The organism is Ruminiclostridium hungatei, from assembly GCF_002051585.1.
In the GTDB taxonomy this organism is placed as follows: Bacteria; Bacillota; Clostridia; order Acetivibrionales; family DSM-1351; genus Ruminiclostridium; species Ruminiclostridium hungatei.
The window spans coordinates 57,672-115,342 of sequence record NZ_MZGX01000002.1; the positions used below are offsets into that span (position 1 = coordinate 57,672).

The 57,671-nt window shown below is 40.5% G+C and carries 55 protein-coding genes and 1 riboswitch (2 of these 56 cut by a window edge); of the genes, 51 read left to right on the forward strand and 4 right to left on the reverse strand.

Annotation, left to right across the window (positions count from 1 at the left end; all coding sequences use genetic code 11):
- The 24 genes from CLHUN_RS01690 to CLHUN_RS21890 form a co-directional block, all read left to right on the forward strand.
- Positions 1–1,009: the 3' portion of an ABC transporter ATP-binding protein gene (locus CLHUN_RS01690; protein WP_080062835.1), read on the forward strand. It extends 41 nt beyond the left edge of the window; 1,009 of the gene's 1,050 nt are visible here — the last part of the coding sequence; the start codon falls outside the window, past its left edge; its stop codon occupies positions 1,007–1,009.
- Entirely contained in the window at positions 948–1,736 is a 789-nt protein-coding gene (locus tag CLHUN_RS01695) for an ABC transporter permease (RefSeq protein WP_080063001.1), read from the forward strand. Before CLHUN_RS01690 ends, CLHUN_RS01695 begins: the two co-directional genes overlap by 62 nt.
- A gap of 5 nt (positions 1,737–1,741) precedes the next feature.
- A complete protein-coding gene (locus tag CLHUN_RS01700; protein ID WP_080062836.1) occupies positions 1,742–2,575 on the forward strand; it encodes an ABC transporter permease in 834 nt (277 codons plus the stop codon).
- 75 nt (positions 2,576–2,650) lie between these two features.
- Entirely contained in the window at positions 2,651–4,213 is a 1,563-nt protein-coding gene (locus CLHUN_RS01705; protein WP_080062837.1) for a bifunctional metallophosphatase/5'-nucleotidase, read from the forward strand.
- 51 nt (positions 4,214–4,264) lie between these two features.
- Positions 4,265–4,513, forward strand: a complete 249-nt coding sequence (locus tag CLHUN_RS01710; RefSeq protein ID WP_080062838.1) for an acyl carrier protein — start codon at positions 4,265–4,267, stop codon at positions 4,511–4,513.
- A 5-nt stretch (positions 4,514–4,518) separates the two neighbouring features.
- On the forward strand, positions 4,519–6,006 hold the full coding sequence (locus tag CLHUN_RS01715; protein WP_080062839.1) for a class I adenylate-forming enzyme family protein: 1,488 nt from the start codon (positions 4,519–4,521) through the stop codon (positions 6,004–6,006).
- A 13-nt stretch (positions 6,007–6,019) separates the two neighbouring features.
- A complete protein-coding gene (locus CLHUN_RS01720; RefSeq protein ID WP_080062840.1) occupies positions 6,020–6,283 on the forward strand; it encodes a putative Se/S carrier-like protein in 264 nt (87 codons plus the stop codon).
- Positions 6,284–6,328: 45 nt separating this feature from the next.
- Entirely contained in the window at positions 6,329–6,574 is a 246-nt protein-coding gene (locus CLHUN_RS01725) for a phosphopantetheine-binding protein (RefSeq protein ID WP_080062841.1), read from the forward strand.
- A gap of 227 nt (positions 6,575–6,801) precedes the next feature.
- Positions 6,802–7,956, forward strand: coding sequence for an aminotransferase class V-fold PLP-dependent enzyme (locus tag CLHUN_RS01730; protein WP_080062842.1), 1,155 nt, complete (start codon positions 6,802–6,804; stop codon positions 7,954–7,956).
- A gap of 198 nt (positions 7,957–8,154) precedes the next feature.
- Positions 8,155–8,805, forward strand: coding sequence for a ribulose-phosphate 3-epimerase (locus tag CLHUN_RS01735; protein WP_080062843.1), 651 nt, complete (start codon positions 8,155–8,157; stop codon positions 8,803–8,805).
- A 54-nt stretch (positions 8,806–8,859) separates the two neighbouring features.
- On the forward strand, positions 8,860–10,170 hold the full coding sequence (locus tag CLHUN_RS01740) for a class II D-tagatose-bisphosphate aldolase non-catalytic subunit (RefSeq protein WP_133051078.1): 1,311 nt from the start codon (positions 8,860–8,862) through the stop codon (positions 10,168–10,170).
- Complete coding sequence (locus CLHUN_RS01745) at positions 10,163–11,182, forward strand: glycosyltransferase family 2 protein (protein WP_080062845.1); 1,020 nt, start codon at positions 10,163–10,165, stop codon at positions 11,180–11,182. The genes CLHUN_RS01740 and CLHUN_RS01745 overlap by 8 nt, the downstream gene beginning before the upstream one ends.
- A gap of 363 nt (positions 11,183–11,545) precedes the next feature.
- Positions 11,546–12,931, forward strand: coding sequence for a hypothetical protein (locus CLHUN_RS01750; RefSeq protein WP_133051079.1), 1,386 nt, complete (start codon positions 11,546–11,548; stop codon positions 12,929–12,931).
- A 1-nt stretch (position 12,932) separates the two neighbouring features.
- Entirely contained in the window at positions 12,933–13,898 is a 966-nt protein-coding gene (locus CLHUN_RS01755) for an HAD family hydrolase (RefSeq protein WP_080062847.1), read from the forward strand.
- Between the two features lie 80 nt (positions 13,899–13,978).
- Complete coding sequence (locus CLHUN_RS01760; protein ID WP_080062848.1) at positions 13,979–15,136, forward strand: nucleotidyltransferase domain-containing protein; 1,158 nt, start codon at positions 13,979–13,981, stop codon at positions 15,134–15,136.
- Positions 15,137–15,159: 23 nt separating this feature from the next.
- A complete protein-coding gene (locus CLHUN_RS01765; RefSeq protein WP_080062849.1) occupies positions 15,160–16,035 on the forward strand; it encodes a fumarate hydratase in 876 nt (291 codons plus the stop codon).
- 16 nt (positions 16,036–16,051) lie between these two features.
- Positions 16,052–16,666: a FumA C-terminus/TtdB family hydratase beta subunit gene (locus tag CLHUN_RS01770; protein WP_080062850.1), complete on the forward strand. Its 615-nt coding sequence runs from the start codon at positions 16,052–16,054 to the stop codon at positions 16,664–16,666.
- Between the two features lie 7 nt (positions 16,667–16,673).
- Positions 16,674–17,372: a dTMP kinase gene (locus tag CLHUN_RS01775; protein WP_080062851.1), complete on the forward strand. Its 699-nt coding sequence runs from the start codon at positions 16,674–16,676 to the stop codon at positions 17,370–17,372.
- Positions 17,373–17,591: 219 nt separating this feature from the next.
- Positions 17,592–18,236: an L-threonylcarbamoyladenylate synthase gene (locus CLHUN_RS01780; protein ID WP_165755624.1), complete on the forward strand. Its 645-nt coding sequence runs from the start codon at positions 17,592–17,594 to the stop codon at positions 18,234–18,236.
- Position 18,237: 1 nt separating this feature from the next.
- Positions 18,238–19,011 carry an alpha/beta hydrolase gene (locus CLHUN_RS01785; protein WP_080062853.1) on the forward strand — a complete coding sequence of 258 codons (774 nt, stop codon included), beginning with the start codon at positions 18,238–18,240 and terminating at the stop codon, positions 19,009–19,011.
- A gap of 235 nt (positions 19,012–19,246) precedes the next feature.
- A complete protein-coding gene (locus CLHUN_RS01790) occupies positions 19,247–20,266 on the forward strand; it encodes a BtrH N-terminal domain-containing protein (RefSeq protein ID WP_080062854.1) in 1,020 nt (339 codons plus the stop codon).
- Between the two features lie 18 nt (positions 20,267–20,284).
- Positions 20,285–20,467, forward strand: coding sequence for a transposase (locus CLHUN_RS22835; protein WP_080062855.1), 183 nt, complete (start codon positions 20,285–20,287; stop codon positions 20,465–20,467).
- Between the two features lie 62 nt (positions 20,468–20,529).
- Positions 20,530–21,618: a hypothetical protein gene (locus CLHUN_RS01800; protein WP_080062856.1), complete on the forward strand. Its 1,089-nt coding sequence runs from the start codon at positions 20,530–20,532 to the stop codon at positions 21,616–21,618.
- A 209-nt stretch (positions 21,619–21,827) separates the two neighbouring features.
- The gene (locus CLHUN_RS21890) at positions 21,828–22,127 is read left to right on the forward strand and encodes a hypothetical protein (RefSeq protein WP_133051080.1); all 300 of its coding nucleotides are present in this window, start codon (positions 21,828–21,830) and stop codon (positions 22,125–22,127) included.
- Between the two features lie 415 nt (positions 22,128–22,542).
- On the opposite strand, the gene CLHUN_RS01810 is transcribed toward CLHUN_RS21890, so the two are convergent.
- Together CLHUN_RS01810 and CLHUN_RS01815 are read right to left on the reverse strand one after the other, a co-directional pair.
- Positions 22,543–23,232: an anaerobic ribonucleoside-triphosphate reductase activating protein gene (locus CLHUN_RS01810; protein WP_080062858.1), complete on the reverse strand. Its 690-nt coding sequence runs from the start codon at positions 23,230–23,232 to the stop codon at positions 22,543–22,545.
- 9 nt (positions 23,233–23,241) lie between these two features.
- Entirely contained in the window at positions 23,242–25,329 is a 2,088-nt protein-coding gene (locus CLHUN_RS01815) for a ribonucleoside triphosphate reductase (protein WP_080062859.1), read from the reverse strand.
- A gap of 389 nt (positions 25,330–25,718) precedes the next feature.
- On the opposite strand from CLHUN_RS01815, the gene CLHUN_RS01820 reads away from it, so the two are divergent.
- From CLHUN_RS01820 to CLHUN_RS21990, 17 genes are all read left to right on the forward strand, one after another.
- Positions 25,719–26,366, forward strand: a complete 648-nt coding sequence (locus CLHUN_RS01820) for a methionine synthase (protein ID WP_080062860.1) — start codon at positions 25,719–25,721, stop codon at positions 26,364–26,366.
- Between the two features lie 4 nt (positions 26,367–26,370).
- Positions 26,371–28,806: a homocysteine S-methyltransferase family protein gene (locus CLHUN_RS01825; protein WP_080062861.1), complete on the forward strand. Its 2,436-nt coding sequence runs from the start codon at positions 26,371–26,373 to the stop codon at positions 28,804–28,806.
- Between the two features lie 76 nt (positions 28,807–28,882).
- Positions 28,883–29,065: riboswitch (cobalamin riboswitch) on the forward strand.
- 138 nt (positions 29,066–29,203) lie between these two features.
- Positions 29,204–30,106: a cobalt ECF transporter T component CbiQ gene (gene cbiQ, locus CLHUN_RS01830; protein ID WP_080062862.1), complete on the forward strand. Its 903-nt coding sequence runs from the start codon at positions 29,204–29,206 to the stop codon at positions 30,104–30,106.
- Between the two features lie 41 nt (positions 30,107–30,147).
- On the forward strand, positions 30,148–30,990 hold the full coding sequence (locus CLHUN_RS01835; RefSeq protein ID WP_080062863.1) for an energy-coupling factor ABC transporter ATP-binding protein: 843 nt from the start codon (positions 30,148–30,150) through the stop codon (positions 30,988–30,990).
- Positions 30,991–31,108: 118 nt separating this feature from the next.
- On the forward strand, positions 31,109–31,861 hold the full coding sequence (locus CLHUN_RS01840) for an energy-coupling factor ABC transporter permease (RefSeq protein WP_080062864.1): 753 nt from the start codon (positions 31,109–31,111) through the stop codon (positions 31,859–31,861).
- Positions 31,861–32,187 carry an energy-coupling factor ABC transporter substrate-binding protein gene (locus CLHUN_RS01845; RefSeq protein ID WP_080062865.1) on the forward strand — a complete coding sequence of 109 codons (327 nt, stop codon included), beginning with the start codon at positions 31,861–31,863 and terminating at the stop codon, positions 32,185–32,187. Before CLHUN_RS01840 ends, CLHUN_RS01845 begins: the two co-directional genes overlap by 1 nt.
- Before the next feature lie 44 nt (positions 32,188–32,231).
- A complete protein-coding gene (locus CLHUN_RS01850) occupies positions 32,232–33,293 on the forward strand; it encodes a DMT family transporter (RefSeq protein ID WP_080062866.1) in 1,062 nt (353 codons plus the stop codon).
- A gap of 381 nt (positions 33,294–33,674) precedes the next feature.
- The gene (loaP, locus tag CLHUN_RS01855; protein ID WP_165755625.1) at positions 33,675–34,205 is read left to right on the forward strand and encodes an antiterminator LoaP; all 531 of its coding nucleotides are present in this window, start codon (positions 33,675–33,677) and stop codon (positions 34,203–34,205) included.
- Between the two features lie 223 nt (positions 34,206–34,428).
- On the forward strand, positions 34,429–35,460 hold the full coding sequence (locus tag CLHUN_RS01860) for a hypothetical protein (RefSeq protein ID WP_080062868.1): 1,032 nt from the start codon (positions 34,429–34,431) through the stop codon (positions 35,458–35,460).
- A gap of 46 nt (positions 35,461–35,506) precedes the next feature.
- Positions 35,507–37,738, forward strand: a complete 2,232-nt coding sequence (locus CLHUN_RS01865) for an HAD-IIIC family phosphatase (protein ID WP_080062869.1) — start codon at positions 35,507–35,509, stop codon at positions 37,736–37,738.
- Positions 37,739–37,974: 236 nt separating this feature from the next.
- The gene (locus tag CLHUN_RS01870) at positions 37,975–38,730 is read left to right on the forward strand and encodes a hypothetical protein (RefSeq protein ID WP_242656407.1); all 756 of its coding nucleotides are present in this window, start codon (positions 37,975–37,977) and stop codon (positions 38,728–38,730) included.
- Between the two features lie 129 nt (positions 38,731–38,859).
- A complete protein-coding gene (locus CLHUN_RS01875) occupies positions 38,860–40,425 on the forward strand; it encodes a hypothetical protein (RefSeq protein ID WP_080062871.1) in 1,566 nt (521 codons plus the stop codon).
- A 71-nt stretch (positions 40,426–40,496) separates the two neighbouring features.
- Positions 40,497–41,228: an SDR family NAD(P)-dependent oxidoreductase gene (locus CLHUN_RS01880; protein ID WP_080062872.1), complete on the forward strand. Its 732-nt coding sequence runs from the start codon at positions 40,497–40,499 to the stop codon at positions 41,226–41,228.
- 188 nt (positions 41,229–41,416) lie between these two features.
- Complete coding sequence (locus CLHUN_RS01885; protein ID WP_080062873.1) at positions 41,417–43,255, forward strand: spore germination protein; 1,839 nt, start codon at positions 41,417–41,419, stop codon at positions 43,253–43,255.
- On the forward strand, positions 43,248–44,360 hold the full coding sequence (locus CLHUN_RS01890) for a GerAB/ArcD/ProY family transporter (protein WP_242656408.1): 1,113 nt from the start codon (positions 43,248–43,250) through the stop codon (positions 44,358–44,360). The genes CLHUN_RS01885 and CLHUN_RS01890 overlap by 8 nt, the downstream gene beginning before the upstream one ends.
- On the forward strand, positions 44,344–45,630 hold the full coding sequence (locus tag CLHUN_RS01895) for a Ger(x)C family spore germination protein (RefSeq protein WP_080062875.1): 1,287 nt from the start codon (positions 44,344–44,346) through the stop codon (positions 45,628–45,630). Before CLHUN_RS01890 ends, CLHUN_RS01895 begins: the two co-directional genes overlap by 17 nt.
- Positions 45,631–45,658: 28 nt before the next feature.
- Positions 45,659–45,826 (forward strand): hypothetical protein, encoded by a 168-nt coding sequence (locus tag CLHUN_RS21990; protein WP_165755626.1) that lies wholly within the window; start codon positions 45,659–45,661, stop codon positions 45,824–45,826.
- A 69-nt stretch (positions 45,827–45,895) separates the two neighbouring features.
- Here the strand turns inward: CLHUN_RS21990 and CLHUN_RS01900 are convergent, their stop codons facing one another.
- Together CLHUN_RS01900 and CLHUN_RS01905 are read right to left on the reverse strand one after the other, a co-directional pair.
- Positions 45,896–46,747: a helix-turn-helix domain-containing protein gene (locus CLHUN_RS01900; RefSeq protein ID WP_080062876.1), complete on the reverse strand. Its 852-nt coding sequence runs from the start codon at positions 46,745–46,747 to the stop codon at positions 45,896–45,898.
- 457 nt (positions 46,748–47,204) lie between these two features.
- Positions 47,205–49,358, reverse strand: coding sequence for a glycoside hydrolase family 3 C-terminal domain-containing protein (locus tag CLHUN_RS01905; protein WP_080062877.1), 2,154 nt, complete (start codon positions 49,356–49,358; stop codon positions 47,205–47,207).
- A 1,018-nt stretch (positions 49,359–50,376) separates the two neighbouring features.
- Between CLHUN_RS01905 and nifH the strand changes: the two genes are divergently transcribed.
- The 10 genes from nifH to CLHUN_RS01955 all read left to right on the forward strand — a co-directional run.
- Positions 50,377–51,204: a nitrogenase iron protein gene (gene nifH / locus CLHUN_RS01910; RefSeq protein ID WP_080062878.1), complete on the forward strand. Its 828-nt coding sequence runs from the start codon at positions 50,377–50,379 to the stop codon at positions 51,202–51,204.
- An 88-nt stretch (positions 51,205–51,292) separates the two neighbouring features.
- The gene (gene anfD, locus CLHUN_RS01915; RefSeq protein WP_080062879.1) at positions 51,293–52,858 is read left to right on the forward strand and encodes a nitrogenase iron-iron protein, alpha chain; all 1,566 of its coding nucleotides are present in this window, start codon (positions 51,293–51,295) and stop codon (positions 52,856–52,858) included.
- A gap of 15 nt (positions 52,859–52,873) precedes the next feature.
- On the forward strand, positions 52,874–53,224 hold the full coding sequence (gene anfG, locus CLHUN_RS01920; RefSeq protein ID WP_080062880.1) for a Fe-only nitrogenase subunit delta: 351 nt from the start codon (positions 52,874–52,876) through the stop codon (positions 53,222–53,224).
- Between the two features lie 71 nt (positions 53,225–53,295).
- Positions 53,296–54,684 carry a Fe-only nitrogenase subunit beta gene (gene anfK / locus CLHUN_RS01925; protein WP_080062881.1) on the forward strand — a complete coding sequence of 463 codons (1,389 nt, stop codon included), beginning with the start codon at positions 53,296–53,298 and terminating at the stop codon, positions 54,682–54,684.
- A gap of 21 nt (positions 54,685–54,705) precedes the next feature.
- Positions 54,706–55,143, forward strand: coding sequence for a HEPN domain-containing protein (locus CLHUN_RS01930; protein ID WP_242656409.1), 438 nt, complete (start codon positions 54,706–54,708; stop codon positions 55,141–55,143).
- Between the two features lie 90 nt (positions 55,144–55,233).
- Positions 55,234–55,560, forward strand: coding sequence for a P-II family nitrogen regulator (locus CLHUN_RS01935; RefSeq protein WP_080062882.1), 327 nt, complete (start codon positions 55,234–55,236; stop codon positions 55,558–55,560).
- Between the two features lie 16 nt (positions 55,561–55,576).
- The gene (locus tag CLHUN_RS01940) at positions 55,577–55,960 is read left to right on the forward strand and encodes a P-II family nitrogen regulator (RefSeq protein ID WP_080062883.1); all 384 of its coding nucleotides are present in this window, start codon (positions 55,577–55,579) and stop codon (positions 55,958–55,960) included.
- Positions 55,961–55,977: 17 nt separating this feature from the next.
- The gene (locus CLHUN_RS01945) at positions 55,978–56,742 is read left to right on the forward strand and encodes a type 1 glutamine amidotransferase (RefSeq protein ID WP_080062884.1); all 765 of its coding nucleotides are present in this window, start codon (positions 55,978–55,980) and stop codon (positions 56,740–56,742) included.
- Complete coding sequence (locus CLHUN_RS01950; RefSeq protein ID WP_080062885.1) at positions 56,691–57,233, forward strand: pyridoxamine 5'-phosphate oxidase family protein; 543 nt, start codon at positions 56,691–56,693, stop codon at positions 57,231–57,233. The genes CLHUN_RS01945 and CLHUN_RS01950 overlap by 52 nt, the downstream gene beginning before the upstream one ends.
- Positions 57,234–57,395: 162 nt before the next feature.
- Positions 57,396–57,671: the 5' portion of a GntR family transcriptional regulator gene (locus CLHUN_RS01955; RefSeq protein WP_080062886.1), read on the forward strand. It continues 825 nt past the right edge of the window; only the first 276 of its 1,101 coding nucleotides appear in the window; its start codon is at positions 57,396–57,398; the stop codon falls past the right edge of the window.

Genomic DNA, 57,671 nt, shown 5'->3' on the forward strand with positions numbered 1-57,671 from the left:
GATTAATGTAAGAAGGAAAGGAATCTTAGGTGCAGTACAAGGTCTCCTTATGCCTGAGTATAAGATAAAACGGGCAGTAGATAATATCAGCTTTGAAATTGAAAAGGGAGATATGGTAGGTTTTATTGGTCCAAACGGTGCTGGAAAGTCCACAACTATTAAGATGCTCTCAGGCATTCTGTCACCTTCTTCAGGGGCAATAAGCGTAGGAGCCCTGTCACCATATAAAGACAGGAAAAAGAACGCTTCAAGAATTGGAGCAGTTTTTGGACAACGTACTCAATTGTGGTGGGATTTACCTGCGATAGACACTTTTGAATTATTGAAGTACATATACAAAATTCCAGAAAAAAGATACAAAGAAAACATGAACACGTTTAACAGTATGCTGGGACTTAATGAATTTATATCCCAACCGGTGAGGCAACTGAGTCTTGGTCAGAGGATGAGGGCGGATATAGCAGCATCGCTAATACATGACCCTGAAATAGTTTTTTTCGACGAGCCTACAATTGGCCTTGATGTTGTTGCAAAGGAAAAGATAAGAGAATTTATAAAATGTGTTAACAAAGAAAAGAATATTACAATGCTCTTCACGACCCACGATATGCTGGATATAGAAAAAACCTGTAAGAGAATGATAATAATCGATATGGGAGTAATAATCTATGATGGTACCGCTGACCATATAAAAAACCAGTATGGAAAAAACAGAACCTTGGTTGTGGAGTTTAATCAATTATATAGGGATATTGAGCTGCCTTCAGGTGTACAACTTGCAGATCAACAGGGCAATAAGAAATGGCTCAGGTTTAATAAGGAAGAAGTGCAAGTTTCCGGTTTGATCACAGAGTTGACCTCTAAGTATGGGATACATGACCTGACCATAAAAGAACCGGAAATAGAGTCTATAATAAGAGAAATTTATGAGGGGGGTATCAATATTGGTGAGGAAATACCTGGAGATTGCAAAAAAGTCGTTTCAGAACAATATAGTGTACCGCATTGATTACTTTGCCGGCGTGATTAATACACTATTAATGATATTTGTCAATATCGCCATCTGGAAAGCAATATATGAAGAAGAAGAAGTTCTCGGTGGTGTACAATTTAAGGTTGTTATGACCTATATTATACTCGGGTTTCTTATGCAGAGTATATTCATGATGGAAGAATACCTGATAGAAAGCAAAATAACCAGTGGCTTGATATCTTCCGACCTATTAAAGCCTCTGAGTTTCAGGTTGAATATATTTTCATACAATATAGGCACTCTTGCTTTCAGGATAATTATGCAGCTTACTCCGGCTTTAATTGTTTCAATTGTATTATTCAAGCTGCTGCCGCCATTTAACCTGCAGTCGGGAATCCTCTTTTGCATAAGTGCAATACTTGGATATCTTGTTTTGTACAGTATTAATTTTATTGTATGGTTAAGTTCTTTTTGGTTTTATTGGACATTTAGCATAATAACTATAAAGGATGCAGTGATATCAATAATGTCAGGGGCGCTTTTTCCACTATGGTTTTTGCCAGAATGGCTTCATACCTTTACTAAACTTACTCCCTTTGAATCAATTTATTTTGTACCAATATCCATTTATTTAGGACTGCTGCCTTATGATGAGATAATATTCGGCATAGTGAAGCAGGTAATATGGTTAGCTTTGCTTATGATAGCCGGCCACGTAGTTTGGAAAATGGCTACAAAAAAACTAGTTGTACAAGGAGGTTGATTTTTATGCAGCAAAATAACTCTTTCAGTTCCATGATGGCACTGTTTTTCCGGTTCTCCAAATTAAATCTGAAATCAGCTTTGGAGTACAAGTTTGACAGGTTTTTTCTAGCTTTTGCAGTATTCTGCAGAGAAATGGTGAGTATTATAGTCATGTATCTTATCCTCACCAGGTTAATAAGAATAAAGGGTTGGGAAATGAATGAGATGTTTTTCCTTTACAGCTTTTTATTCCTATCTTATAGCCTCTTCATTTTTCTTTTTACCGGAATACGGGACTTTGACAATATGGTCTATTCCGGCGAGCTTGACAGGTATCTTATAAGGCCCTTGGGATTGATGTACCAGATTGTTGCCTCCAGAGTCGATTATTGCGCAACAATAGGGCATGGGGTAGTAGGAATAATACTTTTTATGAAGACAGCCACAAATGTTGGCATTGACTGGAGCTTTAAAAATATAACATATTATATAGCGGCATTGGTCGGAGGTGCTATTATACAGGCTTCACTTTTTATGATTTCATCCTGTTTTAGCTTTTGGGCTGTCAAGACGGTCAACTTAAGGAATCTTATATTCTTTAATTCCAGAAGGTTTGCGGGATACCCAATAAGCTTTTATCCGGGAATCATACAGAAAATGCTTATTTTTATAGTGCCCTTCGCATTTGTAAGCTATTTCCCGGCACAATTTTTTCTTAGGAAACCTGATTTGTCTATGTTCTGGAGCGGCTATCTTTATATGACGCCGGTTGTAGGGGTTATTATGTTCGTAGTTGTATATAGATTCTGGTTGTTTGGCCTTAAACACTATTCAAGCACCGGGAATTCTATGTTCTGACAATCAAAATCTAATGTTTTATTATTATAATAAACATTTTGAAAAAATTTATAAATATTTTGGGGTAAAAACATTATGAAAAAAAAATATACCAACCTAATAATACTTGGACTAATTATTATTGCAGCAGCAGTATATCTTGTAATCAAATATGTAAGCTTCGACCAGGTACTTCTCAAGGCCGGATACTACGACAGTAAAATCACGATAGCCAATACCGCAGATATCCATGGACACATGGTCTATGATGATGAAACCGGTACATATTACACCTTGGACGAGTTAAGTACCATTATGGGGCTTCCTCTTTTAAACTCATTTGTAAAGGAGGAACGTGCAAAGGATAAAAACACTTTGCTTTTGGACTGCGGAGACATGTTCCATGGTTCAAACGAAGCGAATATAGATCAGGGGAAAGGCGTTGTAGAATGTGTCAATTTAATGGGCTATAATGCGATGGTGCCGGGAAACCATGATTTTAACTTTGGTTTTGACAGACTGCTGCAGATAAGATCGCAGCTTAACTTTCCAATTCTTTCAGCTAATATATATAAGGATGGAAAACAGGTATTCGATGAATATAAAATCTTTGAAGTCAATGGTAAAAAAATTGGTGTATTTGGACTTACAACTCCTTTTTCTTTAAATTTCGTTCACGATAATTCAGTTACGTTTGATGATCCCATTAAATGCGCGGCGAGAGTTGTTTCGGAATTAAAAGGTAAGGTTGATGCAATTGTATTACTCTCACATTTAGGAGACGATGTTGACAAAAATCTTATCCAAAAAGTTGACGGAATAGATCTGATTTTATGTGGACATTACCACTACTTGTATAAAACTGCAAAGAAAGTTAATAACACATACATGGCTGAAGCAGGCAGTTTTACTACTCATCTTGGAGTGGCCGAAATATATTTCAAGGGAGGAAAAGTAGCAAAAATTGATTGGAAAGTAGAGGCGACAACTGACCGCTCCAAGGAAGATTCTGAACTCAAAAAGGTTTCTGAAGCATATCATACCAAAGCATTAAAAAGTACCCAAATAAAAGTGGGAAGCTCAGATGTAGTCTTAAACGGTATAAGAACCCAGGTGAGGTCCAGGGAAACAAACCTTGCGAATTTATTGACTGATGCACTAAGAGAAACTGGAGGTGCGGATTTGACACTGATGAACGGAGGCGGAATAAGAGAGAGCATGCCAAAAGGTGAATTAAACATGTATCAAATCGGTAAAGTGCTGCCTTTTGTAAATTCGCTTGTGGTTGTTGAAATGAAGGGAGATATGATATATAAGGCTCTTGAAAGAGGGTTAAGGGGGTATCCTACAGTCTTTAACGGTGGATTCCTGCAGGTTTCAGGAATAAATTATGTAATCGATGCATCAAAGATGGCAGGGGAAAGACTTGTAAGCGTAACAAAGGACGGAGTTCCATTAGATAAAGAAAAGACTTACAAAGTTGCGACAAATGATTATTTGTTTTACGGAGGAGACGGATATGAGGAAATTCAAAAATCCAAGCTGTTAAGCACATATGGGTTATTGAAGGATGTATTGGGAGATTACATAAAAAGAAAAGGAACAGTTTCGCCCGTAGAGGATGGCAGAATAAAAATTATTAATGAGCGCTACAAATAATTTGTAGATATTGAGTAATATGGCAGCTTAATTTTTAAGGGGGCTTTTCAAATGAATGATATTAAGGAAAGAGTAATGAAAGTTATTGCTAAAAACGCATTAATAAATGCCGACAATGTTACAGAAGAATCATGGATTGGAAGGGATCATGGTATTGATTCAATAAGGCTGGTTGAGATGATTATAAATCTCGAAGACGAGTTTGACATTGAGGTGGACACCAGCTCACTCAGCCATCAGAACTTTGCTAACATTGATTTAATCACAGGGTATGTCACAAGTAAGCTGGAATCGAGGTAACTGCCATGAATATTTATGATACTCTAGTTAAGTCTGAGTCTGGATACGGTATAAAGGCAGCTGTGACTGATTCGGCCGGTTTTACATATACTTATTCCGAGGTCCTCAGTTATTCAAAGAAAATAGCAGAAAAGCTTCTTGGCATTGGGTTGAAGCCGCGCAGCAAGGTAATTATATACCTGCAGGATTCTGTGGACATTGTTGCGGCAATCTATGGAGCAAATATGGCAGGAATGGTTTTTGTACCGGTATCGCCTCAAGCAAAGGATTTAAAGCTGCAGGAAATTATCAGGCACTGCTGTGCAGAAGCTATAATTACCAAGAGTGACTTAAGTGAATTTATAGCTGGAATCGATTCTTATGCAATACCATCTGTAAAAAGCATCCTCCTTTGTAATGACAGTACGGAAGTATGTAATAATGCCTTCAATCAAGCTGCATATTTTGTGAAAGATTGCAGCCTACCTGAAACTTTTACCGCCTCAATATGGCTTAATGACGAAATGGCTTCTATTTTCTATATGTCGGACAAGCATGGGAGGCCAAAGGGTATTATGCTGTCCACTGGAAATATCCTTTCTAATATGGAGGCAATTATCGAATACCTTAAAATGTCTGATAAAGACAATATACTTATTCTAAAGTCAATGGCATTAGTTGGCACTATAACAGGAGAGATAATTGCCGCTATTTCAGTAGGGGCTAAGATTGTAATTCTAAATGGTATCATTCATGCAGGCATCATACTTAAAGCAATACAGGATCATAAGGTTACAGGCTTTTTTGCTGTACCGGTAATGCTTCACCAGATTGTTGAGTACAGAAGGAAAGAAAAATATTCTACAACCAGCTTAAGGTATATCCAGACCGGGGCTGCAAAGCTGATAAAAGAAGATGTACAGCAGCTCTTGGGCATGTACAAGGGAGTAGAATTCTATTATATTTACGGGCTTTCAGAGGCATCGCCGAGGGTGCTTTATTTAAAGCCCGAGGATATGTTGAGAAAAGCAGGTTCAGTAGGGAAACCGGTTAAATACTGCACTGTAGAGCTTCTTGATGCAAACGGAAATGAAGTCAAAGCGGGAGAAATAGGTGAAATCTACGTACAAGGCCCTAATGTCATGCTTGGTTATTACAACTCGCCTGAATTAACCAGTGAAGTTATTACTACTCATGGCTTAAAGACCGGCGACTTGGCATATATGGATGATGAGGGATACATATATTGGGCAGGCAGGGCTGACAACATGATAAACCAGGGAGGCTTTCACGTTTATCCTGCCGAGATAGAAAAAGTTATCCTGAAAAACGAAAAAGTGCAGTCCGTTAAAGTGGACGGAGTTCAGGATGATATATTAGGGCATAAAATAAGGGCTACTGTTACACCCAAAGCGGGTATCGGCATAAGCGAGGCGGAAATTTATGAATTTTGTTATAGGCATATGGAAGGAGTAAAGATACCTAAAGTTATTGAGATAGCTAAGGTTTTATAAGGAAGTGAAGATAATGGGCAAATCATATTTGATAATTGCGAAAAATACAGGTCAAATGATGCTGGTTGATAAAATAATGCGTGATAACGGAATAAAGACCGAGATTGTTCCAGCTCCGCCAAGGCCGGGAATGGCATGTACAAAAGCTGTAAAAATCAGCGATTCCGGTTTATCTTTGGGAAAGCAACTTTTATCTGAAAAAAAAGTTGAAGTAAATAGTATAGTCGCTGATGAGGCACTGGTGCTAGGAGCGTTTATTAATAGTAAATTGAATTAACTATAGCTACACATTTTTTATTTAGAGCAGGAGGCGTATCTCGTAATGGAGGTTAGAAGGAGTGACGTTATAAACATATTATCCAAGGCTTTGGATGTGGATATTAATGTATTATCACAAATAGGAGATGATGAGGATATTGGTCCATATGGACTTGACTCTATAAAGGGAATACAAGCAATGATTTTGCTTGAAGGAGAATTCGATATTGAGTTGGTTGATGAAGATTTATTGTTGGAAAATGTTAATACCATTAATAAAATTAAAAAAACATTTGAAAAATACATTTAATTTTTTCTGTATTAGGCGGTGAATGAAATCTTATCTTCACATGGACTATTCCGAAGTGGTTGATAAACTAAATAGTAATAATAAAATAATGTGCTGCCGACACTGAATATTTTTGTGCAAAAGATTTTCAACGGTACGAAATAGTGAAGCAGCAAAAATTAAGACAGACAAGAGTGAAAATAATTTTATTGTAATAAATGGAGTATGTTAAGGGAGGTTATGTTCAAATGATATACCTGGATAATGCTGCGACTACTTACCCTAAGCCTGAGAAGGTGTATAAGGAAATGGACAGGTGTATGCGTGAATATTGCGCAAATCCCGGCCGTGGTGGGCATTCAATGTCAATACAGTCAGGACAGGCTGTAATGGAAGCGCGTGATAAAGTAAGCAGGTTCTTTAATATCAGTAATCCCATGCAATTATGTTTTACAAAAAATGCTACTGAGGCTTTGAATATAGCGATTAAGGGAAGCCTTAAAGCTGGAGACCATGTAATAACAACAAGCCTTGAACACAACTCTGTTATGAGACCACTTAAGCTGCTTGAAAGGGACCTTGGTGTTGAAGTCACAGTTGTCAGGGGTGATGTATTCGGTGAAATTGACCCTGATGATATACAAAAAAGCATCAAAAAAAACACAAAGCTAATAGTAGCTACCCTTTCGTCAAATGTAAACGGAATACTTCTGCCTGCTAAGGATATTGGGAAAATAGCCGGTGAAAACGAGATAATGTACTTGCTCGATGGATCACAGGGAGCAGGAACAATAAACATTGATGTTGAGGATATGAATATAAGTATGTTGGCATTTCCCGGGCATAAAAGCTTGATGGGGCCTGTTGGGACAGGGGGCTTGTATATCAGGGAAGGACTGAAAGTTAACTCTATCCTGCAAGGTGGAACTGGAAGTAATTCTGAGAATTTTACACAGCCTGAATTCATGCCTGACCTTATGGAAAGCGGAACCGTGAATACACAGGGTATAGTGGGTCTGGGCTATGGCATTGACTTCATAAATAGCCAAGGCATTGAAAATATAAGAGCGCATAAATACCGACTTGTTAAAGTGCTCTTTGAAGGTGTCCGAGAACTAAAAAATGTAAAGCTGTACAGTAAAAATCATATAGAAAAAAATTCTGGTATTGTAGCACTTAATTTCAAGGGTGTACCATCCAGTGAAATAAGCTATGTTTTGGACAAGGTCTATAACATAGGGACGAGGGCCGGTATGCACTGTGCTCCTGTAGCCCATGATACATTAGGTACTTCAATTACAGGAGCAGTAAGGTTCAGTGTTGGCGTATTCAATACAGCTTCTGAAATAGAAGCAACAATAAATGCACTTAAAGAAATATCATCAAACGTGGGCAATATTTGAAACACTTCAAAAATCAGTAGTATGGTCAACCTAAAAGTCGCTAATAACAATAGCTACGAATTTCCCAAAATTATAACGCCTAGATTCAACGAGGCGGGAGATATTCTCACCGCCTGAAAACCGAAGTGGTACTCGCCACTTATAGAAGTGGGGGACATTTCTTGCCTCGTTATATTAACTCAATAAGGGGGGTATCTCATGAAAAACAAGATAAAAATGTCCTGTTCTTTGTGGTCTGCGGACCTGTCCCAGCTTAAGGCAAGCCTCAGCGAGGTCGAAGAATACTGCGATTCCTTTCATTTTGACATTATGGACGGGCATTTTGTACCTAATCTTCTGTTCGGGCCGGATATGGTAAAAGCTTTACGCGGTATTTCAAAAAAACCTTTTGAAGTGCATTTGATGGTTAATAACCCTGAAACAATGATCAATCTATTTGACCATACAGGAGCAGATGTTTTTATTATACATCCTGAAACATGTAAAGATGCGGCAAAGACGATTCACTGTCTGAAAAGCAACGGCAAAAAAGCAGGCATTGCATTGAAAGCGGAAGAGGAATTGGAGAAAATATCAGACTACCTGTCTTTCATTGATTATGTAATTGTGATGGGGACTGAGATAGGAATCAAAGGTGTCTCCATATCTCCAGGAACCTATGAGAAAGTGAGACTTCTAAAGGAGGTGATTAATAAAAACAATTATCGGATTGAAGTCCAGGTCGACGGAGGAATCAGGAACGACACAGTTCCAAAGCTTTATGAATCGGGGGCTGATATTATAACCGCAGGATCTTTATTGTTCAATAACAATTACAAAAGCATCTATACATGGCTGCAAAATTTATAAGGTTCACGTCGCCGATACAAAAAACTAATTTATTTAAAATGGAGATGAAAAAAATTGTACAAGACCATAGAGTCGATAAGACGAATGAATGAAAAGGTTACTTTGTTGGGCATTGGTCCCATGAGCAAAACTGTTGTTGATGCTTCTATAGAATCTGCAATGGAAAATGATTTCCCCCTTTGCTTTATTGCCAGCCGGAACCAGATAGAAAAAAATGAACTGGGAGGCGGCTATGTGGAATCCTGGGACTCTTACGATTTCAGTTCCTATATAGATAGTAAAATTAAAGAGGTCCATTATGACGGAGTGGTCTTCAAGGGCAGGGATCATGGGGGGCCATGGCAAAAGGATGAAGAGTATTCAGGAAAAATTCCATTTGATGAAAGTATGAAGAATGCAACAGATTCTTTTACATATGATCTGGAAGCGGGTTTTGATCTTTTGCATATTGATACATCCAAGGATCCGGATTTTCCGGGAATGGTACCGTGTGATATTGCAGTTGGCAGAGTTATAAAGCTGTTGGCGGCTATAGAGAAATACAAAGCCAATCGGTCTATGAACCATACTGTTTACGAAGTGAGTCTGGAGGAAACAAGGGAGGATTACCTGCCAATCAGCCAATTCAAGCAATTTGTGGAGTTGATGGTCAGCGAAGCAGACAAGAGGAAAATGCCGAGGCCTGCTTTTATTGTAGGCAATACAGGAACACTGATACGCATGGACAAAAATTATGGGAAATTTGACATGGAAACGGTCGTTAAATTGAAAAAAATCTCGGATGCGTATGGAATGATTCTAAAGGAGCATAATGCTGACTATCTGGACAGCGCATGCTTAAAATTGCATCCCGAATTAGGAATCGGGATGGCAAATGTTGCCCCTGAATTTGGAAAGCGGGAAACCGAGGCTTTGATAAAGCTATATAAAATGGAAGAGGAATTTTTTTCTCTGCATGACGTAAATGGAGTTGAAAAATCCAATTTTCTTTCAACTGTTTTTTCTGATATTAAGAAATCAGGCAAGTGGATGAAATGGGTTCCGAATAAAAAAACGGATATGGGCATGATTGATGATCCGATGCTTAAAGAAGTAATCATCAGTGTGAACGGACATTATTTCTATTCTAAAGACAGTCTGATTAAGGCCCGTCGTATTCTGTTCGATAATTTGAGAAAATTTGAGATTTGCAAAGATCCTGACAGATATGTAAAGGATAACATTAAAAGAGGAATTCAGAGGTATGTGGACGGTTTCAATCTTAAAAACCTGTCATCCAAGATACGGGAATATCAAGATTATGAAAGTAAAAACCACCTGAAAAATTCTGCAATGATAGCTTTCACAGGGAGGTCATATGAATAAGCATCTTCAATCGGTGAAAGACGGCTATGCGGCATTTGTAATTCCTTTTTGGAGTGATGGAAAACCGGACAGACGCAGGTTCCTTGACAGTGCCATAGAAAGCGTATTTATGCAGACGGATAAAAGGTGGCGTATTTATATCACCGACGATCACTCTCCTTATATGCCGGATAGAGATTATTTGTCGCAGCTGGAAAGCAAATATCCGGATATTCGGGTGACTTTTTCGGATACCAACACAGGGCCGGGTGCCGCAAGGAATAAATCAATCAGAAGAGCTTACGACGACGGCTGTGCATTTATTTGTTATATGGATTCCGATGATATTTCATCAAAATATAGGGTAGAGGAAGTCAGGGAAATTTTCCTGAAGGATCCCGAAGCACAGGTAATCTATTCAACCTTTGATGTAATTGATGAAGAAAATTGCAGGGTTCCGGAAGACAGATTAATCGAAGGAATTAGAATTATGCAGAATGATATGGAAAGGGCACCATTAGAAGGCTATGATATCTGGATAGACATAGCCATCGAAAGGGACAACTTGACTATTCCATCAGCTTTAAATGTAAAAACAGGCTTGGCATGTACTTTTCCTTTTCCGGAAGAAGTGAGATTTCACGAAGACACCCATACTTGGCTAAGATATTCGGCAAGCGGAGCAAAAATAGTATATTCACCGAAAATTCCCACTTTGTACAGGGTGCCTCAGAAACTGAGCGGAAGTGCCTCAAGGGACAGGGCAGGCGGTATGGAGGCTTTTAACAGACTCAGATGCGAAGTCATCATGAAGGGGCTTGATGAGGCAGTAAGGCTGGCTCAAAAGCGCAAGGTGATCCAGCAGGAGAAGGCGGTAGAAATAAAAACAAGATTTTTATTAAATGTTGCTTCCATGATAAGAAAAGAAGGGACAATCCATATTGCAAAGGAACTGGTAATGCAAGCTCAAAGCCTTTCGTTAAAGCATTTTGAATTGTTTAAAAGCAAGTATGATCTAACCGGATTGTTGTAACAGTCTCTATTGCCGGATCAGAATAACTGGGAAATTAGATAACGAAGGCATAAAATGCAGTCAAAGCAGAATTTGCAAACTCATGAAAGTAAGCAATATATTCTTGAGAATGAAAAAGGAATATACAGTGCGAGGTGATTTAAAATTTTTAAGTCCTTGAATATTGATTACTATAAAAACGGCTTTAACGTAGGGCAAGTTAATTGTATCGACTTGCCTGTTGCGGGTGCGGCGGGCTTTTATAGCTATGCTAACTATTTTTATTATTGCTTTTATACCACCCTTTTTTTGAACTGGACCGGAGCGGGTACCGAAGACTGGCTTAAATTTATTGCAAATCCGATAGAAGGAAGGAACGTCGTTTTGAATAAATTAGGCCTGGAATTAAAACCTAATCACGTAGAAGATGCTTCGCAGGTGATTCAATTAATTAAATACCATATTGATAACCAGCACCCGTTAATATTTTTTGCATTTTACAAACACTTGTTTTACGACAGGAACTATATGGATGATGTAGGTGGAAATCTACTCCACGGAGTACTGGTCAATGAGTATAATTCCAAAACTTCCGTAATTGGCATTAGGGAATGTACAATTACCAGAGATGAGGTTCAGCCTGAAATAAAGGCAGATGCACTGTTCCGTCTGCGCCTGACGGAAGATATGGTTTCCGACATCTGGATGAAATCAAATGCTTTGCTCAGGGAAAATGGACAGTTTCTATTTGATACGGTTTTCAGCATGGAAAAAATATCTGAAACACAGGTCGGCAGCTATGACGAATTAATAGCAGACTTCCTGAATAGCTACGATTTTACCAGAAGCAAGCTGGCAGATTTAATAGAAAATTTTGATGCAAATGCGGACGCATTGAAAAACGATATGATTCTTATCAGAAGAAATTTTCACGGCTCACTGTCTATTCTATTCTCAGTTTTTGAGATGGCATTTAAATTTATTGGGCTGTATAAGAGCAAATATCAGGATTATTTTGAATTTAAAAACAGATACCTGGGCATCAGGGGAAATCTTTTGTCAAAGATTCAGACCAATGCGCTAAGGGGTAAAAGTATCAACAGCAGTGAAAGAAAGCTGATGATAGCTCAGGTCAATGAACTTGATAGTGAGTTGGTTTCGCTTGTCAGCAGGCTTTATACAGAAAAAAGAAAACTCTCGGGTTCGGACTGCATAAAGAATCAAGTGGTTGTAGATTTATCCGGCTTACTCAACAATGAGGGATTTGGCGGCTCCTTGGCCGAAAGCTGTGAGGCAGACTTAACCGGAAAGGGAGAGTACTTTTTGACAAGAGGACTGCCCATGGAGCATGAGTGGGTGATTGACGGAATGAGATTCCGATTCCCTGATATAAAGGATGGTGCAAATGATAATGTATCCTGTCGTGGGCAGGTTGTCACAGTGCCTGCAGGATACTATACAAGCATAATGCTGCTGGAGTGCTCGGAATGGGGAAACTATTGCGAGGTGTTGGAGATTGAGTATGAGGGTGGGGAGAAGGATGAGATAAGAATCACCATGTCTGACTGGTCTAGTTCACCGGGCAGCGAAGAAAAAAAAGCTTGGAGTGGAAATGCTGCCGCCAGAATGAGAGATGGTGTAAAACTCTGGGATTTTACTGCAAGTATTTTTGCCGCACAATATCCGCTGGATCAGAATAGAAAAGCAGTGAGGTTAAAGTTGCCTGACTGCCACAATATGCACTTATTTGCGGTCACACTGGGGGGATAGCATGATAGGTTGGAACGATCATATAAAATTAATTGTTTCGGATGTGGATGATACAATTGCAGAGGTATACAAAGAAGTATCCGGCGAAATGGTGGATGAATTGGAATTACTAATGTCGGAAGGCAGAAATTTATTTTTAATATCAGGACAAAGCTTTTCCAATATTTACAGCAGGATACTGAGACATATAAACAGGAAATTTCTCCACCAAATATTAGTAGGGCATTGCAACGGAGCTGAGGTGTTCGGATTCGAACCTTCAGGGGACATGATTCCGGAGCCTATTTTTAGTATAAACAACATACTAAACCGCAAAGTGAATCACAGAGAGTGGAGAAATATCATCCGGCAAATCCTGAATGAATTTAATCTAGAAGCTTTCCCTGTCATGGACATAGATCGGTTTAAAGTACTTACAAAAAATGACTGTCATTGCATCATGCTTGATGATAGAAATGTGCAGATATCCATCGACTTTATCAATGGCCTGGAAATGAATAATTTTTCTGTCGATATCCGAATTCCTATTATAAAAAGGGCTGAAGAACTGTTCGGGTGTGCGGATTTATCGGTAGAGCCGCATTTGGCAGGCATGTGCGCAATCGACTTTAGCATAAAGGGGGTGACAAAAGGACTTCCGCTTACCAGCTTGATAAGTTCAGGTAAAAAGTATCAAATAGAACTGCCCGAAAGGATTGTATTTTCAGATCATCGTGAGATTGAAATCTGGGGAGACAACTTTTCTGTTTCCAAGGATGGGGCTGACTGTTATATGAGTCTGGCTCTGCCTAAAGAATCCCGTTCCATTTCCTTTCGAAATTTAAGTCCGGCTGACATGCCTGAAAATTATAACCTTATGGTATGGGACGGGGAATACAGATTGCATGAAGGATTGCTGGAATACCTCCAGCGTAGGGAAAAAATTAATGAGGTTTATAAAAAAAAGAAAGTAGGTGTGAAGAAATAGCGTTAAGCCTTGAAATATATTATATTGAGGCTCTCTCAGTTTCCAAGAGTGTACTGAATTATATAGAGGGGGAATTTAAAATGCCACAAAGTGTAAAAGAATTGACAAAGGAAAGACAATTGGTATTACTATGCTCAAGAGGTGTATTGAAGGAAGAGCACATAGAAGAAATTAAAACTATAATGGATGGAAATCTCGATTGGAAAGAGATATTGTACCAAGGGATAACCCACAGAACATTAAATATCATGTATTACCATTTAAAGAACCTCAGGCTTACGGGCAAAATCGAAGAAGAAGTTCTGAAAGCCATGAAGACACAGAGCAAGGTATATGCAATCAGGAATAAATCGTACTTCGAGGAGATAAAGGTTATCTTTGACAAACTGAATGAAAATGGTATTCGTTTAGCAATTCTGAAAGGAAATTTTCTGGCTTCCAAGGTGTATCCTTCAGTTGAGACCAGAACATTTAATGATCTTGACTTCCTCATTGATGTAAGGGATGGAGACAAAATAGTAAAGATATTGGAAGACTTAGGTTATATTCAGGGTGAAGTAAATGAAAATGGGGATATAATACCGAGTACAAGAAAGCAAAAAATGCTTCAACAGCTAGCCTCAAACGAACTTCAGGAATGCCTTAAAAAGACAGATAACCCTTTCACACCAATGTTCCAAGTGGATTTAAACTTTGATGTACTCTGGAAAGGAAATTGTCCTTGCAAAATCGATACGCCCGAATTGCTTGAAAGAGCTATAGAAGTTGATATTGACGGTGCAAGGACACTTATTCTTGACTATGAAGATTTCTTGATACAACTGGCATGCCATTTGTATAAGGAGGCTGCTTTGCTGCACTGGATCAGTGATCTGAGAGATCTTAAAATATACAAGTTTGCAGATATATTAATGTTCGTTGAAAAATTCTCAGACAAGATTAACTGGGACAAGCTGGTATCCTTTAGTAAAAGGGTAGGATGTGAAAGCATAGTTTATTACGCATTCTATTACGTAAACCTTATGTATGGACAAGTAATTCCGGAGAGTGTTATGAAAGCAATAGAGCCTGAAAGCAAGGAATACCTTGATGAGTACGGTATTGAGAATGAAAAGCCATCTAAATGGCAGTTTGACTTCTTTACCAGAATGTTTGAGACAAGCAGGGTATTGGATGTAAGTGAGGAGATGCTTTCAAACACAAAAAGATTTTGGGATACAAAGGAACAGTCAGGCTAATTTTATAGAGGGAGGATTTTGTAATGGATTACAGACAGATTTTAAGGGATTTGATATTTAAGATTTCATATGAGGTTTCAGATGACTGCCGCTGCCTTCTAAACAAAGCAGTTGAAATAGAAACAGATGAATCATCGAAAATGATACTTGAAACTATTATAGAAAATGTAAATATCGCAGGGGAATGCAAACAAGCTTTGTGCCAATCTCCCGGATATCTTACTACATACGTAACATTTGGAGATGATTTCTTTATCTCGGATTTGGATCAAATATTAAAGGAAGCTGTAATAGATGCAACAAAAGCAGGTTACTTGCGCCCGAGTATGGTTGATCCTCTTACACGTGTAAACAGTGGCGACAACAGCGGGCGTGGAGTGCCAAATATGGAGTACGAGTATAAGAAGGGTATCGATTACATCGAAATAATCCCAAGCATAAAGGGCTGCGGTATAGAACTGTACAATAAAGTTAAAGTATTCACTATTCCTGAAATGGGTGACAATTTTGAAGGCATTAAGAAATTCGTGCTCGAATGTGTTGTTGAAGCCGGGGGTACAGCATGTCTGCCATCTGCAATCGGTATAGGCATAGGTGGTCAGTTGGACGTTGCTGCAAAACTTAGTAGAAGAGCTATGAGTCTGAGAGGCTGGATGCAGAGGAATGAGGACAAGCGCTTGGCACAACTGGAAGAGGAGCTGCTTGAGGCAATAAATTCGCTTAACATTGGCTCGGGTGGTACAGGCGGCAAAGTAACTACACTCGGAGTCAATATTGAGACTGCGGCCACCCATACAACACTCTGTCCTGTTGCAATCAATTTTCACTGTTGGGTTGCGCGAAGGGCAGGCATAAGGATTTATAAGGACGGAAGAGTGGAAGAAATAAGCTTTATGTAATAAAGGGGGGATTTATATGAAAACCTACTATTTGAATATTCCTCTAAAAGATGAGGACATTGCAAAGCTTGAAGCGGGAGACACAGTCTATCTGAGAGGGAAACTGTATACGGCAAGGGACATGGCTCATTATAAACTGAAAAAGCTCCTTGACAATAATGGAAAATTTGATGAAGACCTTAATGGCCAGGCTATATTTCATGCAGGCCCAATCATTAGTGTAAATAGGGAAAGCGGGGAATATAAAGTAATTTCAATTGGTCCTACCAGCAGCATAAGAATGGATCCATACACTGACATGGTTGGTAAAATGGGCGTGAAAGTACTTATAGGAAAAGGCGGTATGAGTGATTCAACTACTGAAGCAATGAAAAAGCACACTATGGCATATCTTCTTGCTGCCCATGGTTGTGCTGCTGTACACACTCAAAGGATTACCAAGGTCACCCATCAGTACTGGATGGATGAAATAGGTATGCCTGAAGCCATGTGGGTTATGGAATGCGATAATTTTGGTCCACTGATTGTAGGTATTGACTCCAAAGGCAGAAATCTTTTTGAGGAAACAAGAAAAAGTTCCAAAGACATGATTGAAGCTATAAGTAAACAAACACATTGTAAAAGTACATAGGTCCGTTATGAACAAGCATAGTTATAAAACCAATACCCAAAAAGGTGTTTTAATAGCCTGCGAAGGAATCAGCGGTTCAGGAAAAAGTGAAAGTGTTGCAAAGATATATAATCACCTAAGTGCGCAAAACAATGTGCAAATTGTTGAGTGGAATTCAAATGAAAAAATCAGAAGAATTATAAAAGCACTCTGCAATTTTAAAATGCTTACATCAACTATATACAGTATATTACAGTGGAACAGCTTTTTCATTGACTACTTTACAAGGATATTACCCGCTCTAAACAAGGGTAACATAGTTATAGCAGACAGGTATGTATACACAGCCTTAACCCGTGATATGGTTAACGGCTCAAGCGTGCTCCCCGGTAAATACCTTTGTACCCTTGTAAGAAAGCCGGATATGCTATTCTTCTATGACACAAATTGTGAATTGTGCTATGAAAGAATACTTACGAGAGGTAAGGCTTTATTTCATACAAATAAATACATTAAGCGCAACAAGCTTCTGAAAAACAAAAATTTGTATTACCTAAAGAAGCTCAGGGGTGAATATATGAAGATTTTGCGAAAAAGTAACCTTTTTGATCATACAAATGTTGTTATCGTAAAAAACGATGCGGTTAATGTGATTAAAAAGCTGGACCAATATTTAAAGTCAAAATACGGAGACACCAATAAAAATCAGGAACAGTTTATCAGTTAAATTAGTATTTCGTCGGTCGGAAAGGTTGAATATAACGAGGCAAGAAAATGTCCCCCACTTCTATAAGTGGCGGGTACCGCAGTGGTTTTTAGGCGGTGGGAATATCTCCCGCCTCGTTGAAACACCGCTGATGTAATGAAATTTATCTACAATCGAAAAATTTTATTTTGAATCCAGGTGTTATAAAAAATAGAAATTATACGGTAAGGGGGAGTCATAGTGTATAAAGTTTTAAAGCCATGCGCGGAAACATATAAATTAGCCGGTGAGGCGATAAAGAGGGGAAAGGTCATTGTCGTACCCACAGATGCAGTGTATGCAGTGGTCTGTGATGCTTTCAACAAGGAAGCTGTTGAGAGGCTTAGAGAAATCCGTCAGAGTCCTCAAGATAAGCCGTTATCATTAATTATAGATAAAAAGGATATAGATAAATATTGCCATATAAAAAATGAAACTTATAAAAGCATTATTGATGCATTACTACCGGGTAAAGTCAGCTTCCTCGTGAATAAAAAAGGTGATATTTTTACAGATGCAGTTCCAAATAGTGATGCTATATGTATTTTCTGGCAGGATAATGAGACTAAAGGCGTTTATGAGGAAAGCGGCACTGTGCTTGCCATTTCATCGGCAAACAAGGCAGGGCTTCCTGAAGCTATCACGCTTGAGCAGGCGATAAGCTTTTTTGAAGATGAAGTTGAACTGTTTATTGACAGTGGAGAGGAACGGGGCAACAAAGGCACAACGCAGTTGGATATAAGGAATGACAGCATCAGTATTATGAGGGAATCACCAATGTTTCCGCTGGTTGAAATAAACAAGGTTCTGGAAGCGAAAGGGATACCGGCCTTAAGAAAGGTATGATATGAGTTTCTTTAACTATAATGGTATAAACATATTTTATGAAGTTACAGGAAATGGTGGAGAATGTATAATGCTTATCCACGGTTTAGGTTCATCCAGCAGGGTGTATAGTAATATTTCAAAATATGATTTCTTTAGAAAGAATTTCAATGTTTTGTTTATAGACCTTGTTGGATACGGTAACTCAGACAAACCGATGGAATTTGACTATTCCATCAAATCTCAAGCCTTAGCATGTCTTCATTTAATTGACTACTTAGGTATAAATAGCACTCATATAATTGCTCATTCAATGGGAGGGGTTGTAGCCCAGTATATATGCGAAAGCATAAAAGTAAAGTCATTTATTAACTGTGAGGGCAACCTTACCTTGGACGATTGCAAGCTGTCAGCCTCTATTTATAATGTGGGGTTTGAAGTCTTCAACCGGGGAGGCTTCAAATTCCTCAAAAATAAATACCGCACAATCCCATTTTATGAGAGTCTTTGCATGACAAATGCTTATGTTATGTATGAGTCCTCAAAAAGTCTGGTAGAAGTATGTAAAACCGATAATATCCTTGAACGCTTCATCAAGCTTGACACTGGAAAAATGTATGTTTACGGTGAGCGAAACCTTGGAAAAAGGAAGTCTCAAGATTATCTGCGTGATACGGGCATAGCAATAAAACATATTAAAGACAGTGGCCATAATATGATAGAAGAAAACCCGTACAATTTTTATAAAACACTTATTGAGTATTTCTCTGATGCAAATTCTTTTGAAGCATTATGAAGAAGAGATGTGCTTAATTTGTTCTTGCAAGAAATCATAAAGTCAATTATAGTTGAAACCTTCGCCTTCCAGGCGAATATGTGCTTTCAAGCATTTTATTTAAAGGTTTCAACGGTTTGGGTTTTAAAGAGGCTGTACTTTAGGAGGCTTTAGCCGCAAGCCCAAACTATCGGCTTTCAGCCGATAATAATTGACTTTGGATATTTAGGATTTTTTAGCAATAAAGGAGGAGAGTATGAAATTTATCATACCTGAATTGGAAACGTACATAAAAGATGGTGTGTTTTGCTTGTTTTCAGCGATAGAAGACACTTTAAGGTATCAAAAGTATGACTTGTCGTGTGTTGATGTATTTATGCTGTGCAACGGATTTAATGTCGTATACGAATCAGACTTGAATCATGTAGGATACAGCGGCCTTGACGATGTTATAGAAAATATGGCAAGAGAAAACCTCTTTAAGATAAATATGTGTTACAGGCTGCAGGATAAGGATGAGCTTTTCCAAAAGGCTTGTAATGCGGTACTTGATAACAATGTTGTCATACTGTTTGTAGGAACTGCGAACTTGAATTACAGTAATGCCTTTAGGGAGATAAGCGGTGAAAATAGAGGGCATTGTATTCTTATGTATGGTATAGACTCCGAACAAGGCATCGTGTATGTTGCGGACGCATATTTCAAAGATTCCTCAGGAAGGATGAAAAAATACCAAGGGCCTGCCTCAATTGAGGATATTAGGAAAAGCATTTTTGGATTTGTATGGTTTGATACTGATAAAGCATCAAACCGTATAAGTAAGAAGATGGTGCTTGATACTGCTATAAATAATTTGAAAGCCTTTATGGAAGGAGCTACGACAGGAAATAAATTTTTCGGAAATCTTGCGTTTAAGAGGTTTGTTGGCGACCTGAATAAATTGGAGGCCCTTGATGAAGATTCATTTGCAAAGGCTTGTGAAAACATAAATTTCACTATTAAAATTCGGAGTGCAATAGTAATCGTTGATAATATGATAAGCTTCCTCCGGAATAATGCTAATTTCCAAATAGAAGGCTACGATACGGTTTTGGAAGAGCTTCAGAGTCTGAGACGGGAATGGGATAAGGTTGCTCTTAATGTAACTAAGGCCGGTTTGACCAAGAGAAAAAGAATGATATTTGCTATATACGAAATGGCAAATAATACAATACAGCTACAGGATAAGACATTTAGTAACTACTTGCAGTATCTTGAGAAAGTTAAAATAACGTGAGCTTGATGGACCCGAAGAATATTTGACAAAGCATTTAAGGAGGAAGCAGTACTACGGATTTTATCCAGCGAAACAACTATCAGCAAAATGGCTGAGGAACTTGACGTTCATTATACTACGGTCAGGGACTGGGTAAGGTATTACAAAAAGGGTGGCACCAACACCTTCCCTGGCAGTTCGTCACTGCAGAAGAGTAATTAAAGTACATAAACATATGGATGAAGGACTAAAAAAGAGACGAGAAGAAGAAGGGAGTTTTGCATATGAAGAATGCATGTCGTATTTTGCCTGTTGTTTACCCTCCAATTAATGGCTATCCCCATAAGGGGGCTTTGTTTTCAATGCTTATGGCAAGAGAAGAGTGCAAGCCTTGGGTATTTAGCAATTTTATACAAATTTACGCATTAAAAGATCTTTATAATAGAGGAATGAGAACAGGAACTATTGATTTCTTTTACAATTTATATGGTGACTGGACTTACTTTCATTTAAAAGCAAATCCATGGATTAGGATCAATTCTATGCCGTTCGAGTTTTTTAAACTCATAAAATCTGATATTGTTGACTTTATTAAAACTTGTATTAACAGAAATTTATACCTTTTTTTTGATATTGATATGTATTATATACCTGCTTATAAGTTGATTTTTAATAAGAATCATTTACTCCATGAAATTTTTATATATGGATATGATGATGATAAAAATGTATTTTACATGGGGGATAATACAACTGGCAAATATAATCACGACCAGGTGACATATGAGCAGATTACTGCAAGTACTAACGCGCTTCTGGAAATATATGGAGATAATAACGAAGATACAGTTTTACATAACTATAGAGAGAAATCCATATATATGATGAGTATCGGGAAAAATGTGGAACGGAACGGACAGGACCCGTTTTTCTCAAAAGATGTATTTGAAATTAATATTAAGAAAATAATAAATGATTTAAAAGAATATTTGCTTTTGGATAATTATGCCGAAGGCTATAAATATAGCAATTACTATGTTTATGGTATAGATTGCTATAACGAGCTGCTGAAATTTGTTAGATATGCAATGGAAACGAATCAGTGGGTTGACCGCAGGGCTTTTTATTCATTTATAGAGCATAAAAAACTTATGCTGTTAAGAATGGAGTTTATTAATGGTAACTATGATTTAAACCGATTAATTGAGAGATATAGTAATTTAGTAAACGGATTTAATATATTAATGGTTCTTATATTGAAAGCGAATAATATCAAAGCGAATGATTTATGGGAGAGAATAATTGTAAAATTGAAAGAGTATAAAGAGGAAGAGATAGTGCTACTGAATGAATTAATAAGAATTCTCAGTTAAAAAGAAATTTTTCAGAGTGTCAAAGATAACTTTGGTAGTTTTTTTAAAGAAAAATTTCTTTCGATAATGGTTGATACCAGTACTTTTTCAAAAATTACAGTTGTTACTGACCGTGACGACCGGTAGGAACAATCTATTTTAGATTCTTTTCGCACTCGCTTCGCCCGATTATTACCGATATTACGAATGATGCTTGGGTTACAAATACTATGAAGAATATCAATATAAATGTCGCTTTCTCTTCCATTTTAAAATTATCGGAAAATAATGATAGCCAAATAAATAACAAAATATGTGAAGTTTTAAAAGAAAACGGTTTCATATCTGTTGGTAGAGTTGAAGAAGATTTTGGGGATAAGTATAAGATACGAAGCGATATGATTTGTAGTATTCCTGGAAAGTATACAAGAGTTGAATTCATGTGGAGGGATACTTCCAGCGCTGCAAATATCTCTTTATACTCGTTAAGTAAACTATATTCATATTGCCAAGCATTGGGGATTATATGAAATATTCCCGAGATATAAAATATAAAAGGATTAGTAATTCTTTCATACAATCGGGGTGAGAGACCTTCCATGCAGCCATCTTTTTTCTGGTAAGGCTTCCTGGAAAACTCCCGGAGTTTTTCACGTATAGCAAGGTTCAGTTCATGAAAGCTGAAAAATCTTTGATGCCGTAGGGCGGCCGCAACCATATCCAACGATAATGGAGTATATTAATAAAAATATACATACTTAACTAGTAACGGATTGTGACAATATTAATTATACAAAGTGACAAAAGTATGTTATAAAAATGGCATAAATTATATACTTTTTGTGACAATATTATAACTCACAATAATAAAATCCTGTCTTTCTTGATATTAAAGAGGACAGGATTTTTATTTTACAGGGAATAGTCAGCTTTATTGCTTTGATTTTAATAACCGGCCATATTAGGCTGATATTTTTTCATAAGTGTTACAAATGAATTTATTTCTTCCTGTGAATAAGGTTTTCCCATTATCCGCAGTCTGTCACTCTCTTTGTGTTTGTCAGGGATTCTGTAGCGGTTCAGTACATATCTGGGAACAGCCGGAAGTTCTTGTGCCATATGTAGCAGATCCTTTTCCTGAAGCTGCGGAATGACGGTTGTCCTTACTTCAAAGCAAGAATCGCTTTTCAGCAATAACCGTATTGTTTCCAATACGGTTCCGGCAGGGCTGTTACTGCCGCAAATTTCTTCATAGCGGGCGGCCGGAGCTTTATAATCCACTGCAAAATAATCGCATACGTCATTCTCCAGGAGGTCTGCGACAACAGAAGGGGAAGAACCGTTTGTATCAAGCTTTATTCTGTATCCTAACCGCTTTATGCTTTTTATAAATGGCAGCAACCCTTTTTGTAAAGTCGGTTCTCCGCCGGTTATAACTACAGCATCCAGCAAGCCGGCACGCTTTTGAAGAAAATCCTCAACGTATTCTGCCGGAAGTATTTGATGCGTACCATCCAAAAGTGAACGGTTATGGCAGTAAAAGCAGTCATAATTGCAGCCTGGCACAAACAACACGCAGGAGACCATTCCCGGATAATCCACAAGAGAGCTTTTGACCATACCTGAAATTATCATGGCTTATTTTTACTCCTTCATAACGTATTTTTTTCTCAACCTGTATTCTTCACGCTTGCCTTCATTATAATTTTTCACCGGTCTTAAGTAGCCTACAACTCTGCTCCAGACTTCAGTTTCCTGGCCGCATTCAGGGCAGTAAAACTGTTCTCCCGCAATATACCCGTGATCATTGCATACCGAAAAAGTAGGAGTCAGAGAGATATAGGGCAGTTTGTAATTGGTAAAAATCTTACGTATTAAAGCTTTTGCAGAATTTACATCTTTTATTTCTTCACCCAGATACAAATGCAGTACAGTCCCTCCCGTATACAGGGACTGTAATTCATCCTGCAGTTCAAGTGTTTCAAAAATATCATCGGTACAGCCAACCGGAAGCTGGCTGGAATTGGTGTAGTAAGGAACCGCATCCCCTGCTGTTATTATGTCAGGGAAACGCTCCTTATCTTTCTTTGCAAGACGGTAACTGGTACCTTCGGCAGGAGTTGCTTCCAGATTGTAATAATGCCCGGTCTCATCCTGTATTTCCTTTATAATATTCCTCATGTAATTAAGTGTTCTTATTGAAAACTGCTGGCCCTCCGGGGTTGTCAGATCACTGCCATAACCCAGCAGGTTCTGGCAGGCTTCATTCATTCCTATTATTCCTATGGTGTTGAAATGATTGAACCAGTAATGTCCCGTTCTTTCTTTCACATCCTTTAAATAATTGGCGGAATAAGGATATAGGCATTTTGAAGTCTGCTCCTCAATAACCTTCCTCTTTATTTCGAGACTGTTTTTAGCAATATTGATTTGCTGCCATAAGCGTGTTAAAAATTCCGATTCGCTTTTGGACAAATAGGCCAGCCGGGGGAGATTGATTGTTACGACACCGATTGATCCTGTCAGGGGGTTTGAGCCAAAAAGCCCTCCGCCTCTCTTACGCAGCTCGGAAGTGTCGAGTCTCAGCCTGCAGCACATTGATAATGCGTCTTCGGGTGACAAATCGGAGTTTATATAATTGGAAAAATAGGGTATTCCGTACTTGCAGGTAATTTCCATAAACTTTTCGGTTACGGGACTATTCCAATCGAAACCTTTCGTCACATTTATAGTAGGAATAGGGAAGGTAAATACTCTGCCTTTGGAATCCCCCTCCATCATAACATCACAGAAGGCCATGTTGAACATATTCATTTCTTCCTGAAAATCACCATATTTTTCAGGCATCAGCCTTCCTCCCACAATAACACTTTCATCCTTTAATGTACTTGGGGCAATAATATCAAAAGTCAGATTGGAAAAGGGGCATTGAAAACCCACTCTGGTGGGGACATTCAAATTGAATATGAATTCCTGCAAAGCCTGTTTTATCGTCTTGTAGTCAAGTTTGTCATAGCGTATAAACGGAGCACAATAAGTATCAATGGAAGACCATGCCTGCGCACCTGCAGTTTCACCCTGGGTTGTAAAAGTGGAATTGACTATTTGACCAAGGAAAGAGCGAAGATGTTTGGGAGGTTTGGATTCGACTTTACCAGATACGCCACCAAAGCCGTTCATAAGTATTTGGCGTAAATCCCAGCCTGCACAGTAAGGTCCGAAGAACCCCAGGTCGTGTAAATGGATATCCCCGGACATATGTGCTTTTCTGATATCCTCAGTATAAATTTCATGCAGCCAGTAATTTTTTGTAAAGGCTTCACGGACATAATTATTTAAACCGTTGATTGATTTTTGCGTATTGGCATTTTCATTAATCTGCCAGTCCTTGTCGTTGAGGTATTCTGAAAACATATTGATGGTTGCCCCGATCAAAGCATTTGATTCACGGGCGGAGCGCCTTTTTTCCCGGTATAATATATATGCCTTTGCTGTTTTGGCATGGCCTGCCTCAATAAGCACTTTTTCAACGATATCCTGAATTCCTTCTACGTCAGCTATCCCTTCAGGATAAAGCTTATCTGCAATTTTTACAACGTCACCGGTCAAGGCTTGGGCAGTGAAAAAATCATTTCCGCCTACGGCATTTGCAGCTTTAAAAATTGCCAGGATAATTTTTTCCTTTTTAAACGGAACAGTAGAGCGGTCTCTTTTGATTATTTGAGTTATCATTCAATCCATATCTCCTTTACATATCATCGAATATACATTCCTATTAATATCTATGTATCAGGCAAAGTAAACATACTACATATTGTATGCTCGTTATATACAATACACAATATATATTACTATTGTTGCACAAAAATTGGAAAAGTCAATAGATGAAATGAGAAACACTTCTTCAGCAAAAAGCTTTTAATCATACTGCGCATTTCTTTAAAGCCGTCCTCGAGTGACCTGGCTGGACAATTTATATAAACTGATTAAAATAAAAGTTGATTACATTGAGCAGATTCGCAACATTTGTTTAAAATTGCTAAATGTTGACCGTGCACTAAAAAGGAAATATAATATAACAAACTAAAATATGACCGTTTAGCTAATTGGAGTTGGTTTTATTGGACGAAACTATTAAGAGCAAAGTTAAATACTTTGAGAATATTCCCGCTGTTCCGAATAGGGATTGGATATTATCAAGATTAGGATATCGGAAGGGTGTTACTGAGCTTAAAACCAGAGATTTGCAGTTAATAGATGAATGTATCCAGCAAGGCGGTTATCTATGCAAACCGGCTGGTGCTTATATGAATATTTCCATAATTGATAAGGATATGACTGGTATTGTGCTTGATAATAATATAAGCTTAATGAGCCAAAGTTTATCGAAGCTTCTTAAAGATAGCCACAGTGTTATTCTTATGGCCTCTACTGTGGGACATGAAGTTTCAAAAAAGGTTTTTACGGAAATAGAAAATGGAAATGCATCTGCCGGGTTGATTCTTGACTCGGTTGCATCCCAAACTGCAGATGCCGCGCTTGACTGGATGGTCCAGATGCTTGACAAAATGCTTATAAGAGAAGGTAAAAAACTAACCAAACACAGGTATAGTCCTGGTTTTGGAGATTTGCCGCTTTGTTATCAGAAAGATATTTTTGAAGCACTTCAGCTTTTCAGGCTTAATATGGCACTTACCGAAAAGTTCATGCTGATTCCTGAAAAATCAGTTATTGCCATAGCGGGAGTGGAGGATAAAGGAGAGTTATAACAAAATGAACACTGCTCAATTTAAAGAACTTGTTTCACAAAAGATCCAGATACTTGACGGGGCAACAGGGACGGAACTCCAGAAGAGAGGAATGCCAACTGGTGTTTGCCCTGAACAGTGGGTAATAGAAAACCCGGATACAATAAAGCAAATTCAAAAGGCTTATATACATGCAGGCTCAAACATAATATATACGTGTACCTTTGGTGGAAATCCAATAAAACTTGAAGAATTCGGCTTGGGTGACAGAACCTTCGAAATAAACCGGAAGCTTGCACAGCTATCCAGGGAAGCTGCGGACGGAAAGTGTCTGGTGGCGGGAGATATTGCATCCACCGGCAGATTTATTAAGCCTCTTGGAGATATGCCCTTTGAAGTATGTGTAGATATCTATAAGGAACAGGTGAGGGGCCTGCTGGCAGGCGGAGTGGATCTTTTTGTCATAGAAACCATGCTTGATATACAGGAGGCGCGAGCTGCGCTTCTGGCAGTAAAGGAATGCTGTGACCTGCCGGTTTGCGTTAGCATGAGCTTTGACGAGAGTATGAGGACACTGACAGGTACTGATTCGGTCACTGCGCTCATAACCCTTCAAAGTCTTGGAGCAGATGCCGTGGGTTGTAATTGTTCCACTGGTCCTGAACACATGTTGGAAATCATAGCTCAAATGAAGCCTTATGCCAGGGTACCGCTGATGGCAAAGCCAAATGCCGGTCTGCCCAGGCTTTCAAATGGTGCAACCGTATTTGATATGGGCGCGGAGGAATTTGGCTCATTTACCTCGCGCTTTATTCAGGCTGGTGTGAACCTGCTTGGAGGCTGCTGTGGAACTTCACCGGAATATATACGGGAGCTTGACAAGGGGTGCGGAAATTTAATCCCTCAGAATTTCGTTTGCAGCCAATATAGCGCGGTGTCATCCTCAAGAAAAACAGTTTTTTTCGGCATTAATAAACCGGTGGCTGTTGTTGGTGAACGTATCAATCCTACTGGAAAGAAAAAGCTGCAGGCAGAGCTGAAAGAGGGTTCAACCAATGAAATAAGAAGATTTGCACTGGAACAGCTAGAAAAGGGTGCTCATATTCTGGATGTGAATGTGGGTATGCCTGGTATTGATGAGAAGGAAGTAATGGTTAATACCGTAAGCCTGCTGGGCAGCATTTGTGACGCTCCGTTGTGCCTGGATTCCTCATCGCCTGAAGTGCTGGAGGCGGCGCTGAGAATCTACCCCGGACGTGCGCTTATAAATTCAATATCTCAAGAAAAAGTCAAGCTTGACAGATTGCTGCCGGTAGCTGCAAAATATGGGGCAATGTTCATACTGCTTCCGTTAAGTGATGAGGGAGTCCCTGAGAAAGCCGTGCAGAGGCAGGCTATAGTTCAAGAGGTATACAAGCAGGCTGCCACCTATGGATATCAAAAAAGCGATATTGTGGTGGACGGACTGGTTATGACTGTTTCCTCAAATCAGGAAGCAGCACTTGAAACCTTGAAGCTTATAGAATGGTGCAGCAGGGAATTCGGCTGCGGGACAATAGTCGGTCTGTCCAATGTCTCTTTCGGCCTGCCTGAAAGAAGCTGGGTTAATGCAGCTTTTATGTCAATGGCAATTGCCAAGGGACTTACAATGGCAATTGCCAATCCATCCAGTGATTTGCTTATGTGCATAAAGATGGCCTGTGATGTGATAATGAAAAATGACATAAACAGTAGAAATTATATTTCTTATTTCAACAACCTGGATAAGCCCCTTCAGGGTGAAAATGAAAAAAGAGCAGATGAAAAAAAAACGGGGGAAAGAATATTTGATGCTGTTTTGAATGGGGACAATGAAGGAATAGGAAGGCTTATAGAAAAGGCGGTGGAGGAGAAGACAGCTCCGCAGGACATTGTTGACCTTTACCTGATTCCTGCAATTAACCAGGTTGGAAAGTTTTTTGACGAAAAGAAATATTTTCTTCCGCAGCTTATTCAAAGTGCTGAAACAATGAAGACCGGTTTTACGTTTTTAGAGCCGATGCTTAAGCAAAAAAAAGAAAAAGAGGAAAAAGCAGATATCGTCATTGTAATAGCTACAGTAAAAGGGGATATTCATGATATCGGGAAAAATATAGTGGGACTGATGCTTCGGAATTATGGCTTTAAAGTATATGACCTTGGAAAGGACGTAAGCGCTGAGCGAATTATAGAAGAAGCAAGGGAATTGAAGGCTCACATAGTAGGCCTGTCTGCCTTGATGACTACCACCATGGTAGAAATGAAGGAAGTCATCAAACTTGCCAAAGAGCAAAGTTTAAGCTGCAAGTTTATGATAGGAGGAGCAGTAGTAGATGATGATTATGCAACGGCCATTGGAGCAGACGGATATTCCCGGGATGCCTATGAGGCAGTAAAGCTTGCCAAAAAACTTTCGATTCAGGAAGATGCGCAGCACAATTGATGACATATTTAGCACATTTCTGAGTTGTTGATTTTTGACAATTATAGTGATATTATAATTTTTAATTGCACTAAAAAAATTGAATATAAATATAGGTTTAATCATTATTGATTAATTAAAAGGGAACTGGGTGAAAATCCCAGACTATCCCGTAGCTGTATTAGAGGAGTTTTTGTACAATATGCCACTTGGTTTCGGGGAAGGCGTACAAAAATGAAGATTCTTAAGTCAGAAGACCTGCCTGTATTTGATGCCTGAGGTTCTCTACGAGTGATAGAGGGTCAGATGAAGATGTACCAGTATATAAGTTTTTATTGGTATATTTGTAGTTGTTCCCTTTTAACATTTGTGTTAAAAGGGTTTTTTTGTTTCTAATTTAAAAATAAGGAGTTTTGGTGTGGTAAAGAATGTTATTTTGTCCGTCATATTTCTAGTTGCCCTCATTTTGATTTTATTGAAGGAACGAAAGTACTGCCTTCGTAAATGCAGAGCCAATAATCATCAGCATGGTGCAAGCCATAAACACGGAGAGTGGATATCAATTGATTTTTATTCCTACGCATCCCAAATCAGAGGCTGGAACCCTGTTTTCAAGGTATCCTTTGCTGTTGCGCTTGTAATTCTTTGTATTGTGCTGGATAATCCTTATGTTTCTCTCATTGTAATTATTGCAATGGCTTATCTTACCATAGTCAGGGGTGGACTTGCGGCACGGGAGTATCTATCAGTGTTGATGATACCGGCAGCTTTTATCATCATCAGCATTTTTACTATTGTAATCGATATTTCAAAGGAACCGGCCGGACATTTTAACCTTCATATGGGTTTCTTTTATATATTTACATTTAAAGCAAAGCTTGAACAAGGACTACTCTTAATGCTTAAGGTTTTTGCTGCTGTCAGCGCTTTACAAATGATGACCTTATCTACTCCATCCTCGGAAATTATCTATGTTCTAAGACGGTCACACATACCAAAACTCATTGTTGAATTAATGAATATGATTTACCGGTTCATTTTCATCTTGCTGGATGTTTCCGCTAAAATGAAAAATTCTGCGTTGTCACGGCACGGATATTGTGATTTGAAAACATCCTGGCATACGTTTGGAAGAATAGCCGGTAATATGCTTGTTATTTCGTTAAAAAAGGCAAACGCGTATTACGATGCAATGGAAGCCAGATGTTACGACGGAGAACTTGTATTTTTTGAAGAGTACAAAAAAATTGACAAAAAGCTGGTTATCTCATCAGTGGGATTTCTGATTTTTTTGAGTATTTTTCCCTGGATAACAATTTAAAAATAAATTGAAGTTTAATAATACGGTGCGAGGAGCAGGTTATGGCAAAAAAAATATTACAGGTCGAAGATATGCATTATGTTTATGGAAACGGGAAACCAGCTTTGGAAGGCGTGAATGTTGAGATATTCCAGGGAGAAAAAATTGCTGTTATGGGTTCCAACGGATCGGGAAAATCAACCTTTTTTTTGAATATCAATGGTGTGTTGCTGCCTGAACAAGGAAAAATCATCTACAGTGGCATTACTGTTGATAAAAAAAATATAAAAGAGCTTCGCAAAAATATCGGAATTGTTTTTCAGGATGCAGATAATCAGATTATTGCATCTACGGTCATGGCTGAAGTGGGTTTTGGGCCCATGAATCTTAAACTTCCCAAAGCTGAGGTACATAAAAGAGTTGAGGAAGCAATGGAATATATGAATATAACAGAATTCAGAGATCGCCCTCCTCACTATTTGAGCGGAGGAGAAAAGAAACGTGTCAGCATTGCTGATATTATTGCCATGAAGCCTGAAATAATTATCTTTGATGAGCCTACCGCAGCACTGGACCCTTTAAATGCAACGATGCTGGAGGGAGTTTTAAAAAGTCTTGAGGCAGAGGGGAAAACAATTTTACTTTCAACCCATGACGTTGATTTTGCATATAGATGGGCCGAACGGATCCTGGTTTTCTGTCACGGGAAGATTATTGCTGATGGTACGCCTGTTGATATATTTAACAACAGGGAAGTCCTGAAACAGGCAAATCTGAAACAACCGGCAATGCTGGAGATTTATGAATTGCTCCTAGAAAAAAACATTCTTAATGGAAATGCCAATAAGACTTACCCGAGACATGTGAAGGATTTAAGAAAGCTGCTGGAGGGTCTGAATAGTTGATTTAGCATTAGTGGTCCGTCACATCTGAATTCAAAGGTTTTCCAGGTCGTCACCACAAGGTTTCAGATGTCACGGACAGCTAGGCTGACATAAATAAAATAAAAAAGGAGAAAAGCAAATGAGTAAAAATCAAAAGCGGGTTCTGAAACTTGCAATTGTATTTGCAGTTATGTTTGGAATAACCCCTGCGGCAAATGCAATGCACATTATGGAAGGATATCTTCCTCCAAAATACTGTATTATATGGGGTGCTATCTGTCTTCCGTTCCTGGTAGCCGGGTATTTTTCACTTAAGAAGACAATATCTGAGAACAGGAAATCCATAACCATAATTGCTATGGCAGGTGCTTTCATTTTCGTAATATCATCTTTAAAAATTCCTTCGGTGACAGGAAGCTGCTCACACATGACAGGTACCGGACTGGGTGCTATCTTATTCGGAGCCGGCGCAGTGAGCATACTTGGTATCATAGTACTTATTTTTCAGGCCATTTTACTTGCCCATGGCGGTTTGACTTCACTTGGTGCAAATACATTTTCCATGGCTATTGCAGGCCCTCTGGTTTCTTTCGGTATATATAAATTATGCCAGAAATTAAAGGTGCACAGGCATGTAGGTATTTTTTTGGCGGCAGCAATCGGCGATTTATTTACATATTGCGTAACAAGTATTCAACTGGCACTTGCATATCCGTCTGAAACAGGTGGCATAGCCGCATCGGCTGTTAAATTTCTTGCAGTATTTGCGCCTACACAGGTTCCATTGGCAATCATTGAAGGTATTTTAAGCGTTGTTATTATAATAGGTCTTGAAACATATGCAAAATCAGAATTGACCGGACTTGGATTCATAAAGGCAGGTGAAAAATAATGTCAAAGACAACGAAGAAAGTTTTGATTTTATTAGTTATTGTTGCGTTGATAGCGATAATACCGCTGTTTGCATTAAAGGGAGCTGAATTTGGGGGTTCCGATGATGCCGGAAGTCAAGTGGTTTCAGAGATTAAGGGTACAGAGTATACACCTTGGTTTACTCCGGTAATGGAAACCTGGATAGGCGGTGAGCTGCCCGGTGAAATCGAAAGCCTGCTCTTTTGTGTGCAAACCGGCATAGGCGTGGGTATTATGGCATTTTTAATGGGCAGGTTCGTAGAAAGAAACAAGAAGGAAAAAGCAAAAAAGGCCAGTGAAATATAACAAAATGACAAGTTTTTATTTGACACTTAGTGAGGCATATATTTATGAAAAAAGTAAAGCTCTATTCAATGCTTCAGGCACTGCTTTCAGCACTTTTATTCGCAGCCGGTGCACCAATTTCAAAGATTTTATTGGATGATATAGAACCAATTTCATTAGCGGCTTTTACTTATTTGGGCAGTGGCATCGGATTGTTTTTTTTCAGAAGGGCTGTACCTTTACGGGAAAATAATGAAGAATGTGAAGCCCAAATAAGTAAAAGCGATATAAAGTGGTTAATAGGAGCAGTGCTGGCGGGTGGTATAATTGCTCCTATTTTGTTAATGTACGGTCTTAGGGTAACACCTGGCGCTACAGCTTCACTATTATTAAACTTTGAAGGAGTAGCGACTATTGCAATTGCCGGACTCATTTTCAAAGAAGCTGTTGGAAGGCGTATATATTCTGCGATTGCATTAATCACAATTGCAAGTATAATTTTAACCTTCAACTTTAGAGATAACTGGGGTTTTTCCACAGGCGGATTAGGCATAATCGGAGCTTGTGTTCTTTGGGGAATTGATAACAATCTGACAAAAAATATTTCTGAAAAAGATCCATTTGCTATTGTAACTATAAAAGGAATCGGAGCGGGATTATTTTCCCTCGTATTATCTTTTCTTGCGGGAAGTGGGTTTCCTGGTATTCACCATATCCTCCCTGCAATGTTAGTTGGTTTTTTCAGCTATGGCTTAAGTATAGTTTTATTCATATATGCCATGAGAGGCCTGGGGGCTTCAAGAACCGGCATTTTATTTGGAACGTCACCCTTTTTAGGGGTGATATTATCATTTATTTTACTTAAAGAAATTCCTGATTTTAAGTTTTATTTTTCGCTGCCACTTATGATTATTGGAGCTGTCCTCATATTATCTGAAAAACATACACATAAACATACACACTGCATATTGGAGCATGAACACCGTCATAGTCATGATGATGGCCATCATTTACATACTCATAAAGAAGGCATTGATATTGAACATTCGCATATACACAGGCATGAAGCGTCGGAACATATTCACAAGCATACTCCTGATATTCATCACAATCATCAGCATAAATAACCTTATAAATATAGAGAAATCAATAATGTCCTGTCTTCTTATTATTCTAAGAAGATGGGATTTTTATTTTTTGATTGGAGAACTTCCCGATATGCTGACGATAATTGGAATATGAGTCGTAATTTTATTCATATAATCATTTTTCAGGAGAGAATAAAAAGTGCATATAAAATAAATATTTAATAAAATTGTAAATAAAATGTGAAATTAACAATAATTTATTATATTGACATTTATTTATTATTTATGTAACATATCCTATATAAATTAAAAGTAAAAATATGGTGAATTATGGTGTCGATTGTAAAAATGGAATTAATTAATAATTGATATTCATCAAACTGGAATACAATGACGGCACATTTACGGGAGAATATAAAAATGGGTAATTGGTTTGTATTTATAGTACAAACAGGGCAGGAACAGAAAGCTTGTGATTTCTTAAACAAGTTGCTTAATAGGGAAGAAAGTACTGCCTTTATTCCACAGGTGGAATTGATCTTTAAAAGCTCAAAATATATTCGCAAGGAACTGAAACCTATGTTTCCGGGGTATGTTTTTACAGACTCTGTTCTTGATGAAAAGGAATTTGTTTCTGAAGCCTTCAGATATGTAAAATTTTCAAATTGCATTTTTAAACTCCTAGGCAATCAAAGCTATAATTATATGACGATAAGTGAGGCTGAGAAGAATTATTTATTAGATTTTTGCAACGACAGATATGTAGCTGAAGAGTCTCAGGGTTTTATTATCGGTGATAATGTATTTATAAATTCCGGCCCGCTTAAGGGTAAGGAGAGTATCATAAAGAGGATTGACAGGCATAAAAGACGTGCCGAAATTGAAATAACCTGCCTCGGAGATATCAGGCGTGTAGGGGTTTCCCTGGAGATTATTTCAAAAATGTTTTAGTTTTCACTTTTTCAGATATAAATACTTTACTTGGCAAAAAGTATATTCTTAAGCTCATCTCATAGTGTGTCAATAAAGCTTGGCGACAAGTTAAAAGCTCATTATCAAGGGGAAAACCCCGCTGACTAAAAAATCTCGACATAAAAGATATAAGACAGAAGCAACAAGGCAAGTTTATAAAAAAAGCCAATTTTTAATTTATTATACTTATAAAAGGGAAGGAATGAAAATTAACATGTTAATACAGACTGTTTGTACTGTCAGCCACCTTAATAAAGCAATGACCATGATAAAGTCCATAAGCAGGTTTCATGAAGATTTGGAGTTTTCGGTCCTGGTCACAGATATAATATCAGAGGGCAAACCAAAGATTCAGGAAGTGGTCGGTTCAAGAATCGAAATACTATGCTGTGAAGATATTGGAATGGAAGCTACTGAGAAAATGCGTCAATATTATAATGCATTTGAACATAGCTGTGCATGCAAATTCATCGCCGTATACCATCAGTTCTTACATAACAGACAAGAGTGCTTGTATCTGGACACCGACATATACGCATTAAGCAGCCTGGACAGTTTTTTTGAAAGTCTCAATCAGGATATTGTAGTTACGCCGCATTCCCTGTCCATATGCAATAAATTCGTGGGGGGTACTTATGAATTTTGCGATTTGAATATCATAACTGTCGGACATATAAATGGGGGTATTTTATATTTCAAAAATACACCGAAATCTGTCGAAGCCTTAAAGTGGCTAATAGAATCTGTACAGAGCGGAGGATTTTTTGCCCCTGGAATGAGTATGTACTGTGACCAGCATTGGGTAAGCCTGCTGCCGTATTATTTTTCCGATAATACTGAAGTTTTAAAGGACCCATCCGTAAATATTGCATTCTGGAATCTTCATGAAAGAAAGCTGTCAGAGGAAAACCATATTATTATGGCTAATGGTAAAGCTGCTCAACTATTTCATTTCAGCAGTTTCCAAATCCCAAACCATGGAAAGCTGGTTGGATTTTCTTCAGAGGAGGGCACTTTAGGCAATATAACCAGGCATTTATTCTTCCAGAGATTAATCAAGGAATACGAGCAACAGCTCATTATGGAAAAAGAAAGGTTTGCGGATATTGAGCACCCGCTGGGCTTTTGCAACGGTCCGCTTCACCACAGACTATGTGTCGCACAAGACATGCTTGGAATCCGGTATTCCCATTTCGGACTGGAGGATATTCCAATAATAATGCATCAACAGTAGTAGTAGAGGTTTGGACTGTTAACATAATATAAAGAGGGACAGATTCATGGAATTATGGATAGAACGGAATAGTGCGCGCGGCCTACCCGAGGAAAGCCGCCGGCTGTCGCTGGTTGTAAGTTCAACCTTCACCGCTGAGCCAATTGGAGAGTATATCGACTTCTGGTGTAAAACCTTCAATCAAGCGGCAGTTATTACATTTGCACCATACAATCAGGTGTTTCAGGAGCTCCTGGACACCTCCAGCCTCATTTCAAACAATATCGGCGCCAATATTCTTCTTATACGCTTCGAGGATTGGATCAGGAGTGATATAGAGAAGGATGAGCTTAAGCTTCAAAAACTTTATAAGAATTATCAGGAGCTGCTGAAAATCATTTGCAGTATAAAAAAGCCGATTCCTTTTTTTATAGGCGTTTTTCCTGTATCGACACATCTGCGGCTTAGTGAGCGGGTAACAGGTTATCTGGAGGAAATGAATGCACAATGGAAGCGCGACCTGAAAAGTATAGAAAATGTATATCTTGTTGATTTTTATGAAGCATTTGATTTATATAGCTTGACAGAGGTTTTTGATTCAACTGGGGACAAGGCTGGACATATGCCTTTTTCTGATGAGTTTATTGCTGTTATGGGCACAATGATAGCCAGAAGGATATTTGCGTGGAAAAGGCAGATTTTCAAGTTGATAGTGATGGATTGTGACAATACTCTTTGGAAGGGGATTTGTGGTGAGGACAGTCCGGAGGAAATAGATATAACGGAGCCCTGTTTGGAGCTTCAGCGGCTGATGCTGCAAAAATATAATGAAGGAATGCTGCTGGCCTTATGCAGCAGGAACAATGAAAGGGATGTATGGAATATATTTGACAATAACCCGAAGATGCTGCTAAAAAAGGAGCATTTTGCAGCATACCGGATAAATTGGCAAGCTAAATCCCAAAACATTATAGAACTGGCAGAGGAACTAAAGCTTGGAACGGATAGTTTCATATTTATGGACGACAGCCCGTATGAGTGTACGGAGGTAATTCAGAACTGCCCGCAAGTATTGACCTTGCTGTTGCCTGAAAACCATGATATGATAAAGATCTTTTTGCGCCATGTTTGGGCCTTTGATAAGTTGAAAATAACACATGAGGATATGATAAGGAATCAAACATATGCTGCCGAGAGGGAGAGGTATCTATTTAAGGGGAAGAATACATCTCTTGAAGATTTTCTGAGCGGGCTTGATGTACGAATGAGCGTCAGACCGGTTGAAAAACAGCATGTAGCCAGGGTATCCCAGCTCACACAGAGGACAAATCAATTCAATTTGAGTACCATACGAAGGACTGAAAAAGAGATAAATGAGCTGCTGGAACTGCAAGCTGCAAGCTGCCGGCTGATAGAGGTCGCAGATAGATTCGGAGAGTATGGAATTGTGGGAGTGGTTGTAACAGAAGAGAGAGGCAGGAGGCTGATTATAGAAACGTTGCTGTTGAGCTGCAGGGTGCTTGGAAAATGTATAGAGGACGCTGTTTTGACAGAACTCGCCAGATATTGCACAGAAAAGGGCATAACTGAAATGGAGGCTACATACTCTCCTACCGAGAAGAACAAACCTGTGTTGAATTTTTTGGAGAAGACAGGCTGGAGTGAGATTGAGTCCACCAGGGACTACACCAAATACTTGATTGAAATTGACAAAGTACCGAGACAGGCGGGGTTTGTTAAATATTGCTCAGGTTCAGGCTTGACTCAAGCCAGCAAGGCGGATGGTCACATGAAACCTGCCGGAGTATTGTTCAGTAATCCTATAGGAGCTGATGTCCGGCGGAGGAATGAAAAATCCCCGGACTTCTTTGATTTAAAGTTCAGTATGCCGGATTGGGAGCACCTGCTGCACAAGGAATATATATATCCGCTGAAGTATTGCCGGGTTGAAGAGCTTTTGGAATTGACGACAAATAAGTGCTGTAAAACAGGCACTCAAATCCCGGAACAAGGGGAAGACTTGATGCTGCGTCAAAAACTCGGGAATTTGGTATTTGGTAATCTCCAGGGTGCTAAAGTTCCAGAAGAACTGGATGATGACCTGAAACTCACTGATATGGGAATAAACTCAATATCATTTATTAAACTTATTGTTGGAATCGAAAAAGCATTTGCTGTTAAGATCGGCAACGAGGACCTGGATTTTTACAAATACCCCACATTTGGAGCACTTGTCTCGTATGTGGAAGAGCGTACGGGTAATGGCCGTGTCAATGCTGATAAGCTTAACAGGTGGTAAAAGGAGGAGAAGTCAGCAATATGAAATTCAGCCTGGGCATTAAACCATTTAAAGACTATTGGCTCAATTGCGAGTTTAATATGTTATTTTCTATTTTGACGACTTATGAACCGAGTTATAGATTGGCGGCATATTTAAATGATTATAGTTATGAATTTCCTCAGTTCGAAACACCCAATAGAACAAAATTCAAGGCTATTCAACTTAATCCTATGACACGATTCAGAGAAGAATATGTGAATCGTTTATTTTCCGAGTCACAGGCTATCAGCTTAAAAAATCATAGCGCTCAGATAGATTTTCTCAGGAGCCTTGTGCTCAAAAAAGAACTTGTTATGGTAGGCGTGGATTTATTTTATTGGATACAGGATAGTATTTGCTGGAACAGAAATCACTGGGAGCATTATTCACTGATTAATGGCTATGATGACGAGAAAAAAGTGTTTTATGTATTGGATGAAAATAATAATGGCTATGATGAATTTGAAGTGCCTGAAGAAAGATTTTTAGTTGCTGTTCAAAATTCGCCTTTAGAGCCGCATGGGTATGTGAAGAAGATAACACGGAATATAGGACGGTTCAAACTGTCTCTGAAGGAGGTAATGCACAATGCCGAAAGGCTTAAGTCGGAGATAGAAGCCATAGGCCATTCACCTCTTTGGCAGTTAAGCGATGCAGATTTCCAGGGTGGGCATATGTGCGACCTTATATCTATGTATATATTTCAGATAATAAACAGACATAAAGCGAATGCCTTTTTATTTAATGAAATAAGGGCACAATTACAAAACAGTCAGATTGTTGATTCTCTCATCCAGTATAGTCAAGACATCCAAGAGGGCTGGACATTGATAAAAAATATACTGGTAAGAACCTATTTTATGGATGAACATGAAGCAAGTATTCTTGAAATAAACAAAAGATATATATATCTGATGAATAAGGAATATGAAATGTGGAATAAACTTGTTTCGGGGTGTCAAAGAGAATAATCATGCGCACAATTCCACTAACCCAAAAGTATTAAAATATTGACAAAAAAGCGGATTAAATGTAATAATATTTATGAAATGTTAGTATATTACATTCCTTGTAGCAATACTGTTAATGAGGTGAAAAGAATGTTGTTAAATGTTCAGCCGCTACATATTGATGGTTTGAACTGCAAAGAAGATATATTTTTTACGGTTGCCGGATTCTTTAAAAAAGAATATCAATTGGCATTTTCCGAAGCTTTCAATTTTCAATATCATCAGCCTGAGGACGGGCAGCCCGCGAGCATGGGCCCGCGTATTGCCACCGGAAATATGAACACCCGCAGCTTGCTGGAAAAATATTGCGGAGTAGATATATTGACATTAAAGGCTGAGTCCTCCGAAGAAGTTGTTGAAATAATAAGAGAACAGCAAAAGCTCGGAAATCCCACTGCCTTTTCAATTAATACATACTGGTGTCCCTGGAGCAGCAATTATCAAGTACAAAGCTTCGGACATACCTGTCTCGCAGTGGATATAGACCGGGAAAATAAAATTACCTGCCTTGACCCTGTTGCAGGACTGGAGCTTTTTTATCTTCCGTATTCCGAATATAAAAACGGCTTTGCCTTTTATTCCACCTTTCGGTTGCGGGAGCAGCAGGAAAAGTTGAACTGCAAAAATATTTTTACCGATTCGGTCAATAAAATAAGCAGTTTTAACATGTTTGAAAATATGGAAAGCTTTCTGGCGGACTTCAATACCCAGTTCAACTTTGGAGAAGAGTTCAAAAATGCCAGACCGGACATCTGGGGCTCATTGTTTTATAGAAATCTGGTATATGTGGCGGGTTCCAGGTATCTTTACTCGCAGTTCATAAATCACATAAACAAGGAACTGCAGACGCCCCGGCTTGATAAGCTTGAAAAAGACCTGCTGTACGTGTGCAGCAAATGGAAGGTTGCCATAAGCTGGCTGCTGAAAGGCTTTTACACCAGCTTTTCACAGGGGGTATATGACAGGGCGCAGAAAACCCTGGGGGACATTCTGAAGGAAGAAAGAGAAATTTATAAAAGTCTCCTGCAAGCCGTGGACGGCCGGATGGAATACAGCGTGGGGCAGAAAATTTCGGCCCCGGATTTTGAAAAGGCAATTGAAGATATAAAATATACATATATTGATTTAAAAGACCATTGCAATAATATAGCTTTTCACAGTACGGTCTCAAATGACTGCGCTGCGGACTTCACCGGGACGGGGCACTATTTTGTGTCCCAGGATGCTCCAAGTGAGAAGCTTGTTTCACTTGGAAACATGAGTTTCGATTTTCCCAAGCTTGAAGATACCTGCTGTGACAATGTATCCTGCAGTGGCCAGGTTATTGAAGTTCCTCCCGTGGCTTATAAGGGTATAATGCTTATGGGCTCCTGTGAATGGGGCAATTTTATTGAGAATATGAAGCTGGAGTATGCTGACGGGGAAAGCGAAACCATTCAGATAAACTTCAGCGACTGGCAAAATAAAGAGCCCCTGTACGATGAAAAACTCATATGGAGAGGAAAAGTCTATAACAAGAATGAAGGCAGAGGCTATCTGGACCCCTATAACCTTTTTGCACTGGTCCGGCCTGTAAGGGAGGAAAGAACCCTGAGCAGCATAACCTTGCCGGAATGTTCAAATATGCATATTTTTGCAATGACCCTGTACAAGTGATACTATTGTTATTGCGGCTGCAAAGCTGAATTTCGTGTTGCAGTCCATAGAATTCGTGTTGAGGTGAGGATATGATAGACGTAAAGGGAAGATGGGCACTGATAACAGGTGCCAGCAGAGGCGTAGGCTACGAGACCGCCATATACATGGCAAAACAGGGCTGCAATCTGGTGCTGCACAGCAGGGATAAGCGGCACACCCAGAAGGTTGAGGCAGAGGTTAAGGCGTTTGGCATCCAGGCATACACGGTGAAAGCGGAGCTTGCAAACCATGAAGAGGTATTGTCCATGCTTGCGGAAATTGAAGCCAGAGGTACTCAGGTGGATATTGTTTTTAATAACGCCGCTGTACAGGTAGGCTATAGAACAGACTATTGGAAAACCCCCGTGGAGGATTTTGACATCAGCTTCAGAATTAATTTTACAGCCGTCACAACAATATGCTACAACCTGATGCCTAAAATGGTGGAAAGGGGCTTCGGCAGAGTTATAAACACCACCAGCGGGATACAGGACCAGCCTGAGCAGGCTGCGTATTCTGCCAGCAAGGCGGCGCTGGATAAATTTACAAAGGACCTGGCATCAAAGCTTCAGGGAACAAATGTCATGATAAACCTGACTGACCCGGGCTGGTGCAGGACCGATCTGGGAGGACCCGGAGCACCAAACTCAGTGGATAGCTGCATTCCGGGTATAGTTGTAGGAGCATTTATTGCTGAGGGTAAAAGCGGCAGGCTGTTGCCCGCCCAGGAATTTTGCGGCATGACTCTGGAGGCCGCGGTAAAAAAAGCTGAAGCCATGTAAATCAAGCTAAACACAGACAAAATGGAATTCAAATTTGTCTTAAAAAAGACGCACATAGAAAATAGCAGGATTATTTTCTATGTGCGTCTTTTTGTCCTGTCCTGCAAAGGTAAAATATACAATTCCTCTCCAATGATATTTTAATAGGCTTTGGAAATGCTATTAATAATTGTATACAGGAGGAATTTATGGCTGAAAAAAACCGTCTTAAGAGCCTGTTCGCGCTTTTAACCTATAAAAAACCAAAAAATATTGAAACCTTCTATATTCCGGAAACAGAAGAGGAGACTAAAAGGGCTCAGGAAATAAAGGGAATGGAGCATAAAGCCAGAGGTATCAAAAAACCAAGGCTGGTTTCCGAAATGAGCAAAAAAAGGGAACGGGGCCTGGAAAAAGACAGGGAGACATACAGGTTCAAATATAAGGAAAAAAGCAAGGACGGAGCTTCAAAAGGCCGCAGTGGCAATAGTGTGGTCGATAAACAGGTATCGGTAAATATTGATGAAAATATGGGGCTTGTTAAAAAAGCCTTCAACTCCGAAAATAACAAGGACATCATCATCAGGGAATTTACTGTGGGAGGACAACTGAGAGCCTTTATCGCATATATGGATGGTATGGTGGACAGGACCACCATAAATGATTTTATCATAAAGCCCCTTTTGGCAAAGAAGGAATACCATGAAGGAGAATGCAGCCTTGACAAAGTAATTCAGCAGGTGCTGCAGACAAACCAGGCAAACAAGATTACGGACACTGAGGAAATGATATATGAAATTCTGGTGGGAAACACATGCCTTTTTATAGAGGGCTGCAACTATTGTATTTCCAGCGAGACCAAGGGCTTTGAAAAACGTTCTGTAAGCACTCCCCAGACCGAAGGTGTGGTCCGTGGCTCACAGGAGGGTTTTACAGAAAACCTGAGAACAAATGTGACTCTTGTAAGAAAGATTATAAAAAACAAGGACCTGTCAACGGAGTTTCTGAAAATTGGAGCCCGGAATAACAACCAGTGTGCAGTTATGTATATAGACGGCTTAATAAATCCTGCCATAGTTGCGGAAGTCAAAAGAAGGATAACAAGCCTGAAGACTGACTTTATTGCAGGAAGCGGCATTCTTGAACAATTCATAGAGGAAAATCCCTGGTCCATAATTCCCACGATAATATCTACGGAAAGGCCGGATAAGGCAGCTTCACATCTTATTGAGGGAAAGGCTGTCATAATTGCCGACGGGACACCTTTTGCCCTGATTGTACCTGTATCCCTGACTACAATGTTTCATACTCCAGAGGATACCACTTTAAGGTGGCAATACGGAACGCTTCTGAGGTTTATAAGAATATTTGCCGTGTTTATCGCCATATTTATTCCGGGGCTGTATGTAGCCCTCACAAACTTCCACAGGGAAATGATACCTACAGACCTTTTGATAGCCATAGCGAAGGCCCGTGAAAATGTTCCGTTTCCCACAATCCTGGAGGTAATGCTTATGGAGGTTTCCTTTGAACTGATACGGGAAGCGGGCATCAGGATACCGGGAATCATAGGAAATACAATAGGCATCATAGGAGCGCTTATTCTGGGGCAGGCGGCTGTGCAGGCCAACCTGGTGAGCCCCGTGCTCATCATAATAGTTGCCATAACGGGTCTGGGTAATTTTGCCATACCTGATTTCAGTGTAGCCTTCGCAGCAAGGATAATGCGGTTGATATATATTGTGCTGGGTGCATTCCTGGGATTTTACGGTATATCACTTGGAATAGTCGTGTTTACGGTTATGCTGGCCTGCACAAAATCCTTCGGTGTCCCGATGCTGAACTATTTCGCGCCAAAGCTGAGGAACAGCAATGACATTATTATCAGAAGGCCGGTGTGGATGCAGGAACTGAGGCCGGACAATATAAATCCTCTGGATATTACAAGACAGCCTGAGATATCAAGAAAGTGGGTAAAGGAACCGCCTGCGGAAAATATGCGGGAGGATAGCGAAGAAGCAGGGGAGGATGACAGAAAAAATGAATGACAGACAGGGATATATAGGAACTTATGAGGCTGTGTGTCTTACTTCCATCATGATGGTTACAAAAATCTTCTATACAAGTATTGCCGTCATTGTAAAGATTGAAGGTACCTCAGGATGGTACGGCACTCTTATCTCCTGCCTGACCAGCCTGGTTATGTTTTCCTTTATCTTTTTATTATTAAAAAGGTTTCCCCATATGGACATAACAAAAATCTTTGAGGCTGTGATCGGGCGGTTCGCCGGGAAAATACTGACTCTCCTTTTTTCGGCGTATATGATTTTTTATGCAGCCTCCAGCATAAGGGAATTCATTGAGATGATAAAGGCGTATAATCTTCCCTATACACCTCCAAGCATTTTGATTTTTGGGTTTATAGCGGTATGCGCAATAGTCGCCTATCATGGGCTTGAGGGAATAGCCAGGGTATCGGCCATATTTTTTGTACCGGTTATTATCGGAGTGGTCTTAATATTGATACTTGCAAGCCCAAATTACGATTTTGACTATATAAAGCCTTACTTTGGCTATGGACTCAAAAAAACCATAGTTACCGGTGTGCTGAGAAGCTCGGCGTATGATGAGGTCGTAATACTGGCATTTATAATAAACTCGGTGCATGGGCTAAAAATCTGCAAAAGGGCCGGTTACTCCAGCATCCTCATTTCAGGACTGACCTTCAGCACAAATATACTGTGCAATATTCTGGCCTTCCAATATACTGCGGGAAGTGAAAACCTGTCCAGCCTTTTTGAACTGTCCCGGGCGATTTATTTCAACAGGTTTGTGCAGAGGCTTGAGTCCATATTCCTGTTTGCCTGGGTTGTAGCCTCCCTTGTAACAGTGTCCATCGCCTTTTACCTGGCCATAGATATATACACAAAGGCATTCAGGATTCCCGGGCACAGGCCGCTGATATTTCCATTCAGCTTCATTCTGTTCATGGTGGCCCTTATACCTGAAAACATGCCTGAGGTTGTCCAGGTAAATATACAATTTATCAGGCAGTACAGCGGTTTTTTCATATACCTTGCGCCAATAGCCATTTTACTGTTGGCAGTACTTTTCAGAAAAAGGGGTGAGCTGCACAATGGCAAAAAAAGTTAGCCTGCTGCTGGTGTTTTGCCTGGGGCTTCTGATCAACCTGACAGGATGCTATGATGCTGCTGAAGTGGATGATGAGGTATATGCACTTGTTCTGGGCATAGATAAGGGTATAAACAACAAGGTACGGGTGACCATCCAGTATCCTACCTACAAAAGCAGCGGCGGAGGCGGGGGAGAAAGTAAAAGCGGGGGCAGGATGGAAGCCAAAAATGAAACTCAGGGCTCTATTATAGATACAATCGAAGCACCTTCCATACTGGAAGCGCTGGATATGTACGGCATGTCCACTTCCCGGAGGGTATCGCTCATGCATATGAAAAATATAATAATATCCGAGGAACTGGCAAAAGAAGGCGTGCAGGCTTATGTTTCTCCGCTGGCCAGATACAGGGAGGCCCGGGGAGTTGTAAATATATCTGTGGCAAGGGGAACGGCGCAAAAATTCATACAGGAAAACAAGTCCAACATCGGAGAAAGCCTGGCCAAGGACCTTGAGCTGATGACTGTACAGTCCGACAATACCAGCTTCTTTCCAAGGGTCACCTTCTACGATTTCTATAATTCCCTGCTATCCACATATGAACAGGGTTATACCGCTTATGCGGGTCTGAATGAGCTGGGCAACCTGCCTGAGGATAAATATGCCGGGAAAGCACCTCTGATGGTGGATAATGCTTTTAAACCCGGTGAAATTCCCAGGTCGGGAGTTGCAAAAAGAGAATACGCGGGGACGGCTGTATTTCGCGACGGCAAGATGGTGGGCTCGCTGAATTCGGAGGAAACCCGGTACTTTATGATGATAGTCGGAAAATTCACAAAGGGAATTATCGACATGGAAGACAGGGAATCCCCCGGAAAGGTAATATCACTCAATTTCCGTCCCAGCAGAAAACCGGTTGTCAGGGCGTATTTCAAGAAGGGCAGACCCATAATAAGCATAAAGCTTGAAATGGAAGCTGATATAGGTGCCGTTCAAAGCAGGGTAAACTATGAAGACAAGGACCAGGTGAAAAAACTGAGCACCCGGGCAGAAGACTATTTGGAAAGAAGAGCAGTGCAGGTAATAGGAAAGGTGCAGCAGCAATACAACTCCGACATTTTCGGCTTCGGTCAAAAGCTGGCAGGCTATTTTCCCACTATACAGGAATGGGAGAAATATGACTGGCTTTCACACTTTAAAGAGGCCGGAATAAATGTCAAGGTGAATGTCAGCATCCGGAGGACGGGCCTTATGCTAAAGTCAGCCAGGATAACAGGCTATGAAAAATAGCCATGAATTAAAAACGAGGTGATATATTGTGATTTACGTGCTTGCTTTGTTCATGCTCATGGCGGGCTATTACAGCCTCACATATGGAATAAGCCTTTGGAGGGATGACAGGAAAAGGCTTGGGAGTGTGGGGGTAATATTGATTTCCGTTCTCGGAACCCTGATACCCATTGCATTCATGTTCATGCGCAGGTAGACGTAGCTGGATGCAGCCAGGTAAAAGCCAAGTACAGTTAGCTGCAACCGGATACAGGACAAGCAGCGGTCAAATTCCTATTTTCTTGTAGGTGGAAGGAGAACAGCCCTTGATGGACTTGAAGGATCTATTAAAGGTAACAATGCTGTTGAAGCCCACGGTATAAGCTATGTCAGCTATGGACATGCCGGAATTTGTGAGGTATTTTTCAGCCTGTTTTATTCTGTATTCATTGAGGTAATGGCTGAAATTTTTTTCGGTGATATCCTTGAATATCCTGGAAAAGTAGAATTCGCTGAAGCCCACAGCCTTGGCAACATGTGCCAAAGATATATCATTCATGTAATTTGCCTCAATGTATTTAAAGGCTTCTGCCAGCTTGTCCAGGCCCTGGATTTTTTTGTTGGTATCGGTGTTCTGGGGTTTGACCCTGTCAATAACATAGTTTGAGATAATAGCAAGGATATCATATATCCTTGCACACAGAAAAAGCTGATAACCAAAGGCTTTAGCCTTATAGCTGTCAACGATGCTTAATATATGGGTCCTCAGATCAGTATAAAAGGGAAGCTCCTGTTTGGAAATCCTGAAGGTACTTGAAATAAGAGGCTTTATAATATTGTTGCTTCCAAGGGAATTAAAGGCTGAGGGATCGAACTGGATGAAAACCCTCCTTACGAGTTTGTTCTGGTTTTCAAAGCCATGAGTATCCCCGTTTGCTATAAAGAGTATGTCCCCCTCCTCCAGAGCCAATTCGCAGTTGTTTACGGTTATGTCAAGGGAGTTTTTTTCAACATAAAGCAGTTCAATAGCAGCGTGCCAGTGAACCGGATAGGAAAAATCAGCCTGGGTGTTATCCTCCATTCTGAAAGGAAATTCCTTTGTAAATATGCCCTTTTCGTGTAAACCCTCAACAAACATAATTCAATAGCTCCGTTTTTACCTGCCGAATTTTTATAGCCATAAAATACGATGTGGTTTCATATTCTCTGTTGCGGGTTGTTTTCCCTCCTTTAACAGCAAATTTATTTATTTTATACTTAAGAACATATTTTTATAACAGCCGGGATTAAAGCCGTATTCAAGAGGTGTTGGGAGAGAAGGGGAAAGAGCAAAGGAGGCAAAGCCACTTTGTTTGCGCATGTGTAAGCTGCCCTGGTTTCAGATATTTTTTATACTCTTAAAAATTTATACTTTCCTAGGCAATAAAAAGAGCTGCGGATGCACTGAACAGGTGCAGTCCGCAGCTCTTTAAAAATATGCTACAGTTGATTTTGAGTACATTTGATCAGTATAGAAATTAATACGATTACAGGCGTATATGATAAAACAGATAGTAGTGCCGGTAAATCAACTGCAGCATAATAATGGCGTATTATTATACCAGTTGGAAGCTTTCCATCAGAACCTGACAGCCTGTCAGCTTCAAGCTTCTTGCATCAGGCTGGCTTCCACCCACATAAACCTCAAAGCTTCCCGGTTCCAGAACAGCTTCTCCCTCATCTGTAATCAGGTACATATCTTCGGCTGTCAATGTGAGGCTGACCTCTTTTTGCTCTCCCGGCAGAAGGCTGACCTTGCATATGCCCTTAAGCTGCCATCTGGGTGCCGTGGTACCTGTTTCAACATCCTTCAGATAAAGCTGTACGGTCTCCTTGGACTGGCAGTTGCCTGTATTTTTGACTTTTACCGAACAGGTAACGCTGGCTCCGGCTTTTATTTTAGCTGAAGATAATTTTAAGTCACTGTACTGGAAGCCGGTATAGCCCAGTCCATAGCCGAAGGGGTAAAGTGCCTCATTTTCCATGTATTTATATGTTCTGTTCTTCATGGAGTAATCCCTGAAATCAGGAAGTTCCTCGGTGGTCCTGTAGAAGGTGACGGGCAGCTTGCCGCTGGGGCTGAAAGCTCCAAACAGCATTTGTGCTATGGCCCTTCCACCCTGGGCACCCGGATACCATGCCTGCACTATAGCCGGCACATTTTCGTCGGCCCAGGTAACAGCCAGTGCACTGCCTGACAATAATACCAGAATCACCGGCTTTCCTGTTGCAGCCACAGCCTCCAGAAGCTGCTGCTGAAGTCCCGGCAGATTGAGGTCAAACTTGTCACCGGCTCCGTATTCATTGCCTGCGTCACCCTCTTCACCTTCAATAGTGGCATCAAGGCCCAGACAAATTACGGCTACATCGGACTTTTCAGTCGCTGCCACAGCTTCCGCGATTCTGTCATTTGCCATCGCCAGCCCTTCAACTTTGTCCTTATACAGGTGGCAGCCCTGGGAATAATTGATTCTGACACCATCGGGCAGAAGTTCTCTGATGCCGTCCAGAACTGTAATGTATTGGGAAGGAGTGCCGTAGTAGTTGCCCATAAGAGCTTCACGGCTGTCGGCGTTAGGACCGATAACAGCTATGGATTTCAGACCTTCCTTCTTAAGGGGCAGCAGTTGGCCGGCGTTCTTCAAAAGCACCAGAGACTCTTGTGAGGCCTTGAGCGCAAGCTCCCTGTGTTCCTTACAATCCACCACGTCATAGGGGGTAGCTGCAAAAGGAACATTTTCATCCTTATCAAACATACCCAGCTTCATGCGGGTCAGCATCAGGCGGGATACCGATTCGTCAATCTTTTCCTCGGGTATCAGGCCCTCATTGTATGCAATCATCAGGTTCAGATACATGTTTCCGCAATTGACATCGCAGCCGTTGTTGACTGCCAGTGCAACAGATTCAGGTGCGGTTCTTGTAACCATATGATGCTCGTGGAAATCCTTTATGGCCCAGCAGTCCGAAGTTACGTGACCTTTAAAGCCCCAGTCCTCTCTGAGAATGTCCTTGAGCAGTGTCTTGCTTCCGCAGCAGGGCTCGCCGTTGGTTCTGTTGTATGCGCCCATGACAGCTTCAACCTTTGCATCCTGCACCAGCTTCTTAAATGCCGGGAGGTAGGTTTCATACATATCCTTTTCGGAGGCTGTGGCATTAAAGCTGTGGCGCTCTCCTTCAGGGCCGCTGTGTACGGCAAAATGCTTGGCGCAGGCGGCTGTTTTCAGATATTTGCTGTCGTTGCCCTGAAGGCCCTCCACAAATCTTATTCCCAGCCTGGTTGTAAGGTAGGTGTCTTCACCGTAGGTTTCGTGTCCGCGTCCCCAGCGAGGGTCTCTGAAAATATTAATATTTGGGGACCAGAAGGTAAGACCCTTGTATATGTCGTGATCATATTTCCTTTGAAACTCATGATATTTTGCTCTGCCCTCTGTGGAAATAACGTCGGCTATTTCAAAGAGGAGCTCCTCGTCAAAAGTGGCAGCCATACCGATGGCCTGGGGGAAAACGGTTGCTATTCCGGCTCTGGCAACGCCGTGCAGCGCTTCATTCCACCAGTTGTAGGAGGGTATTCCCAGGCGTGGGATGGCAGGAGAATTATACAGCATCTGAGTAGTTTTTTCCTCAAGTGTCATTCTGGAAACCAGATCCTTCACACGCTCTTCAAAACTTAAGCTCTCATTCAGGTAAGCAGGTTTTTCGTTTGTCATACTTAACCTCCGTCATTACTTTTATAGTTATTTCATTGCTCCAGTCGTCCAAGCCGGCGGCTGTGGCCCGTCAATGACCGGAAGGGCTTTATGGAGCCGTAATAAGAATTTGCTGTTTGCAATAATAATATACCCCAGCTTAAGCCTGCGGGCATTTCATTTATTGCCATGTTGTAATCATATTCTGCTGTAAGTGCAAATAAGGAGTTTGACGGTAACGGCGGGCGGTCAAAGATGAATATTGTATGAAAACTTGCACAAATGAAGGAAAATAAGTCAAAACTTCTAAAAACAGAATAAATAATTAGATAAATATATAAAAAAATCACAAAAATGAAGGTTTAGATATAAAAAATTGCATAACGTATTGACATGGGATTTTATGGTGTTATAATGAAACCATACAAAACCAAACAAAACCTTACGTTTTTTAAAATTTGAAACCCAATGAGCTTTAAGCTCCCTTATATTTTATAAATTTTATATTCTTCAGCCTGGGAGTTAAAATCCCGGGCTGGAGACAAATTTTCAGGACGGTGAATACCACGAATATTCCGCGGACTGATATAGCACACGACTATGGATACCGCGAACATCCGTAGACAGGAAACAAATCATACCGGCATTAGCTGTGGATGCCACGAACATCCATAAGCCGTATTGACCGTATTGAATTTAACATATAAAGCACCGGTGGCGCCAGGTCTTTTTAGTTTACCCATTTTTATTTTTATCGGGACACAATAGACGCACCAGCAGGGGAGGTGAACAGGATGGCGGAATTCACGTATATAACATCAAAAAAGCTGCACAAACAAAAGCTTCATGGATACCACGAATATCCATGAAGCGAAGGAAATCTCGTATCCCGGTGGCACCAGGCTTATTAGATTTACCCATTAAAATTATAGCAACATGACAGTTGAATTTCAAGGAGATTAAGAAAAAAATGTAATGCAATTTGTAAAACCCAGTTGAAAAATGTTAGTTTTCGTTATATTTGAAAGGAGAGGATATTATGCCGAGAAAAATAGCTATATACGGAAAAGGTGGAATAGGAAAATCCACCACACAACAGAATACCGCCGCCGCAATGGCGCACTTTTATAATCAGAAGGTATTCATACATGGCTGCGACCCCAAGGCCGATTCAACACGTCTCATTCTTGGAGGTATGAATCAGAGGACTTTGATGGATATGCTCAGGGATGAGGGTGAAGAAAAAATCACAACTGAAAAGGTAGTAAAAGAGGGTTTTAAAAATATCAGATGTGTTGAATCAGGAGGACCGGAGCCAGGAGTAGGCTGTGCAGGCCGGGGAGTTATTACCGCCATAGATCTTATGGAAAAGAACAATGCCTATACCAATGATCTGGATTTTGTATTCTTTGACGTTCTGGGAGACGTTGTTTGCGGTGGTTTTGCAATGCCTATCAGAGACGGAAAGGCCCAAGAGGTTTATATAGTAGCCTCCGGTGAAATGATGGCAATATATGCCGCAAACAATATATGCAAGGGCCTGCTGAAATATGCCAAGCAAAGCGGTGTCCGCCTTGGCGGAGTTATCTGCAACAGCCGTAAGGTTGACAGGGAGGCTGAATTCCTGGAAGAATTTACTGCTGCCATAGGCACCAAAATGATACACTTTGTCCCCAGAGACAATATTGTTCAAAAGGCAGAGTTCAACAAAAAGACGGTGGTAGAGTACGATGATACCTGCAATCAGGCAAAAGAGTACGGTGAACTGGCAAGGAAGATAATTGAAAACAAGGATTTCGTAATACCACAGCCCCTGAAGATGGATGAGTTGGAGGCAATGGTGGTAAAATACGGTATCGCCGATTAAGCCAGCCCGCCTTTTAGCAGGCATGGAGAGCAAAAGCTTTCAAGTTTAATGGAGATAGATTGATTACAAAGAAAAGGAGGTATATGTCATGCCTTATCATGAGTTTAATTGCAGCAAATGTATTCCGGAAAGAAAAAAACATGCAGTTATAAAGGGGCCGGGTGAGACTCTGGCCGACGCACTTCCCCTGGGATATTTGAATACCATCCCCGGAACCATCTCCGAGAGGGGATGTGCATACTGCGGTGCCAAGCACGTTATCGGAACGCCCATGAAAGATGTAATTCATATGAGCCACGGCCCTGTGGGCTGTACCTACGATACCTGGCAGACAAAAAGGTATATCAGCGATAATGACAATTTTCAGATCAAATATACCTTTGCAACAGATATGAAGGAAAAACACATAGTTTTCGGGGCTGAGAAGGTCTTGAAAAAAAATATAATCGAAGCCTTCAATGCCTTCCCTGACATAAAGAGAATGACTATTTACCAGACTTGTGCATCAGCCCTTATCGGTGATGATATGAATGCCATAGCTGATGAGGTCATGGAAGAAATGCCCGAGGTGGATATTTTTGTCTGCAACTCTCCGGGCTTTGGAGGGCCCAGCCAGTCCGGAGGCCATCATAAAATCAACATTGCCTGGATCAATCAGAAGGTTGGAACGGTGGAACCTAAAATCACCAGTGACTACGTTATAAACTATGTTGGAGAATATAACATTCAGGGAGACCAGATGGTAATGCTGGACTATTTTAAGCGAATGGGAATACAGGTGCTTTCAACCTTCACCGGAAACGGTTCCTATGACGATTTGAGAGCCATGCATAAGGCTGATCTCAACGTACTGGAATGTGCACGATCAGCAGAATATATATGTAATGAGCTGAGAGTCAGATATGGTACGCCAAGACTGGATATAGACGGCTTCGGCTTTGAGCCGCTGTCGGCTTCCCTGAGAAAGGTAGGGCTGTTTTTTGGAATAGAAGACAGAGCAAAACAAGTCATTGCCGAAGAAACAGCAAAGTGGAAGCCCCAACTGGATTGGTACAAGGAAAGGCTCAGAGGCAAAAAGGTGTGTCTCTGGCCGGGCGGCTCAAAGCTCTGGCACTGGGCAAACGCCATACATGAGGAAATGGGTGTTGAGGTGGTATCCGTTTACACCAAGTTCGGACATCAGGGAGATATGGAAAAGGGAATTTCAAGATGTGAGGAAGGCGCTCTCGCCATAGATGATCCAAACGAGCTTGAAGGACTTGAGGCAATGGAAATGCTTCAGCCCGACATCATATTCACCGGCAAAAGGCCTGGTGAGGTTGCAAAGAAAGTCAGGGTGCCTTATCTGAATGCCCACGCATACCATAACGGACCCTGGAAGGGCTTTGAAGGCTGGGTAAGGTTTGCCCGTGACGTATATAACGGTATATTTTCACCTATTCACCAGCTTTCCATGCTGGATATAAGCAAGGATGAAATACCCACTGACAGAGGATTCATGACTCAGAGGCTCCTCTCGGATGCCGAGCTCAGTGAGGAAGTAAGGAACTCAACCACATTGAAGGAATATACGGGTAAATATGACATATTGAAAGAGCTGTCCCAGAAAACCTACCCGGAATTTCCGGCTAAAATCCAATTGTCGGCTGTTTAACGGAGGTGGATACTCATGGAAGATGTAAAGAAGGATAGATTGGGGCAACTCTTGGATTATATTATGAAGAAATGCCTGTGGCAGTTTCATTCCAGAGCATGGGACAGAGAGCGGCAAAATGAAGGGATATTGACAAAAACCATGCAGCTTTTATGTGATGAACCCGTGGAAAAGGATACACCTGCCGATAAATGCCTTTGGGTGGACGCCGTAATTCTGGCAGAGGCCTTCAAAAGCAGATATCAATGGCTGGGGGACATGAATAAGGAAGAGATTAAGTCAATAATGCAGGAGCTCAAGGAAAAGATGGATTATCTGACCATACACGGATCGCTGAATGAAGAGCTTAAGGATCCGCTCTATTAGGAAAACAGGAGTGAAGGGATTTTTGTGATTATCTTTTGCCGCTGTGCGAAAGCGGCGGAATGGAGGTTAATATGTCTTGTGTATTTAAAGAAAAGGAAAGAGTAGGAGTAATAAATCCGATATTCACATGCCAGCCCTGTGGAGCACAGTATGCCAGCATAGGCATTAAGGATTGCATAGGAATAGTTCACGGCGGACAGGGCTGCGTAATGTTTGTAAGACTTCTGTTCTCCCAGCATTACAAGGAAAGCTTTGAAATAGCCTCCTCATCGCTGCATGAGGATGGCGCGGTATTTGGTGCTTTAAACAGGGTGGAGGAGGCGGTTGACGTACTGCTTATGAGGTATCCCCACGTTAAGGTGGTTCCCATTATAACCACCTGCTCTACCGAGGTCATAGGAGATGATATAGATGGAGTCGTCAAGAAGCTGAACAGCGGACTCCTCAAGGATAAGTACCCCGGAAGGGAGGTATATCTTATCCCCATACACGCCCCCAGTTTCAAAGGCAGTATGATAAGCGGCTATGACGTTGCGGTCAGGGATTTTGTCAGTTATTTTGCAAAAAAGGGTGAACCCAACGGAAAAATCAATCTCATAACAGGCTGGGCAAATCCGGGGGATGTAACCGCGCTTAAACACCTTCTGAAGGAAATGGACATTGATGCAACAGTGCTTTTTGAAATAGAAACCTTTGACTCCCCGCTTATGCCGGATGGGAATCATGTCTCTCACGGAAGCACTACCATACAAGACCTGGCAGGGACAGCAAATGCCGTGGGAACCATTGCCCTCAACAGATACGAAGGCGGTCAGGCGGCGGAATACCTGGAAAGTGAATTTGAGGTGCCTGCTGTTATTGGGCCCACACCCATAGGAATAAGAAACACCGATGTATTTCTTAAGAACCTGAGCACAATGACAGGAAAACCAATACCACAATCGCTGGTGAAGGAAAGGGGTATTGCAATTGATGCCATAACCGATGTTGCACACATGTTCCTGGCAGATAAGAAGGTGGCAATATACGGAAGTGCAGATCTTGTAGTAGGTCTTGCCCAATTCTGCCTGGATATGGAGATGAAGCCCATGCTTTTGCTCCTGGGGGATGATAACACCACCTATAAAAATGATCCTCGCATAAAGGAATTGCAGGAAAATGTTGATTATGATATGGAGATTGTTACAAATGCAGACTTGTGGGAGCTGGAAAACAGAATCAAAAACGAAGGTCTGGAGCTTGATTTGATTTTGGGACATTCAAAGGGAAGATTTACTTCAATAGACCAAAATGTGCCCATGCTGAGAGTGGGATTTCCTGTCTATGACAGAGCCGGACAGTACAGAAACCCCATAGTGGGCTATGCAGGCGCAATGTGGCTGGCAGAAGCAATGGCAAACACTCTGTTTGTTGATATGGAGTACAAACGGAACAAGGAATGGGTGCTTAACGTATGGTAGACAATAAAAGAAGGTGAACCTATGTTTGAATGTATGGATGAGGATATTGATTTTCCGTCTTTCGAAGAGAAGTACGGCGGGGCAAAAACCTATTACCGCAGGGCAGTGCAGTTTATGGAGGAAGGACAGTGCCACAGCGTTGTCTTCAATGTGGCAGCCGTGGCACTGGAATACTACCTGGTGGCCTTGTGCGAATTGTACGGGATTCCGCCAAGAAACCATAACTATACCTGTCTGATGGATGCTGTTGAAAATGTTGTAGCTGTCCCTGAGCAGTTGAACAGGCAGATCAGGGACATGGATATACTATTCCGGATATGCTCCCTGGAGGACTTCGAGATTTCTGCACCCGAAATTGAGGACAGAGACAGGGTACTCAGGCTTTGCAGGGAAGTGGCCCTGCTTTTTGACAAGGATAGGATTTCCAGGCTGGAAAACTCTAGTGAGTTCAGGAATTAAGAGGCCCTATTATTGTTCATGGCATGAAATGACTAGGGTTTAAAAAACTTATAAAAAAGTACAAAAACAAATTGGATTGGGGGAATTGATATGTTGATGCTAAGGGCTATAATCAGGCCTGAAAGAGCTTCGGAGGTGCTGGAGAAACTCAGTGAAGCAGGCTATCCCGCTGTTACCAGAATAGATGTTGTAGGAAGAGGCAAGCAAAAAGGTGTCAAGGTTGGGGATGTCTACTACGATGAAATTCCCAAGGAAATGCTTCTATTCATAATAAATGATGAGGACGAGGAAACTATGGTGGACATTATTATGAAAACTGCCAAAACAGGAGAGCAAGGGGCTTTCGGAGACGGCAAAATATTTGTAAGTCCGGTGGAAAAGGCATATACGATAAGTTCGAGCAGTGAGACACTTTAGGTGGGAGGTTGTGATTATGAAGGAAGTTATGGCTATTGTACGTTTGAATATGGTGAATCAGACAAAGAGGGCATTGCTTGCGGCGGGTTTTCCTTCCATCACCTGCAGGAAAGTGCTGGGCAGAGGAAAGAAAAAGGTGAATTTCACCGTTGCCCAGGCTACACCTTTGGAAATTGCCCGCAAGACTCCGGGAATTGCAGAAACCCTGTCGGAAGTGCACAGGCTGGTGCCCAAAAGGTTCATTACCCTGATAGTAAAGGATGACGAGGTTCAAAAAGCTGTTGATGCCATAATGTGGGCCAATAAGACCGGCAACCCCGGAGACGGGAAAATATTCATACTCCCCATAAATGGGGTATACAGGGTCAGAACCGGTGAAACCGGTGAAGATGCCGTATAGTCTTGGGAGGTATTCCTATGAGAATTCACTATTTGCAGCATGTGGCATTTGAAGGTCCTGCATTCATTTCCCAATGGTGCAGGGAAAAGGGGCACAGCCTTACGGGTACACAACTGTATAACCATGAAGCAGTACCCCCCTTGAACCAGTTTGATCTCCTGCTTATTATGGGAGGCCCCATGAACATCTACGAGGAAGAAAAATACCCTTGGCTGAAATATGAGAAAAGTTTTATAAAAGAGGCCATACAGAACCATAAGGCGGTTCTGGGAATCTGCCTTGGAGCCCAGTTGATTACAGATGTTCTGGGGGGGAAGGTAACCAGGAATCCTCAGAGGGAAATCGGCTGGTTTGAGGTTGACTTTAACAGTGAGGCCAAAAGCTTTGAGGTTTTTGAAGGTTTTCCGGAGAGACTTACGGTTTTTCACTGGCATGGCGACACCTTCAGCAAGCTGGGGGAAGGGGCAGTTTCAATCGCCAGCAGCGAGGGCTGTGCTAACCAGGCATTTATTTACGGTGACAGGGTTATAGGGTTTCAGTTTCATATGGAATGCACCGAGGCAGGCATTGTTTCGCTTATGGAGGGCTGTGCCGATGAAATGTCCGGTGGAAGCTATGTACAGTCAAAGGAGCAAATTTATCAAAGAATGGGTTGTGTAAAAGCCGACAACCTCCTGATGGCAGATTTTCTTGAACGGCTGGGGCTGCTTTGCAGTGGAAAGGAACGGGCATGGAAGAAATCAGATATAAGCAGAGAATTTGCAGCGATCAAACAAAAATAGAAAAATTTTTAACGGACAGCAGAGTGGGGACTCTTGGAATGTGTGACCTGGAGGGGAAGCCCTATTCCATACCAGTGAATTATGTTTACTGGAAAGGCAGTATTTACATACATGGAATGGGAAGCGGGAAGAAAAATCATATTCTCATAAAAAATCCCCAGGTATGCTTTAATATATTTGAAGAATTGGGAACTGTTGCAGATAACGTTCCCAGCAAGTGTGACACCGCATATTTCAGTGTGATGATTTTTGGAAAAGCTGAGCTTGTAGAGGATATGGAGGAGAAAACCCAGGCACTTTCACAGTTGATGAACAAATTTCTTCCCGGTTTTTTTAAAGATAAGCTTTCAAGGCAGTTTGTGGAGAAATACCACTCTGCCCTGGATAATATGGAGGTGGCCGTACATAAAATACTGCCTCTGGAACTTACCGCAAAGGAAAATCCCGCAGATATGGAGCACATGTTCAAGGCAGGCAGCAGGCAGGGATAAAATGTATGGCATATAAGAAACAACAGTCAGTCGAAGATGAATGGCTGTTGTTTTTTTATGCTCAAAATAACCGGCAAAATGAATATTTGTTGATAATCCATGGTTTATTGCTATATAATTTTTTATAAGTTGTATGTACAAGTAAAAAAAGAGGTATATTTTATGGTTCAAAAGGATGCGGGTCAAAATAAATATTCAAAATTGAAGGATTTTATCAAAGAAGAGATTATTATGGGCAGAATAAAGCCGGGAGAGCGGATTTCCTCGGAAAACACACTGGCTGAAAGACTTTCCCTCAGCAGGCATACCGTCAGGAAAGCCATTTCAATGCTGGTGAATGAAGGATACCTTTATACGGAGCACGGAAGAGGCACCTTTTGCAAGGATAGAAGCAAAAGCAGGACTAATTCCAGAAATATCGGGGTAATGACCACTTAT

Bases quoted from the DNA above. Each gene is read 5' to 3' on its own strand.
- CLHUN_RS01860 (WP_080062868.1), top strand. From the start codon at position 34,429: ATGAAAATTAACATGTTAATACAGACTGTTTGTACTGTCAGCCACCTT.
- CLHUN_RS01950 (WP_080062885.1), top strand. From the start codon at position 56,691: ATGGAAGAAATCAGATATAAGCAGAGAATTTGCAGCGATCAAACAAAA.
- CLHUN_RS01895 (WP_080062875.1), top strand. From the start codon at position 44,344: ATGGCAAAAAAAGTTAGCCTGCTGCTGGTGTTTTGCCTGGGGCTTCTG.
- CLHUN_RS01720 (WP_080062840.1), top strand. From the start codon at position 6,020: ATGGGCAAATCATATTTGATAATTGCGAAAAATACAGGTCAAATGATG.
- nifH (WP_080062878.1), top strand. From the start codon at position 50,377: ATGCCGAGAAAAATAGCTATATACGGAAAAGGTGGAATAGGAAAATCC.
- CLHUN_RS01735 (WP_080062843.1), top strand. From the start codon at position 8,155: ATGAAAAACAAGATAAAAATGTCCTGTTCTTTGTGGTCTGCGGACCTG.
- CLHUN_RS01760 (WP_080062848.1), top strand. From the start codon at position 13,979: ATGCCACAAAGTGTAAAAGAATTGACAAAGGAAAGACAATTGGTATTA.
- CLHUN_RS01880 (WP_080062872.1), top strand. From the start codon at position 40,497: ATGATAGACGTAAAGGGAAGATGGGCACTGATAACAGGTGCCAGCAGA.
- CLHUN_RS01710 (WP_080062838.1), top strand. From the start codon at position 4,265: ATGAATGATATTAAGGAAAGAGTAATGAAAGTTATTGCTAAAAACGCA.
- CLHUN_RS01765 (WP_080062849.1), top strand. From the start codon at position 15,160: ATGGATTACAGACAGATTTTAAGGGATTTGATATTTAAGATTTCATAT.
- CLHUN_RS01840 (WP_080062864.1), top strand. From the start codon at position 31,109: ATGAGTAAAAATCAAAAGCGGGTTCTGAAACTTGCAATTGTATTTGCA.
- CLHUN_RS01935 (WP_080062882.1), top strand. From the start codon at position 55,234: ATGTTGATGCTAAGGGCTATAATCAGGCCTGAAAGAGCTTCGGAGGTG.
- CLHUN_RS01825 (WP_080062861.1), top strand. From the start codon at position 26,371: ATGAACACTGCTCAATTTAAAGAACTTGTTTCACAAAAGATCCAGATA.
- CLHUN_RS01845 (WP_080062865.1), top strand. From the start codon at position 31,861: ATGTCAAAGACAACGAAGAAAGTTTTGATTTTATTAGTTATTGTTGCG.
- CLHUN_RS01890 (WP_242656408.1), top strand. From the start codon at position 43,248: ATGAATGACAGACAGGGATATATAGGAACTTATGAGGCTGTGTGTCTT.
- CLHUN_RS01745 (WP_080062845.1), top strand. From the start codon at position 10,163: ATGAATAAGCATCTTCAATCGGTGAAAGACGGCTATGCGGCATTTGTA.
- CLHUN_RS01865 (WP_080062869.1), top strand. From the start codon at position 35,507: ATGGAATTATGGATAGAACGGAATAGTGCGCGCGGCCTACCCGAGGAA.
- CLHUN_RS01945 (WP_080062884.1), top strand. From the start codon at position 55,978: ATGAGAATTCACTATTTGCAGCATGTGGCATTTGAAGGTCCTGCATTC.
- CLHUN_RS01875 (WP_080062871.1), top strand. From the start codon at position 38,860: ATGTTGTTAAATGTTCAGCCGCTACATATTGATGGTTTGAACTGCAAA.
- CLHUN_RS01715 (WP_080062839.1), top strand. From the start codon at position 4,519: ATGAATATTTATGATACTCTAGTTAAGTCTGAGTCTGGATACGGTATA.
- CLHUN_RS01755 (WP_080062847.1), top strand. From the start codon at position 12,933: ATGATAGGTTGGAACGATCATATAAAATTAATTGTTTCGGATGTGGAT.
- CLHUN_RS01700 (WP_080062836.1), top strand. From the start codon at position 1,742: ATGCAGCAAAATAACTCTTTCAGTTCCATGATGGCACTGTTTTTCCGG.
- CLHUN_RS01850 (WP_080062866.1), top strand. From the start codon at position 32,232: ATGAAAAAAGTAAAGCTCTATTCAATGCTTCAGGCACTGCTTTCAGCA.
- CLHUN_RS01810 (WP_080062858.1), bottom strand. From the start codon at position 23,232: ATGATAATTTCAGGTATGGTCAAAAGCTCTCTTGTGGATTATCCGGGA.
- CLHUN_RS01725 (WP_080062841.1), top strand. From the start codon at position 6,329: ATGGAGGTTAGAAGGAGTGACGTTATAAACATATTATCCAAGGCTTTG.
- CLHUN_RS01705 (WP_080062837.1), top strand. From the start codon at position 2,651: ATGAAAAAAAAATATACCAACCTAATAATACTTGGACTAATTATTATT.
- CLHUN_RS01790 (WP_080062854.1), top strand. From the start codon at position 19,247: ATGAAATTTATCATACCTGAATTGGAAACGTACATAAAAGATGGTGTG.
- CLHUN_RS01940 (WP_080062883.1), top strand. From the start codon at position 55,577: ATGAAGGAAGTTATGGCTATTGTACGTTTGAATATGGTGAATCAGACA.
- CLHUN_RS01730 (WP_080062842.1), top strand. From the start codon at position 6,802: ATGATATACCTGGATAATGCTGCGACTACTTACCCTAAGCCTGAGAAG.
- CLHUN_RS21890 (WP_133051080.1), top strand. From the start codon at position 21,828: ATGAAGAATATCAATATAAATGTCGCTTTCTCTTCCATTTTAAAATTA.
- anfD (WP_080062879.1), top strand. From the start codon at position 51,293: ATGCCTTATCATGAGTTTAATTGCAGCAAATGTATTCCGGAAAGAAAA.
- CLHUN_RS01775 (WP_080062851.1), top strand. From the start codon at position 16,674: ATGAACAAGCATAGTTATAAAACCAATACCCAAAAAGGTGTTTTAATA.
- loaP (WP_165755625.1), top strand. From the start codon at position 33,675: ATGGGTAATTGGTTTGTATTTATAGTACAAACAGGGCAGGAACAGAAA.
- CLHUN_RS01815 (WP_080062859.1), bottom strand. From the start codon at position 25,329: ATGATAACTCAAATAATCAAAAGAGACCGCTCTACTGTTCCGTTTAAA.
- anfK (WP_080062881.1), top strand. From the start codon at position 53,296: ATGTCTTGTGTATTTAAAGAAAAGGAAAGAGTAGGAGTAATAAATCCG.
- CLHUN_RS01900 (WP_080062876.1), bottom strand. From the start codon at position 46,747: ATGTTTGTTGAGGGTTTACACGAAAAGGGCATATTTACAAAGGAATTT.
- CLHUN_RS01800 (WP_080062856.1), top strand. From the start codon at position 20,530: ATGAAGAATGCATGTCGTATTTTGCCTGTTGTTTACCCTCCAATTAAT.
- CLHUN_RS01885 (WP_080062873.1), top strand. From the start codon at position 41,417: ATGGCTGAAAAAAACCGTCTTAAGAGCCTGTTCGCGCTTTTAACCTAT.
- CLHUN_RS01770 (WP_080062850.1), top strand. From the start codon at position 16,052: ATGAAAACCTACTATTTGAATATTCCTCTAAAAGATGAGGACATTGCA.
- CLHUN_RS01835 (WP_080062863.1), top strand. From the start codon at position 30,148: ATGGCAAAAAAAATATTACAGGTCGAAGATATGCATTATGTTTATGGA.
- anfG (WP_080062880.1), top strand. From the start codon at position 52,874: ATGGAAGATGTAAAGAAGGATAGATTGGGGCAACTCTTGGATTATATT.
- CLHUN_RS01930 (WP_242656409.1), top strand. From the start codon at position 54,706: ATGTTTGAATGTATGGATGAGGATATTGATTTTCCGTCTTTCGAAGAG.
- CLHUN_RS01905 (WP_080062877.1), bottom strand. From the start codon at position 49,358: ATGACAAACGAAAAACCTGCTTACCTGAATGAGAGCTTAAGTTTTGAA.
- CLHUN_RS01785 (WP_080062853.1), top strand. From the start codon at position 18,238: ATGAGTTTCTTTAACTATAATGGTATAAACATATTTTATGAAGTTACA.